Raw genomic sequence first — 57,036 nt, forward strand, 5'->3', positions numbered from 1 at the left:
TTATTATAATAGACTTCTCTCCATCATCTAATTTGAACACGTAATTTAAATTGCCATCTCCAATTTCATGACAAACTACATTTGCTTTCTTTTCAAAATAATCGTGTTCTTTCGCATATTGTATAGCTGTCGTTTCAGTTAATGAATAATATCCCATCGTCTTCTCCCCCTTTTTATTCAGAGGTTTTTCTAAAATAGAAAAACCTCTTTCCACAAAGAAAGAGGTTTGAAGTTTATCTTCTCCCCTCTTATCTGCCAGAAAGTTTTACTTTCTGCTGGAATTAGCACCGTGCCTTTTGGCGTAAATAAACGCCCCATTTCACAATGGTATTACGGTCGGTTGCTGGGCTTCATCGGGCCAAATCCCTCCACCTGCTCTTGATAAGAGTTGTATAATTTTTTGAATTTTTAACTTTATGTTGAAGACTATACCAAGAATAAAAATCACTTGTCAACATTTTATTTGTATAATTCTGGACGACGATCTGCAAAAACTGGAATTCCTTTGCGTACTTCTTTAATTTTCTCAAAATGAAGCTCTCCAAATAAAATTGATTCTTCTTCATTCGCTTCTACAACAACTTCACCCCAAGGATCGATAATTAAAGAATGACCCGCAAACTCATTATTCGGATCCTTTCCTGCCCTATTACATGCAACAACATAACACTGATTTTCAACTGCTCTTGCTAGCAATAGCAAACGCCAATGTGCTAAACGAACTAATGGCCATTCTGCTACAACAAATAGAACTTTTGCACCTTTAGCAGTATGAACACGCATCCACTCCGGAAAACGAATATCATAACAAATTGTACCAGCACACTCTATATTATCTAACTTAAATTCGCCTGTACTATTTCCAGCGATTAAATATTTATGTTCATCCATGAGCTGAAATAAGTGCACTTTGCTGTATTCATTGACTAGCTGACCTTTATTAGTTACTACATACATTGTATTTGTAACACCTTGATCTGTTTGCTTCGCTATAGAGCCACCGACAATATGTACACCATATTGTTTTGACCACTCTTTCAGCTTTTCTTTCGTTTCTAATCCATCCCTATCTGCAATTTCAGAAAGCCTAGTTAAATCATATCCTGTTGTCCACAGTTCTGGTAAGACAATCACATCTGGTCTTTCTTTCATCGCTTCACTTATTTTATTTTTAGCATTTTCAATATTTTTTTCTACATCTCCAAAGACAATATCCATTTGAATACATGCGACTTTCATTTTGTCAGCCCCATTCTTAATTTTTTCTTTACAAAATACTGGAAAGATTATATCATTTGTCACTAGAATTGTAACAACTTTCAAAAGAGGTGGAAAGTATGAAATTATTTCAACCTTCTGAGATAGTAACATCATTGCCAACACAATTTTTCGCTTCACTTGTTGCAAAAGTTAACAAAGTCGTTGCAGCAGGTCACGATGTTATTAATCTAGGACAAGGTAATCCAGATCAACCAACACCGCAGCATATAGTAAAAGCTTTGCAAGACGCTGCTGAAAAGGCCATTCATCATAAATATCCGCCATTTCGTGGACATGAAAGTTTAAAAGAAGCTGTGGCAACATTCTATAATCGTGAATACGGCGTAGAATTAAATCCAAAAACAGAAGTTGCTATTTTGTTTGGCGGAAAGGCCGGATTAGTAGAATTACCAATTTGTTTTACAAACCCTGGCGATACCATTCTCGTTCCAGATCCAGGATATCCAGATTATTTATCGGGGGTTGCTTTAGCAAAAGCACATTTTGAAACAATGCCGCTACTTGCAGAAAATAATTTTTTACCAGATTATACGAAAATTGATGACACTATCGCTGAACGTGCAAAGTTAATGTTTTTAAATTATCCAAACAATCCTACTGGTGCTACTGCATCAAAAGATTTCTTTGATGAAACGATTCATTTTGCTAATGAACATAATATATTAGTCGTTCATGATTTTGCTTACGGTGCGATTGGATTCGATGGTCAAAAGCCTGTTAGTTTCTTGCAAGCAGACGGTGCTAAAGATACAGGTATTGAAATTTACACTTTATCAAAAACTTTCAATATGGCTGGATGGCGTATTGCTTTTGCTGTGGGAAATGCAAGTGTCATTGAAACAATTAACTTATTACAAGATCATATGTATGTTAGTATTTTTGGTGCAGTTCAAGATGCTGCCCGTGAAGCACTATTAAGTTCACAATCTTGCGTCGTAGACCTTGTAAATAGTTACGAATCTCGCAGAAACGCTCTTATTTCAGCTTGTCACTCAATTGGTTGGGATGTAGACATTCCAACAGGATCATTCTTTGCATGGCTTCCTGTACCAGAAGATTATACCTCTGAGCAATTTTCTGATATTTTACTAGAAAAAGCACACGTTGCAGTTGCCCCTGGTGTTGGATTTGGTGAACATGGCGAAGGGTATGTCCGTGTTGGTCTCTTACATACCGAAGATAGATTACGAGAAGCCATTAATCGAATTGATAAATTAAATTTTTTCAAAAAGTAATTGACAACACGAAAAATATCTGACAAAATTCAGTTATCTTAAAAATTTGAACATTTCTAAATACTTCTTATCAAGAGCAGGTGGAGGGACGAGCCCGACGAAACCCGGCAACCGATCTACAATTGTAGACACGGTGCTAATTCTCGCAGCGTTATGCTGACAGATAAGGAGCTGGTTGTAAAAAAACCTCTCCTTAGCTGAGAGGTTTTTTTATTTAACTAGGAGGTTTTAACAATGAGCGGAATTATAGCAACGTATTTAATCCATGATGATTCACATAATTTAGAAAAAAAGGCCGAGCAAATTGCACTCGGTTTAACAATTGGCTCTTGGACTCATTTGCCACACTTATTGCAAGAACAATTAAAACAGCATAAAGGCAACGTCATTCATGTTGAAGAATTAACTGAACACGAACATACCAATTCGTATTTACGTAAAAAAGTTAAACGCGGGATTATTAAAATTAAATATCCGTTATTAAACTTCAGTCCAGACTTACCAGCAATTTTAACAACTACATTCGGAAAGCTATCACTTGATGGCGAAGTGAAGTTAATTGACTTAACCTTTTCAGACGAGTTAAAAAAGTATTTCCCTGGTCCAAAGTTCGGTATAGATGGTATTCGAAATCTTTTACAAGTGCATGAACGTCCCCTTTTAATGAGCATTTTTAAGGGAATGATTGGACGAAATATTGGGTATTTAAAAACGCAATTACGTGATCAAGCAATTGGTGGTGTAGATATCGTAAAGGATGATGAAATATTATTTGAGAATACATTAACACCACTTACGAAACGCATTGTATCTGGAAAAGAAGTTTTACAATCCGTATATGAAACATACGGTCATAAAACGTTATATGCCGTAAATTTAACAGGTCGAACTTTTGATTTAAAAGAAAATGCGAAACGCGCTGTGCACGCTGGAGCTGACATTCTATTATTTAACGTATTTGCTTACGGACTAGATGTCCTACAATCACTAGCAGAAGATGATGAAATCCCAGTTCCTATTATGGCACACCCTGCTGTAAGTGGCGCTTACTCAGCATCCAAGTTATATGGTGTTTCATCTCCATTATTACTCGGAAAGCTATTACGTTATGCTGGGGCTGACTTTTCATTATTCCCATCTCCATACGGAAGTGTTGCACTAGAAAAAGAGGAAGCTCTTGCTATCTCAAAATATTTAACTGCAGACGATCCATTTTTCAAGAAGAGTTTTTCTGTTCCGTCTGCTGGTATTCACCCTGGTTTCGTTCCCTTTATTTTACGAGATTTTGGTAAAGATGTTGTTATTAATGCTGGCGGCGGGATACATGGACATCCAAGCGGGGCGCAAGGCGGTGGTAAAGCTTTCCGTACTGCAATTGATGCTACTTTGCAAAATACACCACTCCATGAAGTGGATGATATAAATTTGCATAGTGCACTACAAATATGGGGAAACCCTTCTCATGGGGTGAAATTATGAGTATTCAAGTATTTTGTGATTTCGATGGCACGATTACAAATAATGATAACATTATGTCCATTATGGAAAAATTTGCGCCACCAGAAGCGGAAGAAGTAAAGAATAGAATTTTATCACAAGCGTTGTCTATTCAAGAAGGTGTTTCTCAATTATTTCAATTAATACCTACTAGTCTACACGATGATATGATTCAATTTTTAATAGAAACTGCTGAAATCCGTAGTGGCTTTCATGAATTTATACAATTTGTAAATGAAAATAACATTTCTTTTTACGTTATATCAGGTGGAATGGACTTCTTCGTCTATCCACTCTTACAAGAAATCATTCCAAAAGAGAAAATTTACTGTAATGAAACAGACTTTTCACGTGAATTCATTACCGTTAAGTGGCCTCATCCTTGTGATCACCATTGTCAAAATCATTGCGGATTATGCAAATCATCGTTAATTCGTAAATTAAGTGACTCGAATGACTTCCATATTGTGATTGGAGATTCAATTACTGATTTACAAGCTGCGAAACAAGCAGATAAAGTATTTGCTCGTGACTTCCTTATTACAAAGTGTGAAGAGAATGCTATTGCTTATACACCGTTTGAAACATTCCATGATGTTCAAACTGAATTAAAACATTTGTTGGAGGTGAAATCATGAAACAACTTTTTCGTCAGTGGTATGACTTAAGCGAGATAAAAAAAGAGTTAACAATACGAAATTGGTTTCCAGCAACGAGTGGTAATATTTCTATAAAGGTTAGTCATGAGCCACTTACTTTTCTTATTACAGCAAGTGGTAAAGATAAAACAAAAACTACTCCAGATGATTTTCTATTAGTAGATCATCTAGGGGTTCCCGTATTAGAGACTGAATTACGCCCTTCAGCAGAAACAATATTACATACACATATTTATAACAATACGAATGCCGGGTGCGTACTTCATGTTCATACAACTGATAATAATGTCATCACAAATTTATATAGTGATGCAGTCACCCTTCAAAATCAAGAAATTATTAAAGCTCTCGATATTTGGGAAGAAGGCGCAACAATTCGCATTCCTATTATCGAAAACCATGCCCATATCCCAACGCTTGGTGAAAACTTCCGCAAGCATATACAAGGAGATTCTGGAGCAGTATTAATCCGTAACCACGGTATTACCGTATGGGGCCGTGATAGCTTTGATACAAAGAAAAGATTAGAAGCTTATGAGTTTTTATTCCAATTTCATATAAAACTATTATCAATTCAAGGAGGCGTTTCTAATGGCGCAAATTCGTATTCATGAAGTAAATACTCGCATCGAAAATGAAGTGGAAGTATGTAAATTTCTACAAGAGGAAGGTGTTTTATATGAGAGATGGAATATCGCTCATCTTCCTACTCATTTACATGAAAATTATTCGTTAACAGATGAAAACAAAGCTGAAATATTAGCTGTGTTTTCAAATGAAATCGCTGATGTTTCAGCGCGCCGAGGTTATAAAGCACATGATGTAATTTCCCTTTCAAATAGCACACCTAACCTTGACGAATTATTAATTAATTTCCAAAAAGAACACCATCATACTGATGATGAAGTTCGCTTTATTGTTAGTGGGCATGGCATCTTTGCCATTGAAGGAAAAGATGGAAAATTCTTTGACGTTGAACTGGAGCCAGGCGATCTCATATCTGTTCCTGAAAATGCAAGACATTATTTTACCTTGCAAGATGATCGTCAAGTTGTAGCTATTCGTATTTTTGTTACAACTGAAGGCTGGGTTCCAATTTATTAAGGTAGTTAGTTGAATAAAAGGACTTGGATCCCCTTTTCCAACCTTTTATTCACTCTACATATATACATCCTCCTATAGAACAGGCTTATTTCAAAAAATGAAATAAGCCTGATTTTTTATTTTCTCAAACATATGAGTCCTTCTATTCAAAAACAATCTCTCCTTCTATTTTTTAAGTGATTTTTTTAACACTTTTTGAACATTTATTGAACTTTTTTTGAATTTTTTCTGAAAATTCTGTTTTGTATATGATATACTACAATTAACTAATAAGGAAAAGAATATCGCAAACAGAGGGGGATAATCATGAGTTTACTTATCGCACTTATACTAGGGGTTACGTGTGGAGCACTTCCTGTTATTCTAGGAGCTATTATGGAAGAGTTGGAAGTTGGTGTTTTAGGTTTTGTCGCATCTTGTGTAAGCGCTTTATTTTTTGGCTTATTCGGTGCTATTCCTGTTTCAATTCTGTGTGCATTTTATATAGTACGCCATGCTCGTGCAAAACAATTCGGTCCTAATCATATCGCACAAGTTATTCCATTCCCAATCGAACGATGCCGCCGAGCTTCTAGCTTATAATTATAAAATTAAAAATAAATAAAAGTCCTCAAATGAGGACTTTTATTTATTTTCTTCTAGAAATTGAAACAATTCTTGTAGGTGCAAGACGTCTTCACTATAGCTAACAGATACGTGACATATGCCCTCAATCTCAGCTTGCATATATAGATCAACTCCATCTCGATCATATTTCAATGCCAAATAAAATTCCATTTCTTCTAACATCTTTTTTGAAGATCGAATAACATAATGCCCCTTTTCATCTCTTCCATATTCGAATTTCGGCTCAAAATCATATTTTTGTTTAAAAGCTTCTTTTTGTTTTTCATTAATTTTTATACAAGTTGCTCGTTGTACAGTATCAATCATCTCATCAAATTTTTGAAGATCCATCTCATTTACCCCCTTATGTACTTTTTGTATAACACTTGTGTTCCGCTATTCTCTTCCCCATCTTTCATTAACTCTTCATACAATTCCTTCGCCAAACTTAAACCTGGTACTGGTAATTGCAATTTTTCCGCCTCATCTAAAGCAATCTTCATATCTTTCATAAAATGCTTTACATAAAACCCTGGTTCAAAATCTCCCTTTAACATTCGAGGAGCTAAATTACTCAATGACCAGCTACCTGCTGCTCCCGTTGAAATACTTTCTAATACTTTATCTGGATCTAGTCCAGCTTTTTTCGCATAAGCAACAGCTTCACATACTCCAATCATATTTGAAGCAATCGCTATTTGATTGCACATTTTTGTATGTTGTCCACTTCCAGCTGGCCCTTGCAACTGAATATTTGTTCCTAACTTTTCAAATAAAGGTAAACATTTTTCATATATTTCTTTCTCGCCACCGACCATAATTGCAAGTCTTGCTTCTTTCGCACCAACGTCTCCTCCTGATACAGGTGCATCTAACGTATATACATTCTTACTTTTACCAATTTCATTAATACGTTTTGCCAATGTTGGTGTAGATGTCGTGAAATCAATTGCTATCGTACCTTCATTTGCATTCTCCAAAATTCCATCTATCCCAAAGTATACTTCTTCTACATCATGTGGATATCCAACCATAGTCATTACAACATCAACTTGTTTTACTAACTCTTTCGGTGTATCACACCAATTTGCACCATCTTGCACTAAAGAGTCTGTCTTCGCTTTTGTTCTATTATATACATATACTTTATAACCGTCTTGCATTAAATGACGCACCATACTTTTTCCCATTACACCAATACCGATAAAACCTATTGATACATTTTTACGTTCCATTTTCTCATCCCCTTTGTTCTAATAAATCACTTACCATCTTTCGAAACTCATTATTAAAATCATCATCTATACTATTTTTCACATTTGAAAATAAAATAACAAAAGTGCCTTTTTCTTTATTAAAATTATTGAAAGTATTCCAACCAGATAGTACACCATGATTATAAAAATAATCCGGATATATGTAAAAACTAAATGCATATTTTCGTTCTGTTGAAGGTGAAAACATCGCTTGTATACTTTGTTCAGAAAGAAGTTTCCCATTTATAATCGCTTCGTCTAATTTCTTCATATCGCCAACTGTCGTATACATCTCACCGCATCCGTATAACCACTCCATTAACAATTTTTGTGCAGGTTCAAGGACATTCTCTTTCTTTACATATCCTTTAGTAAAATGCTGATCTCCCTGAGCCATATTTCCCATACCAGATTCATGCATTTCTGCTTTAGTAAATATATTTTCTTTTATGTAATCTCCTAAAGGTTTTTTTGATATGCTTTCTATAATATAGGCAAGCACCATATAATTATAATCTGTATATCTCCAACCTGCGCCTGGTGGAAATTCTAATTTTTGACTTCCAATCCAATTTACTAAGTTTATACGAGAAGCGGCATTCACTTTCCCTTTTCCGCTTTCTGGTAAACCTGATGTGTGTGTTAACAAATGATATAAGGTGATATTTTTATCTACCGGAAAAGAGGGAATATATTTATTTACATTGTCTTGAATATTTAACTTCCCTTGTTCCTGCAGCTGTAAAATAGATGTGGCCACGACTGTTTTCGTAATAGAACCGATACGATATTTGGTTTGAGGCGTATTTTCTATCTTATATTGAACATCAGCATACCCATATCCTTTATTCAATATAACATGCTCTTTATCTGTCACTAAAACTGTTCCATTAAATTGCTTTCCTATTAAATATTGATCTAACTTTTGAGATATACTAGCATAATCAATTTGTTGTTCTTCTTTTTCTCCTATATTCTCTTGTACTTCTGATTCAATAGTAGGATTCACCTTAGTTGTTAATACAGTACTTTCCTTTATATTGGGATTATAGAGAAAATAGTATACTCCACCACCAACTACAGCAGACAGCAAAGCCATCGTCATTATTTTTTTTATCATATTGTTCCTCCATAATTCCTTCGTTCAAAATCCCCCTCACATTCTATTATCGAACAATAAAAAAAAATCGCAACAATTTGTTGCGAAAAATTATTTTTTTTCTTTTCTATATACACATACTTGATTTTTTCCATTTTTTTTCGCTTCATATAATGCAATATCTGCTCGTTGCATTAATTCTTCTCTTGTTATCCCTTGTTCATATAATGCAACTCCAAAACTGGCTGTTAACTTCGAGATTCCTGAGAATTGCTTTGTTTCGATGAAAAATCGTAATGATTCCGCAACCTGAAATGCCTCTTTTTCTACTGTATTCGTTACTAATATAATAAATTCTTCTCCTCCCCACCTTGCAAATACATGTTGCTGCTCCACTTTAGATTTCATAAGCTCTGCAAGCTGAATTAACGCTAAATCACCAAAATCATGACCATACGTGTCATTTACTGTTTTAAAATTATCTATATCAAATAAAATGAGCGCTATTTTTTCATCGTTACGCATTGCATTATCCCATTCTGCCTCTAGTATTTGTTGGAACTTCAAACGATTATAAATCTCTGTTAACGAATCTATCATCGCAAGCCTTTCTTGTTCTTGATAGATTTCATCTAATTCTGTAATCTCTGTGCACTTCACAATAAATCTTGATAAATCTTCTGGCAGTGGTGTCGCACGCAATAAAAAAGTTGACACTTCTCCTTCATAATTGGACATCTTAATTCTTCTATCATATGATAATGTATCATCTAACCATGTTATATCATGGGTTGTTGAATAGTATCCATTTTCTCTAATAAAATGTTCAGCAAACACTAAATGTTGCTCACGATAGGCAAACAAATTTTCATATCCGAAAAACTCTAAAAAGTTTGTATTACAATCAACAATCTCATCGTCTTCTACTATAAATAATAGATCGTTTTGAAAATCAAACATCATTTGAAGTAGTTCTTGTTGCAAACTTACTTGCCGTACTAAAGACAACTGATACAAACTCTTATTCACTTCCTCTAACACCATTTGTGGAGTCACAGGGGCTATCACAATATTACGTATTCCTAACGTAAGCACCTCTGCAAACTCACTTGTTATCTGTTGATCCCAAATGACAATAAATGTACTCTGTGGATTATACATATTCTTTATATATTTTATTTGAGGAAAATCTGTTACATACATAATTACAATATGTGGTTTAGTCCTCTGAAACAATAATTCTCCTTCTTCAAAACTATTTGCTATAAACATACATTTTGGATGAATATTTTCTATCGTTTGTTGATGTGTACATCCATTTTCTATATAAAGGACATTTAACTGAAGATCTTGTAATACATTTTGGAAAACCGTATTCTCTAATAAAAAATGTAGTATGTTCATCACTAGTCTTCACTCACTTCATATATCTTGTTCTACTGAATTCCTCACAAACATTTTATAAAAGGCTGCTCTCAAAAAATTTTAATGAGTGAGGGATACATATTAACAAGCTAATTGAGAATGTTCTCTTTTCTTTTTCACTCTATAAATTCCTTTTTTAGTGTATGATTATCGGAATTGTATCGTTTGTATGAATGCCCTAGCTTCCGCTTTAAAACTTGACAATTAAAATAAAGATATTATATTCTTAAATTCGATAACTTACAAAATGTAAGTAGAATATATTACATGTATTTTTTCATAATTTGATATGTAATTTGGAGGATATATAATGACAAACGATAATTTTTTTAATGTTCTATATGAACGCACATCTACACGTGCATTCAACCCTGAGAAAGAAATTTCATCTACAGAGTTACACGAGATTTTAAAAGGAGCTGCTCAAGCACCTTCTGCTTGGAACTTGCAGCACTGGAAATTCCTCGTATTCCAAGGTGAAGATGTACAGAAACGATTACATCCAATTGCTTATAACCAGCAACAAATACTTGATGCTTCTGCTGTAGTCGCTATTTTAGGTGATTTAGAAGCTTATAAAAACGTTGAACCAGTTTATGGTCCAATTGTAGAACAAGGATTTATGAAAGAAGAAGCTAAAGAGCGCTTAGCTAAAAATATTGAGTCTGCATATGCTCGTGAGCAATTCCCAAGAGATGCAGCCTTTTCAAATGCATCTTTAGCAGCAATGCAACTTATGCTTGCGGCTAAAGCAACTGGCTGGGATACTTGTGCTATTGGTGGTTTCAACCCACAAGCACTTATAGAAGAATTCAATGTTTCATCTCGTTACGTACCAATTATGCTTATTACAATTGGTGAATCAACTTTAAAAGGCCACCCTGCACCACGAATGAGCGTAGAACAAGTGAGTGAATGGGCAAAATAAGAAAGTGAACCTTTAATCAATACGAGGGTCTTACTGCCTGTTAATACGGGATAAAAAAGAAACGAAGGTAATTTCATTACCTTCGTTTCTTTTTTGTCACACATCCGTAATATTACAATGTATAATTCGACATCTACACATAAAAAAAACAGTAAATTTTATGCTATTCCCATAAATACAAATGGCGTTTCGTGTCGAAATTTGTTAAAACGCCGGAATATAACCGTGTGTTTTTGTTACAATTATGATACAATGATAACAAATAGATAACAAGAGAGGGATTTTCATTGAGTTCATACGGAAGCTTTATCGCACTTTTAAGTTACATAGTAACTGTACTGCTGTTATATTTTATTGGCGATGCTGCAAACATATCAGTGTTACAATTCCCAAAAGAAGAAGCGTTTCAATTAGAAGCAGAAAAACATACGGCAAGATCCATTGCACCACTACTCTTAGCTCTTCCTGTATATATCATCGTTTTATATAAAAGCAAAAAAGTGTAAAGGCTACCTATTTCATTCATTTCGGTGGTCTTTACATTTTTTTGTGATATCTATCCTATTTTAAACATCATCCCGTAATAAACACCCAGCTAGTCTTTTAAAATGAGAAAATCCCCTAGAAAAAATTCCACTCTCTGTCCAGTCACTCACTACCGAACTTACATAGATTATAAGTGTGAAGGGGGTGATGAGGATTATGTTTGGATCATTTGGATGCTGTGATAACTTTAGAGACTGTCATCATCGTGAAAGAGAGTGTGACCATCGTGAGAAAGAGAGAGAGGTAGTTAGACCACAACAACCAGCTGTATGTAACGTGCTTGCTAGCATTTCAGTTGGAACAGAGCTTTCTCTTTTAAGCATTAGAGGTAACGGCACATTCAACAATGTAATTTTTGAAGGTTTCGCTAATGGTGTTGCTCTTTTCTCTGCTTTAGCTCGTAATAACGATAACAAAGATAACAATAATAAAGACGATAAGAACAATCAAAACCGAAATACTTTTACTGGTATTTTACGTGTATGCCCAACTGATATCGTTGCTATCGCTATCTAATTCTGTTCCTTATCCTCTATAGTAAGAAAATAAGATTTACTTTTCTCATAGAAAAAACCTGAGACCGATTTCAAATCGACTCAGGTTTTTTTATTGATTATATGCTTTTAACTAGTTCAACAACTTCTTCAGCAGTTGACATCATTAATGCTTTTTCTGCTAATGTTTCCATTTCTGCTTTTGACAACTTGCTTAGTTGTGTTCTTGCAGGAAGAATAGATGTTGCACTCATACTGAACTCATCTAAACCTAATCCTAATAATAATGGGATAGCAAGTGAATCTCCCGCCATCTCACCACACATACCAGCCCATTTTCCTTCTTTATGAGCCGCTTCGATAACCATTTTTACAAGACGTAAAATAGATGGGTTATACGGTTGGTATAAGTAAGCTACTTGTTCGTTCATACGGTCTGCAGCCATTGTGTATTGGATTAAATCATTTGTTCCGATAGAGAAGAAATCAACTTCTTTTGCGAATTGATCTGCTAATACTGCTGAAGCTGGGATTTCAACCATCATACCCACTTCAATAGAATCAGAAACAGTTGTACCCGCTTCTACAAGTTTCGCTTTCTCTTCTAATAAGATTGCTTTCGCTTGACGGAACTCATCAAGAGTTGCAATCATTGGGAACATAATTTTTAAGTTACCGTATACGCTAGCACGAAGTAATGCACGAAGTTGTGTACGGAACACATCTTGCTCATCAAGACATAAGCGAATTGCACGGTATCCTAAGAATGGGTTCATTTCTTTTGGTAAATGTAAGTATGGAAGCTCTTTATCTCCACCGATATCAAGTGTACGAACAACAACAGGTTGACCTTCTTTTACACCTTCAAGAACTGCTTTATACGCTTCGAACTGCTCTTCTTCTGTTGGAAGATTGTCACGGCCCATGTATAAGAATTCTGTACGGTATAAACCAACGCCTTCTCCGCCATTATCGATAATACCTTGTACATCATTTGGTGTTCCGATATTTGCAACAAGCTCAACGTGATGTCCATCACTTGTTACAGTAGCTTGGTCTTTTAATTTTGCCCATTCAGTTTTTTGCTCTTCAAATTTCGCTTTCTTTTCTTCAAAAGAACGAAGAGTTTCTTCTGATGGATTTACAATTACTTCTCCATCTAAACCGTCGATGATTACGATGTCGCCGTTTTGGATTTTCTCCATAACAACTTTCGTACCAACAACAGCTGGAATTTCCATAGAACGAGCCATAATTGCAGAGTGAGATGTACGTCCACCGATATCAGTTGTAAAACCTTTTGCATACTTACGGTTTAACTGAGCTGTATCAGATGGTGTTAAATCTTCAGCAATGATGATTACTTCTTCAGAAATTGTACCAGGGTTTGAGAAGTTAATTCCTAGTAAATGTGCAAGAACGCGTTTTGTTACGTCACGAATGTCCGCAGCACGTTCTTTCATATATTCGTTATCCATGTTTTCAAACATAGAAATAAACATTGATGCAACTTCATCCATTGCAAATTCAGCATTTACTTTTTCGCTATTTACTTTATCTTTTACTGGGTTTACTAGTTCTGGATCATTTAACACTAATAAATGTGCTTCAAAGATCGCAGCTTTATCAGCACCTAGCTCAGCAAAAGCGTGGTCCTTAATAGCTTCTAATTCAGTTTTTGCTTTCTCAAGCGCAGCGTCTAAGCGTGCAATTTCAGCAGCTTCGTTTGTAATTGATTTCTTTTCAATGTTAAATTCAGGATTCTCAAGTCTGAAAGCCTTTGCAATAGCAATCCCACTTGATGCAGCGATCCCTTGAATGTTAAGAGTCATTATTCTCCTAATCCTTCGTTTTTCATAGTTTCTTCGATAGCTGCTAGTGCTTGAGCTGCATCATCACCATTTGCAGTGATTTTAATTTCTGCGTTTTGTTGAATACCTAAAGACATAACGCCCATGATTGATTTTAAGTTAACGTTTTTTCCGTTATACTCTAAGTTAATGTCAGAACCAAATTTGCTTGCAGTGTTTACAAGTAGAGTTGCTGGACGAGCATGAATTCCTGAGTCGCTAGTTACTTTAAAGATTTTTTCCATGATAATTTATCTCCTTTAAATTACAGTATTTTTTTAGTTGTATAGACGTGAGTACTACATCATCTATTGTATATAATAGGCGATGTTCGGTCAACCACATCGCCTATTATAATTATAAACATTTTGCGTCAAATTCCTACTGAATGTCAATAATAGCGTTTTCGCCCTTCTTAACATTTCCATCTTTTTTCAATTCGACTTGTTGTCCTTGTTGTAAATTCGTAAAGACAATTGGTGTAATGATAGATGGTGCATTTTCTTTTACAAATGCAAGATCTACTTTTAATAATGGTTGTCCTTGTTTCACTTTGTCGCCTTGTGCTACAAGTGCTTCAAAACCTTCACCATTTAATTTTACAGTATCAATACCGAAATGGATTAAAATTTCTTTTCCGCCTTCAGATTGAATGCCAATCGCATGCTTTGTAGGGAATACGTTGACAATCTCACCATTAACTGGAGAAACTACTGTTCCTTCTGTTGGCTCGATTGCAAATCCGTCTCCCATCATTTTTCCTGAGAATACTTGATCAGGTACTTCTGTAATCGGTAAGATTTTCCCTTCAATTGGTGAAACGATTGTTTCGTTTTCATCAACTTGCTGAGGAGCTTCTTCTACTTTTACAGGCTCTTCTTTTTCAACATGAGGTGTACGACCTGACATAATATCATGAATTTGTGATTTTAATGTGTCAGATTTCGGTCCGAAAATAGCTTGAATGTTATTTCCTACTTCAAGTACACCAGCTGCTCCAAGCTCTTTTAAGCGATCTTTGTTTACGTTCTTTTGTTCGTTAACTTGAACACGTAAACGAGTAATACAAGCGTCTAAAGAAGCAATGTTTTCTTGACCACCAAGTGCTACTAATACTTCACGAGGAAGTTCACCCGCTTCAGTTTTTCCTGCACCGTCATTCGCATTTGCTACTTCACGACCAGGTGTTTTTAAATCCCATTTACGGATTGCAAAGCGGAATCCGAAGTAGTAAATAACTGCTAGCACAAGACCAACAATAATTACCCACCACCATGCTGTACGGCCTGGTAGTACTCCGAATAACATAAAGTCGATTAAACCACCAGAGAATGTCATACCAATTTTAACACCTAAAATTTGCATTGTCATAAATGATAGACCAGCGAATACGGCATGAATTCCGAATAGTACTGGTGCTACGAATAAGAATGAAAATTCAAGTGGTTCTGTAATACCTGTTAAGAAAGATGTTAATGCAGCAGAGCCTAAAATACCAGCTGCTAATTTTTTATTTTCTGGACGTGCTTCATGGTACATTGCTAATGCTGCTGCTGGAAGACCGAACATCATGAACGGATACTTACCAGTTGTAAATGTACCTGCTGTTAATTCTACACCGTCTTTTAACTGTGCCATAAAGATTTTTTGATCACCACGGATTAATTCGCCAGCTGCATTTGTATACTGACCGAATTCGAACCAGAACGGTGAATAGAAAATGTGATGTAATCCAAATGGAATTAATGAACGTTCAATTAAACCGAATATGAATGCTGCTAATGTTCTATTTGCATCAATCATTTGATGTGAGAACGTATTTAAGCCACCTTGAATGTATGGCCAAATGAAACACATGATAATACCTACTACTAAAGAGAATGTTGCAGTTGCGATCGGTACGAAACGCTTACCTGCGAAGAAACCTAAGTATGACGGTAATTCAATGTTGAAGTATTTATTGTAGCAATATGCCGCTACTATACCGACGATAATACCACCAAACACTCCCGTTTGTAGCGTTGGAATTCCTAATACGTTTGCATATGCTGGATCAGCAAATCCAATTTTTACTGGATCTGCTCCAGAACTTGTTACTTTCACTAGCTTATCTACTTCTAAGAACACACTCATCGTTTTGTTCATAATTAAGTAGCCAACGAATGCTGCTAATCCAGCTACTCCGTCTCCACCAGCTAAACCAATTGCTACCCCAACTGCGAATAATAATGCAAGGTTAGCGAAAATAATATCACCAGATTGTTCCATAATTTTTGCTACCATTACGAACCAATCTGCTTTTAAAGCAGGAATAACATTTGTTAACTGTGGATTTTGAAATGCATTACCAAATCCAAGTAAAATACCTGCTGCCGGTAAAATCGCTACTGGAAGCATTAACGCTTTTCCGACTTTTTGAAGAACACCAAAGATCTTCTTAAACATGGAAACCCTTCCTCTCTTATCTATATTGATACCTTCCGACAAACGCCAAAAAGACATGAGGAAAAAAAGATAGAACGATAGCTATACAAAGGGTAGTATATCCCTTTCTCAAGCTTACATTCCTTACTTTTCTCCACTCATGCCTGATCGAATCAGTAACACGTGTCAAAAATAGGTTTACGTATAAGTTCACTATAATTAAGGCAAACGTTTTCGTTACTTACCTTAATGTGTTTGTCGAAATTTGTATAACTTTGCAATAGTTATTATACATAACTATTGTAAGCGATTCAATGATTTTTTTTAACGTTTTCATTTTAGACAAAAATATATGTCTTTTTACACATGCTCTGCTTTCACTAAGCGCTGCAGGTGCATCGTTAAATATATGCTCTCTGCTTCATACACAGGAAGTTGCAATTCTTTTTGCATGACCTTAACGAGCTTCCAAGCTAAATTATAACAGACGGGATATTCCGCCTTTAATAAATCAGCAAAGCTTTGTGATTCCTCTACTTTCTCCCCTTTTTTCACCCGTTCAATAGCATATTGCAAATGACGGATAAGGCGTAAGTAGTGGATACTTTCTTGGTCTAATGTAATTTGTAAGTTTGTCTCAATTAAAGATACAAGCTGTGCAATAAGACGGGAGTTTTGATTAACTGAAGATAAATCTGAATTTGTAAGTGAACTGTATATATGGAGTGCAATAAAACCAATTTCTCCTTCTGGCAATATAATTTGCAAACGAGAATTTAAAAGATCTACAACACCTTCAGCAATTTCATATTCCTCTGGATAGAGCATTTTCGTTTCAACTAAAAAAGGATTATCAATTGTAAGTCCTTGTTTTAATCTCTTAATTGCAAAAGAAATATGATCTGTTAAAGCGATATGAATATGTTCATTCAATGGTGATTTTGCTTTTTCTTGAATGTAGAACATAATATCATTCATTAATTCAATTAATTTTTCACTCACATGTGGCACTAACAGTTTGTATTGTTCACGATCACGTTCATTTTTTAAAACAAACATTTTCTCAATTTGTTCTTGCTCCAATACGTCTTTCGCTTTTTTCCCAAATCCAATTCCTTTACCAATCACTACTACTTCCTCGTGTTCAGGATGGCTAGCAATGATGACATTATTATTTAAAACTTTTTTAATTTCTAGATAATTATTCATATAACACCACCCTCGTACTTAAATAGCCTGCTTTTATGTTACAGAACATTCTTCTTTGTCGTCAATGTAAAACATCTACCATTTCATAAAAATTCATTTTTTAGACATGTTTATATATGATGCGTATAATGTAAGAGCAACTGTACATAGAAAGGGGATAACAACATGATTAAAATGTTTGTAAGTGATATCGATGGTACAATGATGCAACACGGAGGATTAATTGACGAACAGGATTTTGTAGCACTTCGTAGTCTTGCTGAGCAAAATGTTATTCTTTGTTTCGCTTCTGGCCGACTTGATAATGAGATTGCAGAATTAATGAAAGCTGTAAATTCAAATTTCCATCGCATTAGTGTAAATGGTGTTTTCGTGTACACACATGAAAACGAGCAACTATTATCCGCAACATTCGATTCGAGTATTCTACCTGATCTGTTAGCAATGACAAATGAAGATCCTTATTTTCGTTATGTAAGTGATGAGCATAATTATTACATTGAAGAAAAAACACCGTTTATTCATGAGCTCGAACAACAAGTCACGATGACTTCTGTTGAAGAACCGCATCTATTACAGAAAATTGATGATACAATTTTTCCAAATAAAATCTCTGTCGGTGGAACAAAGGAAAGCTTACAAATCCTTCAGAAAAAAATTGATGAAAAATTCCACGGAAAAGTTAGTACATTCATTTCAGCAGAACAATGTTTAGATGTAATGCCACCTAATATTAGTAAAGGGGCTGCTATTTCTGTTTTATTAAAAGAGTTTCAAATACAGCCAGATGAAGTTGCTTGCATAGGGGATTCTTATAATGATATCCCAATGTTTTCTTTAACTCCTCACAGTTTTGCTATGTCTCAAGCAGATGACGCAGTAAAAGAACACGCTCACTATGTAGTAAATACAGTTAAAGATGCTGTTAACCACGTAATTGCTCATAATAAAAATACGACTCACTCCTTGTAAGGATGAGTCGTATTTTTTCTTTACATGTTAAACAATTTGACATTAACTGTACTTCACGAACTGAAATATATTATTTGTTACGTGCGATGTTTGTAATAAACTTATAACGATCCCCACGATAAATACATTTCACATACTCTAACGGTACTTCACCTTCTGAATATGACCATTGACGCATTACAAGCACTGGCGCCTTTTTAGGAATATGCAGATGTTCCGCTTCATTATCCGTTGCAATTGAAGCTTCAATTGATTGAGTAGCGCTAACAAGTTTAAAGCCCAGTTTTTTCTCTAAATGTTCATATAAAGATTGTTGCAATATTTCTTCGTTAATATCTTTTACAAGAGCTGGCGACAAATATGTCGTCTCAAAAGCAATCGGTTCATCATCAGCTAAGCGAATACGCCTCACTTCATAAACCGACTCTCCCTCCTGTATTCTCAACCGGTCTGCAATTTTCGCAGTAGCTGGAACTAGGCGGAAACTAAGTAATTGACTACTTGGGTTCATCCCACGAGAAATCATATCTTCTGTGAATCCCGTCATTCCTTGCAATTTTTGTTCCACTTTCGGAAGTTGGACAAACGTACCGATTCCACGTTTCCGATATAAATAACCTTGTTCCACTAAATTATTAATCGCCTGTCTGATTGTCATACGACTCACTTCGAACTTATCGCAAAGTTCATTCTCAGATGGGATTTTATCTCCCGGCTTCCATTCGCCGTCCTCAATTAGCTGTTTCACCCACTCTTGAATCTGATAATAGATCGGAAATGGTGAATACTTGTCGATGTTCATCAGCAATCGCCTCACTGCATAAAGATAGAGCTTCTTGATCAGCGATTACGGTTACATTCGGATGACGTTGTAAAACTGTAGCAGGACACGCTTCACTATATTCACCTTGCAATAATTCTTTAACAGCTTCTGCCTTTTTAGAACCCATAGCAACAAGTAGAATTTGTTTCGCTTTCATAATGCTTCCAATTCCCATTGTAATCGCATGAGTTGGCACATCTTCTTCTTTTTCGAAGAAGCGAAGGTTTGCTTGGCGTGTAGATTCTGTTAATTCAACAATGTTTGTTGGAGAATTAAACAGTGTTCCTGGTTCGTTAAATCCGATGTGACCGTTTTCACCGATTCCAAGAATCTGTAGGTCAACTGGGTTAGCAGCTAGAATGCCCTCATAACGCTTGCACTCTTCCTCTAAATCACTTGCCATCCCGTTTGGTACATAAGTTTGTTTAAATGGAAGATGATCAAACAACTGTTCTTGCATAAAATAGTGATAGCTGTTTTTATCTTCATGTGGTAAATTTACGTACTCATCTAAGTTTACAGTGGTTACACGGCTTGTATCAAGTTTATTTTTTCGCATTTCTGCATAAATACCTAATGGAGAGCTTCCTGTAGCCATTCCTAATGTTGGATTTTCTTTTGTTTTTACAACTTCTTCAATTAATTTATAACCTGCTTCTGCTAGTTCTTCTGGAGTTTTTACAACAAGAATATTCATTTAATTACTTCCCTTCCTTCATATGAATTCCTAAACGAACCGTATCATATACATGTAAATCTTCATTCATCACAACAAAGTCTGCATCTTTTCCTACCGCTAATGCACCTTTATGATTTAATCCAAACTCTTCTGCTTGGTTAACTGATGTCATTAGTACTGCATCTTCGATTGAACAACCTGTAAATTCAATTACATTTCGGAAAGCTTGATCCATTTTTAGAATACTACCAGCTAACGTTCCATCTTCTAATCGAGCACTACCATCTTTTACATGTACTGGCTGTCCGCCAAGCTCATATAATCCATCTTCAAGACCTTTTGCACGCATTGCGTCAGTAATAACACTTACTTTTTTCGGTCCTTTTAATTTATATGCTAATTTCACCATATCAGGGTGAATGTGAATACCATCTGTAATTACTTCAACCATTACATCTGGATTTAATAACACATGACCAACAACCCCTGGTTCACGGTGATGTAATCCACGCATTTGATTGTATAAATGCGTTGCATGTGTAATGTTTCTATTTTTTAGTTGCGCATCAATTGCATCTGTATGCCCCATTGTGCCCACAACACCAGTTTCAGCAAGATACTGCTCAAACTCTAACGCACCTTCTTCTTCAGGTGCATATGTTACTAATTTAATGAGATTCCCGCTTGCTTCCTGCCATTGTTTAAATTGCTCAATATTCGCAGGAACAATATGTTCAAGTGGTTGTGCACCTGCACGTTTTTTTGAAACATACGGTCCTTCTAAGTGAATATATTCGAAATGTGCTCCTTTTTCTTTCGCTTCCTTCGCAGCATGTAGTGCTGCTTCGATTGCTTCTGGAGCTTGTGTCATTGTTGTTGGGAAGTAAGTTGTAACTCCTTCTTTTAACATTTCTTTACCTAGAGTTACTAATCCATCGCTATTTGCATCCATCGCATCAATATCGTATCCACCATGAATATGAACATCGATCATACCTGGAATCACAATTTTACCTGCCGCATCTAAAACCGCTTCATTTTCTTGTGATACATATTGAGCCATCAAACCAATTTCTTTAATTGTTTCTGCGTAACGAATAAATCCGTTTTCCACTACTTCTTGACCTGTATAAATTTTGGCATTGATGACAACTTGCGTTTTCATTTTCATCGATCCTTTCCCATGAAATACCTACTTGTTATTATTACCTTATTCGCCTAATTCCATCTTAATATATGCACGAGTAGTTGTCTAGACATTCGAATGAAATTTCCTTTTTGTTTAACAAAAAGGACACTTGCTGCGTCTCTCTCAATTATAATATATGTTATTCAGTTTTCCAAAAAGGGAGAATATCCTCGTATCCTATTACTCATTTAAGTAATGGCATTAATCCACTAGTGCCTATTGTAATATGCTCGCCGTCTGTTTCCATTTCTACTGTACGTTTATTTGTTCCATATATCATTATACCATGTCTGTTTAAGCGTCTCACTACACTTTGGTGCGGATGCCCATACGGATTTCTGCTTCCATATGAAAGAATTGCAAACTGTGGCTCTACTTTCTTAAGAAACATTTCACTTGTTGAAGTATATGAGCCATGATGCCCCACCTTTAACACATCTGCATGTACATCAAATTGCTTTAATATTTCCGTTTCCGTCCGCACATCAGCGTCACCCATTAGTAAAAAATCCGCTTTTCCGTATCGTACCTTTAACACAATTGAAGATTCATTATTTTCATCTTTTGATTTCCCATTGTTTAATACTTGTATGGAAATATGCGGATCTAGTGGTATGTATTGTCCCTCTTTTACTGAAACGAAAGGAATTCCTCTTTTTTTAATATGATTCCGGTATGTGTGATACGTAAAAGAACTATACGTTTTTCCACTATCTAATATAAGTGATACCGGCATTTGCTCTACAATCGGAATCAATCCTCCAATGTGATCCATATCAGGATGCGTACTGACGATAACATCTAAATGATTAATCCCTTTTTCGATTAGTTTTTGAATGATAACCTCACCGGCTTCATAAGGTCCCCCGTCAATTAACATCGTTTGTCCATTTGGCAATGTAATAAGTGTTGCATCACCTTGGCCAACTTTTAAAAAGCTCACTTTCATTTTACCAAAATGTTGCCGCTGCGTATGTAAAGGAGACGTGGTATGAATAGACATCATATATCTTTTGGCCGATGTACTATTTAAAGAAAAGCATAACAAAACAGAAACTAACAATAAGATACTTCGCATACTTCTCATAACTCGTCTCCTTTTTTCATTTAGTATGGCACGGTATAAAATTGATATACAAAAAAAGCTTAGCAAAATGCTAAGCTTTTATTTCGATATCTCCTGTAAAGAACCAAAGAATAAATCTGCTTCATTCATTTGTTCATTCTCTTCAGAAAGTGCTGGTAAATCATCTAAGGTTTTCAGTCCAAATGTATCTAAAAACTCTTTCGTTGTTCCATATAAAATAGGACGCCCGGGCCCTTCTGCTCTTCCCATTTCTTTTATAAGTAAGTGTGAAACTAACGTTTGTAACGCCTTATCGGTTTTTACACCTCTAATCTCTTCCATTTCAGTCCTTGTAATGGGTTGACGATATGCCACAATCGCTAACGTTTCTAGAGCAGCCTGAGAGAGTGAAGCAGCTGTTGGGGTATCTATTAATTTTTGATAGTACGAAGCATGTTCTTTCTTTGTAGCAAAACGATATACTTTTGCATACTGTACAATTTGCAAGCCTCGGTGTGTACCTTCACATTCTTGTTGCATTTCTTCTAAAATATCGATTACTTCATTTCCTTCAATTTCAAGGACTTTCGCTATTTGTTCTGGATAAATCCCTTCATCACCAGACACAAATAAAAGCCCTTCAATGATTGATTTCTGTTCTGCTCTATCCATTTTACGAGCTCCTTCCTCCTATTTTTCCCATAAAAATACACATCAAAAAACCGAATCACAATTCATGCGTTCGGTTCAATATTTTTTCTCTTGTTCCAAACGATACATTCAAACCTAGCATGAGATATAACTATTTCTATCTCATTTACCATACTAACTCTATGCAAATTTAGTAGAGCTTGATACGAAAATTTCATCAAAATTATGTTCTTGTTCAATTATAATTTGTTGATTTTTCATAAGCTCAAGAACCGCTAAAAATGTTACAACCATTATTTCCCGTTCATCATCAACAAACAAATCATAAAAACTTTGACGACCACCTTGTATTTCTAACTGCTTTAAAATATCAGTCATGCGCTGTGAAATTGGTATTTCTTGACGAGTAATACGTGTTGTTACAGGTTTCTTTGCTTTTTTACGGCGCATTAATTTTTGAAATGCCGCTAGCATATCATATAACGTAACATCAAGAGGCAAGTTTGTCTCCTCTTCTTGTTGCAATGATGTAAAATCAATTGGCGGACGTGTATATAGCTGTGCTCTTTCTAGTTCTCTTTCTTTTAGTTCAGTAGCAACTTGCTTATATTTCTTATATTCAATTAGCCTCTCCATCAATTCTTGACGAGGATCATCTATAAAGTCATCACCGTTATCAAGTACATCTTCTTCATGTTTCGGCAACAACATTTTACTTTTAATTTGTAATAAAGTCGCAGCCATTACTAAATACTCACTTGCAACATCTAATTGTAGTTCTTTCATCGTATGTACATAAGATAAATATTGCTCTGTAATTTCCGCTACAGGAATATTATATATGTCAATTTCATAACGATGTATTAAATGTAACAATAAATCTAAAGGCCCTTCAAAAGCCTCTACTTTAAAATTATACTGCACAAAGCATCCCACCACATTTTTTCTATAACATCATAAGTATAGAGCATACTCATGTTCTATCCAACCTTTTTAAGAAATTTAATTAAAAATAGACCGATGCCTATGTCATCATGCCCATCGCTTCATATGATAACAGTGTAGTAAGAACAATGTAGGAGGTCAAAAAACTATGGGTCACGTTGATTGCGGTTTTAGCGGTGGGTTCGCATTACTTGTTGTATTGTTTATTTTACTAATTATTGTAGGGGCAGCTTGCTTCTGCTAATATGAACAATAACGGCTAGGGACATTTCCCTAGTCGTTTATTGTTCATATTTCTATGATACACTTGTATTTATAACCGTTAAACAGGGGTGAAGAACATGTATCCTACCGAATACATACAATTTTTAATTCATTTTCACGGAGATTATGATTATTTTGAATGCCATGAAATACTGGAGGAATATTGGAAAGAAAAGCCAAGAGGAGATCGTGATCATTATTTAGTTGGTCTCATTCAAATTGCAGTTTCTTTATATCATCAAAGACGCTCTAACTGGAATGGCGCAGAAAAGATGATGAAAAGCGCTATAACGATTTTAGAAAAAAATAGTGCACCTTTACTACGTTTAGGAATAAATGCCACACAACTTCTATTTTTACTCAAGGATAGATTGCAATCTATACAGAAAGAAGAAAATTTCATCCCGTTATTTTTACCATTATCAGATACAGCATTAGAAAAGCATTGCATGGAATTATGTCAGAAACAAAGCCTCTCTTGGAAAGACGTGAATGCTTCTTCTAATGAATATATAGTACATAAGCACACATTACGTGATCGAACAGAAGTCATCACTGAACGAAACGAGCAATTACAAAAAAGAAAGCAGAGATAATAAACTACTTATCTCTGCTTTCACGAATGTATATTTTGTTCAAGCTCTTTACACTTTTTGCAAAAACTTGCTGTTTGCTCATTTCCGCAAATTGTAAACTCAAGAAATTTGCTCTTTAACTCTTGTACCATCTTCGTCCCAATACCCATATGACGATGAGATGGGTTCACACTCAAATGCTGAATTTCCAAAACTTGATTCTCTTTTTTTACAATCCCCATTATCCCAACAAAATCTTCGTTTTGTTTCCACAAATACAATTGCCAATCATCTTTTGCTTCATAATCTTTCATAGTCAATTGTAATGTTTTCACATCTTTTTCCGTTGGCATAAATGAAAGAAGCCCCATTGCAATCTTTTCATAACTTTTTTTAAAACGAATTAACATAACCCTTATCCCTTCTTACAAAAGTTACAAACTATTAATCCCCTCAACCACTCTTTTCATATCACATTCATTTTACAATATTTTCAACAGAGTGAGAAGGGCTTAAAACAACTTGATAATCATACAAAGCGAAAAGAAGAAAGTCAAATATATGTTTCAATACTATTTTTTCTAAGTAGATAGGAGGCGAAACGTTGTTATATGAAAGCGAAAAGATACAGCCACCGCTCATTATCACTTCAATATTCATCACCTGAGAGCAAGTGAATTCTAGCGAAATGAATGTAATAAAAAATATTTATTGAAACATGTAATCTAATGTATTCTATGTAATATGTTAAAATTTTGTTCTCATAAGCGCCATATTTTCACTACAATAACAGTACTACTTGTATCATGACCGCAAACGAAATCCCCATTCCTATTAAAAATAAACAAAAAAGAGAGCCATAGCTCTCTTTTCCCATTAACTTATTCTTCCCAAACTTTAACTTCTTTCATTACATCGCCTTGACGCATGTTTAATACTGTTTCAATACCACTTGTTGCTTTACCGAATACAGTATGTACACCATCTAAATGTGGTTGTGGCTCATGAACAACAAAGAATTGGCTACCGCCAGTGTTACGGCCAGCGTGAGCCATAGAAAGTGATCCTACAAGGTGTCTATGAGGATTTCCATCAGTTTCACATGGGATAGAGTAACCTGGGCCACCTGCACCTGTTCCTGTTGGATCTCCACCTTGGCTTACGAAGCCAGGAATAACGCGGTGGAATGTCACACCATCATAAAATCCTTGCTCTGCTAGTTTTTTAAAGTTTTCTACTGTTTTTGGTGCCTCTTCTGGGAAAAATTCTAAATCGATTTTTTCACCATTTTCCATTAATATGTATCCTAAAGTTTTCATATGTATATGTCTCCTTTCAACTATCTCAGCACTATATTACCACATTCATGACTAGAAACAAAAAGAATCCGACAATCTACATACTTCTTTTTTGAAATGTGGTAAAAGCTAGGTGACAAATAAGAAATATATACTATAATAACTGTGTTGCTCGAAAATTTTAGAAAGAGAAAGGGAGCGATTTTTCGTGAAAACGAAATTACTAGCTCTGCTATTAGCTGTAACGGTATTTATGATGCCAACAGCTTCGTTTGCAGACATCATCGAAGGAGAATCAATTGTTACACTAGGAGAAAACTTGTCTGAACAACAAAAACAAGATCTGTTAAAAGAAATGAAAGCACCAAAAGATGCTACAATTATTACTGTGTCTAATGCGGAAGAACATAAATTTCTAGAAGGGATTGTTCCAAAAGCGCAAATTGGTACGAGAGCAATTTCCTCTTCTATGATTACATACACAAAGCCAGGATCTGGTCTCATTGTACGTTCAAAAAACATTAATTCGATAACAGATGCAATGTACACAAATGCACTTATTACAGCAGGTGTAAAAGATGCAGAAATTCAAATTACTGCACCATTTAAAGTTTCAGGAACTGCTGCTTTAACCGGTTTAATGAAAGCCTACGAAACAACATCGAACAAAGCAATTCCTGAGGAAGTAAAAAAAGTAGCTAATGAAGAAATGGTGCAAACAGCCCAGCTCGGCGATAAAATTGGTGAAGAAAAAGCAGTTCAACTTGTTGCAAAAATTAAAGAAGAAATTGCCAAAGAACAGCCAAAAACGACTGAAGATTTACGTTCATTAATTAAAAAAATTGCGGATCAACTTGGTATTACATTAACGGATGAACAGTTAGATAACTTAGTTGCGCTATTTGATAAAATGAAAAATCTTAATATCGATTGGAATCAAGTTGGCAGTCAGTTAAATAAAGCAAAAGAACACGTTTCTGCCTTTTTAGGATCTGAAGAAGGGCAAGGTTTCCTAGATAAAGTTAAAGATTTCTTCTCAAGTATCATTGATTTTGTTAAATCGTTATTCAAGTAAAAAGAAGCTCGCTAGTAGCGAGCTTCTTTTTTTATACAAGTAACGGCAATTTCATAACAGCTTCTTCAACCGAACGAACAACATGATTTGCCTTCTCCTTCACATATGGATGAGCATGATGAAGAGTAAATGAATGGGGGGTTACTTCAAACATAGAAATATCATTGAAAGAATCTCCAATGCATGCAACTTCATTTGCTTCAATTTGCAAATGTTCCATCAGTCGCCTTAAAGCACTCCCTTTACTTACTCCTCTTGGCATAATATCAACATAGCGTTTACCAGACATAAAAACTTCTGCTTCGCTCTGAAATGTATCTCGTAATTCTTGATCTAATGCTACAATTGTCTCCTCTTCCCCAAAAACAAACAATTTCGCAGGATGTACAGTCTTACCAAATTCCTCTTCTAACGCTTCTATCTCAGCAATATGCACGCCCATATACGTTTCAAAATTATGATGATGTTCATTCTTTCTTTTTGTATACCGTTGCTCATTTGCACAAACAATATCTACTAGTCCCTTTTTATGGATATATCGATATATTTCCTGGGCAATCCCATCTTCAAAACTTGATTCATGAAATATTTGTCCATCCGGCAGTAACATCGTCGCTCCATTTAAACTCGTTGTGTAATACGGGAATGCAAACCTATTTACAACTTCATCAATTCGATGAGTAAAGCGGCCAGAGGCAAAACAAATATTTGTCCCTTTTTCAGCTAACCAACTAATTGCACGTTCATCTTCTTTTTGCATATGATTCACATTGTAAACGAGCGTGTCATCTAAATCACTTACAAATAATTTAATCATGTCCTCTTCCCCTTCCATACACAATATCTACTCTAAGTGTACACAAAAAATGTTTGATTTTTGTTAAAAAACAATAAATTTTTGCTAAAAAAATAAACGGGTGTATAATCCCGTTTATTTTTGTCTTTTTACATTTTGAGGTCTTACAATACTTGGACGTACTTTTAAACTAGACATTGTTGGACGAATTAGAATCTTCGTTAAAGCTCCCCAATCAAATGGCAGAAATGGCCATAAGTATGGTGTTTGTAAACTCTTTATCGATGTTAAAAATAAAAGTAATATTGTCATACCTATTACAAATCCCATCTCATGGAAGAGACCGGTTAAAATAATAACAAATAATTTTCCAATCTTATTTCCGAGTCCTAATTCATAACTCGGTGTTGCATATGCACCAATCATAGAAACTGCTACATACAAAATAACTTCTGGTACAAACAAACCTACATCAATTGCTATTTGACCAATTAATATGGCGGAAATTAATCCTGCTGCAGACGATAACGGCGTTGGAGTATGAATGGCTGCCATCCTTAAAAACTCAAGTCCGATCTCGGCCATCAACACTTGTAATAAAATCGGTAAATGCGTCATCTTATTCGGTCCAATGAAAGCAAGATTTGCTGGTAAAAGAGTTGGATCAAATACAAATACTAACCAAAATGGTAGTAAAAACAAGGAAAATAAGACACCTAAAAAGCGTACCCAGCGTAAAAATGTACCGACAGCCGGATTTTGTCTAAACTCTTCTGCATGCTGTAAATGGTGGAAATATGTTGTTGGAGTAATCATAGCACTTGGTGATGTATCAACTAGTACTAGCACATGTCCTTCTAATATATGATTCGCCGCCACATCCGGTCTTTCTGTATAACGAATAAGTGGGAATGGATTATAGCTTTGCTTTACAACAAATTCTTCCACTGTTTTATCCGCCATCGTAATTCCATCGACATCGATGTTATTTAATTCTTGTTTTATAATCTTAACTAAATCCGGATTTGCAACATCTTGTACATATGTAATACAAATATCCGTTTGCGATCTATCTCCTACTCGAATCATTTCATTTCGAAGACGCGGGTCACGTATCCTTCTACGGATTAACGCTGTATTTACAACAATATTTTCAACAAATCCATCCCTTGCACCACGTACTACCTTTTCTGTATCTGGTTCTGTCGGCGTTCGGCCCGGATAACTACGAACATCTATTGCAAACGCTTCTGTTTCACCTTCCACAAATATAATGATGAGTCCTGATAATACTTGGAGCATTACTTCATCCATCGTTTTCACTTTACTTACTTGTTGATGAATTAAACGATTCTCTAAAAGCTTCACTGTATCTTCTTCTACATTCCTTATTTCATTTGTATCCACCGCTTCTTCTAAAATAGGGATAATATAATTCGTATCACAAAGTCCATTTACAAATAACACACCAATTTCTTTATTTAAAATTTGAAATTTACGTATGCCAACATCATATGTAACCCCTAGTCCAACTGTTTGCTTTAAATAATTTTCATTATCGCTCAAAAAAGATGAGATAGGGATATCCACTTTTTTAGGCTTCGTCATAAAATCCACTCCTTTCCAAAATTAATTGAATTGCTTTTCTAGTAATAGGTGATCCTCTCTCCCATTCGTCATTTCCACACATCTTACCAATATCACCAACTCCAACAATGACAGGGACATTCAAATCATCTAAACAATAAATTGTATCTCCGCTAATCCTGCCAATTTCACCATCTGGAAGTCCAAATTTATCAACACCGTATTCGGTTAAATCCCCGTTTCGATCTACACTTACATCTACACGTGCCCATTCCCAATGATGTGTATTAGACGCTACCGCCAAAATCCCCAGTACATCAATTTGTTTATGTGTAGCTACATATTTTAAAGCTTTTTCACCAGATCCTTCTCCAATAAATCCACTGTCATCAAACATAACAAATACAGGGTCATATGGCGTTTGCATAATAAGCTCAACAACTTTCTTCCCTGTCAATTTGGTTGGATTACTTTGTGATGCTGAAATACACCTTCCCCCAAATTCCTTCGTTAAAAGCTCAATTGTTCGCTTTGCATATTCATCTCCATCTGTGACCAAAACAACCCTTCGTCTCATTTGATTTATCCTTTCGGTTTACATATAAGTGCTACAAAAAATGAAAATAATATCGCTGCTGAAATGCCTGCAGACGTTAAACTAAACATACCCATACCAATCCCTATATATCCGTGTTTTTCTGCCGCATGCATTGCCCCGTGTAATAGGGAATGTCCAAAACTTGTAATAGGAACTGTCGCCCCAGCACCTGCAAACTTTATAAGCTTATCGTACAATCCGAATCCATCTAAAGCTGCTCCTAGTACTACAAAGGTAGCCATTAAATGGGCTGGTGTTAACTTTGCAAAATCTAACAATACCTGTCCAATTACACAAATAGCGCCTCCTACAAGAAATGCATATATAAAATCCACAATTCACTCTCCCTTCACTCTCTCAAATACAACACCATGTGCAATTGTTGGAATGGTTTCTTTCTGTTGCATCATCATCGGGCTTAATAACGCACCAGTTGCAACAACAAAAATCCGTTGTAAATTCCCTTTTTGCATCTCGCTTAATAAATGACCATATGTGACAACAGCTGAACAAGCACAGCCACTACCACCAGCAAATACTTCTTCTTGATCGGAATTATAGATCATTAATCCGCAATCATTATATATATGCCCAAGATCATATCCTTCTTCCAGTAACAGTTGTTTCGCAATCGGTGTCCCAATAGCTGATAAATCACCGGTAACAATCAAATCATAATCTGCTGCACTTCTCTTCAAATCTTCAAAATGTTGTTGAATTGTGTGAGCAGCAGCAGGTGCCATCGCTGATCCCATATCTAAAGGATTTGCAATCCCTAAATCTTGCACTTTTCCAATCGTAGCTGCCGTAATTTTAATGGCACTTTTTTCTTTACTAATTAATATAGATCCCGCACCTGTAACAGTGGAATTTGCTGTTCCTGGTTTTTGTCCCCCATACTCTGTTGGATAACGGAACTGTCTTTCAGCCGTCGCATTATGACTACTTACTGTCGCTAAAACACGATTTGCGAATCCACCATCTATAAAGGCTGATCCAACCGCTAAAGTCTCCATCGAGGTTGCACAAGCACTAAACATCCCTAAAAAGGGAATCCCCCACTTACGCGCAACATAATTTGCTGTCACTGTTTGATTTAATAAATCACCCGCTAGAAAGAAATCAATTTGTGATGTTTTTACATTTCCTTTTTGCAAGACTTGTTGAATTGAATCTGACATTAATCTTCGTTCAGCAAGTTCCCAATTTTCCTCTCCGCAATGTAAATCATCGTATGAAATATCAAAATCCTTTCCAAGAGGGCCTTCAGCTTCTTTTGGACCGACAGCAGTACCGGTTGCATTCACATAAATATCATTTTGAAATACCCACGTTTGTTTTCCGGTCAACCTCATACTAGCCCCTCCTTTAAGACATAAAAATGTTAAAAGTATATCTTATTAACCCAATAACGTATGCACCAACGACTCCAAAAACGATAACACTTCCCGCTAGCTTAAACATATTTGTAGCAACCCCAAGCACAATTCCTTCACTCTTATGTTCTAGCGCAGCGCTCGCCATAGAATTCGCAAATCCCGTAACAGGTACTGCTGATCCCGCTCCAGCAAATTGACCGATTTTATCATATACACCACAACCTGTTAAAATCGCCGATAACAATACAAGCGTTGCAACTGTCGGATTTCCTGCCTCTTGTTCACTGAAATGAAAATAATGTATATAAAATTTCATCAATACTTCTCCGACAGTACAAATGAGTCCACCTACAAGAAATGCCTTAAGACAATTTATGAAATAATTTGGTTTCGGATGGTACTCCTTCACTTTATTTATGTAATCATCCTTTAGTTTTCGCCCTGTCATTTATATATTGCCTCCTACTTTACGAAATAAATCCAGTGAAACAACGAGCCTATTACTTTCCCGAGTACAAGAGCAACGAGTAAAACAACAATTTTCCCTTCTACCCCTACTCGTTTCGCTAAAATAGGTAAAACATTTAACACTTCTGTTAATGCGGCTGCAAGCATTCCAACGAATGTGCCACAAAATATTCCTAATATAACAAGCCAATATTGTGACGTTTGAAATGTAATGTTTTTCAAACTACACCAAGCCCCTGTTAACGTACCTGCAATAACTGCCCACTCAAAATATTGAATGTGCTTTCCACTTCTCGTTAATTGAGCTAGACGAGGGATTATACCAAGTACAGCTAAAAATGCGACATATCCGCTACCTACTGCAATCCCTCCCGCTAAACCAATTAAAATAACAAGCCCAGACTCAATCATCGGCAAGTTGTTTCATATTATCCTTGTTTTCATGAACAATTACATATTGGTCAAGCGACTGCTGATACTGGAACATCTCCACTTCTAACGGACTCGGCTCTTCATTAATTCGCTTTTGAAATACATGATTAAAAAATAAGACCATACCTAACCCAAGACCTAATGAATAAGGAATTTGAAATAAAAGTGGTTGTGCCTTAAATTCTCCCGTAATCATGTAATATAGGCGCTGGTGCACTTGTTGCATGCTTACATCTTCATGAAAATAAATGATCGCAAGGGCCGCTCCAATGAAAAGTAACAACCATACAAGTCCGAAGAAAATTGGATGTACTTTCTTTTTTTCATATATAATTTCAACAAGAGTTTGTCCAGAACCGAGTAAATTAATTTGTATATGAGCTGCTTTTTTCCTAATAATCTCAATTATTTTCATCACATCAATTACGACATGCGTCTTATCATGAGCTGTTATTTTGTACACTACCTCATCCTGTAACGACTGAACTACGAGAGCATCTCCCGCAAGTTGAGCAACATCACCCAGCTTCACTTCATACGTAGGAGAAACTTGTAATCGATTACGCATTTTAATATAAATTGTTTGTTCCAATTTCCATTCACCTCTTCACTCTTCCTCGTAGTTGTAGTATGGTTATTGAATTTTTTTCTAATACAATTTTTTCATAAAAAAACATCTGTACCATTTCGGTACAGATGTTTTTTAGTTTATGCCTTTTTCTTAAATAAATTTGCAATACTTAATGCGAGTCCTCCCCAAATGACTACCATACCAATAACCATCATCATAATCGCTGATCCACTCATTATGAAACACCCCGATCTTTCCATTCTTTTTCAAGCTTAGCAGAATCTGAATGTATTTGTGCATTCCATTTCTTTAGACTAATGATTAGCGCAATGATAAGGAACGCTGCTGCAATTGACCAACCATATGTTACGACAAACTCCGTTGGATAATCTCCGTAGTTCTTTTTAATATTTTGGATTGTACCATCAATTAACATGTACCCTAACATAAGCGGGGTAATAACGAGTAAACTCACTCTCCAAAATGTCCCTAACTTAATATCAGATACGAAGTTTGCGTGATTTTGATAAACTGGTAAACGGCGTAGAATGAGCCCTATCGTAACTACTTCCGCTAATGCAATTGAAATTAATCCGAAGTTATTAGCGAAATAATCAACAACATCTAGGAACATAAGCCCGCCACGTGTTGCAAAAACAAGAGAAACTAGTACGAGAAGCGTCCCCATAATTCCAATTGTTTTTTGGCGGCTTAAGCTGAACTTTTCAGATACGGCAGCAAAACATACTTCCGCAAGCGAGATGAGAGATGTAATTCCGGCAACCGTTAATGATAAGAAAAATAATACGCCAAATAACGGTGACATCGGTAATTCATTAATAATTTGCGGGAATACTACAAATGCAAGTCCTACACCAGCACTCGCTACTTTATCAACTGGTACTCCCATATTGTTTGCCATAAATCCAAGAGCTGCAAAGACCCCAATCCCTGCTAATAATTCAAATCCTGAGTTTGCAAAACCAGTAATAAAGGCATTATTTGTTGTATCTGAGTTTTTCGGTAAATAACTAGAATACGTAATCATAATTCCAAATGCTAAAGATAAACTAAAGAAAATTTGACCATAAGCAGCAAGCCATACCTTTCCATCAAAAATACGACTCCAATCTGGTTTGAAAAATGCATCTAATCCTTGCATCGCACCTTCCATCGTCACTGCACGAACTACGATAATAAGGAACATAACTACTAGTAAAGGGATGAAAATACGGTTAACTACTTCAATTCCTTTTTTAACTCCTTTGAATGCAACACCAAGCACAATAATCCAAACGAGAGCTAATGGAATTAATACTTCCGGCACAAGCCCCCCAAACTGCCCTGGCTTATCTGCAACATGTAAGTACTCTTTAAATAAAAATGATTGCGTGTCTTTCCCCCATGCTCCAGTAATTGCAAAGTACGTATATGAAATAGACCAAGCAATAATTACTGCATAATATGTTGAAACGATAAACGTTACACACATTTGCCACCATCCAATGAATTCAGCACGCCGATGAATACGGAAGAACGTAAGTGGCGCTGAACCACGGTGACGATGCCCAAGAGCAAATTCAAACGCCAATAATGAAATACCAGTCGTTAATAATGCGAATAAGTACGGTAAAAAGAATGCGCCTCCTCCATTTTCATACGCTGTATAAGGAAAACGCCATATGTTTCCTAATCCAACGGCAGAGCCGACCGCTGCGAAAATAAATCCAGCCCTCGTTCCCCATTGTTGCCTCGTTTCCATATTTCCTTCCCCCTTTGTGACAAGTTCATAGTTGGATTATATTTTAAATTTACTAAATTATCAATAAATTCTGTAAACTTTTACGAAAGTTTACAATCTACTCCTATTTAAAGCCATAAAAAAAATCGAATAGATAGCTATTCATCTATTCGATCTTTCATCTGTTTTAATATTTTCTTTTCAAGTCTTGAAACTTGTACTTGCGAAATGCCTATGCGCTCTGCTACTTCTGATTGGGTTTGATCTTTATAGTAGCGTAAATACACAATTAAACGTTCTCGCTCATCTAGTTCTCTAATTGCTTCTTTTAAAGCAATTTTATCAAACCATTTCGTTTCAGATTGATCAGCAATTTGATCTAAAATAGTAATCGGATCCCCGTCGTTTTCATACACCGTTTCATGTATAGATGAAGGAGCTCGACTCGCTTCTTGCGCAAGAACCACTTCCTCTGGCGTTAGTTCTAACGCTTCGGCTACTTCATTAATCGTTGGGGCCCTTCCGAATTCTTTCGAAAGCTCGTCTCTCATCTTTCGAATTTTATTTCCTGTTTCTTTTAAAGATCTACTTACTTTCACTGATCCATCATCACGTAAAAATCGTTGTATTTCTCCAATAATCATTGGAACTGCATATGTTGAAAATTTCACGTCGAAAGATAAATCAAATTTATCTACCGATTTTAAGAGCCCAATACATCCAATTTGAAATAAATCGTCTGGTTCGTATCCTCGATTAAGAAAACGCTGCACAACCGACCATACGAGACGCATATTACTTTGAACGATTGTATCTCTCGCTTGTTGATCTCCATCTTGACTTTGTTGAATTAACGCTTTTAGCTCGTGGTCCTTTAACTGAGGTTTCTTCTTCTCATTTTTGACCTCTATGTCCATAGGCTATTCTCCTTAATTGCATAGAGCGTTACTATTTGATAAGTATTTTGTCAAATGGATTGTTGTCCCGAAAGATTCGTTTGAAATAACTTCTACTTCATCCATAAAATTTTCCATGATAGTAAATCCCATTCCGGAACGCTCTAATTCAGGTTTAGTTGTAAAAAGGGGTTGTCTTGCTTCATCTAAATCAAAGATGCCAATCCCTTCATCTCGAATCGTGAGTTTCACCATTGCTTCTTCCAAAATTACAGAAATATAAACAACACCTTCTGCATTTCCTTCGTACCCATGAATAATTGCATTTGTAACTGCTTCTGACACAACAGTTTTAATCTCCGTAAGTTCTTCCATCGTTGGGTCTAGTTGCGCAATGAAAGCAGCTACTGTAACGCGAGCGAACGATTCATTTTGACTTAATGCTGAAAATTGAAGGTTCATTTCATTTCTCATTTATGCCACCCCCAACGTCGCGAGCGCATGCGCTTCACTTTCTTCTAAACGAACAATTTTAAATAAGCCCGACATTTCAAATAAACGTTTAACAGGTGGTGAAATTGCACAAACAACCATTTCTCCACCTAATCCCTTTACATGCTTATATCGGCCTAATATAACACCTAAACCAGAACTATCCATAAACGATAAGTTCTCTAGGCTCAAAACAATATGATGAACACCATGTGTCTCAATCATATCTGTTACTTTCGTTCGCAACTCTTCAGCAGTATGATGATCTAATTCACCCGCTAGTCTCACACATAGGACGTCACGTTTTACTTCTAATTGCATGGAAAGACTCACACGATTTCCTCCTTATGCTCAAACTTTACTCATTTACATACATAAAGATTTTCGTGATTCAACATAAGAATCCTTCCTACCGACAAAAGAAGAACTATTTCGCCATAAAGTGAAACCATTCAGCAATTATTTACTTTCATACGAATAGAAAAGCGGCAAAATGTTTGCCGCTATTTTGATGTTGAAAACATCCCAAAACTTCTTTTAAATAACTCCCACCAGCTCGCTGCAGCAACATCTTCTTTTGCTACAATTGTTTGTTTTAATAAAACATCTTTGTCTTTTTTAATAACAAGTGTACCAAGTGCATCGCCCTTTTTAATCGGCGCTTTCACTTTCTTTTCAGCAATTACTTCTTTCTTTACTTTGTCCATATTTTCGCCCTTCTTCATAAGAAGAGACACATTGTCTGACGCAACTAAATCTACTTTTTCTTTTTTCCCTTTTCCTACTTGGACAGTCTTAATTTTTTCGCCTCGTGTATACAATTTCTTTGTCATATATTGACCAAATGCATAGTCAAGAAGCTTCGTTACTTGATTGTTCCGTTCTTTCGATGTAGGTGCACCCATAACAACTGAAATAACACGCATCCCATTCTTTTCAGCCGATGCTGTTAAACAATATTTTGCTTCTGTCGTAAAGCCCGTTTTCACGCCATCTACTCCAGGATAAAAACGTACTAACTTATTCGTATTCACGAGCCAAAACTTCTTATCCGTATCTTCACGTAAATAGTCTTCATATTTACCTGTATATTTGCGAATAAGTGGGTACTTCATTAATTCTCTCGCCATTATAGCCATATCATTTGCTGTAGAATAATGGTCTTTAGCCGGAAGACCTGTTGGGTTTTGGAAATGAGTGTTTTTCAGTCCTAAATCTTTCGCTTTTTTGTTCATCATATTTACAAAACCTTCTTCTGAACCAGCGATATGCTCCGCTACTGCAACAGACGCATCATTTCCAGATGCAATGGCAATACCCTTTAGCATTTCATTTACAGTCATCTCTTCACCAGGCTCTAGAAAGATTTGTGACCCACCCATTGAAGCTGCATGCTCACTTGCTCTAACTTTATCGGTTAGTTTTAGTTTTCCTTTTTCAACTTGTTCCATAATTAATAGCATTGTCATAATCTTCGTCATACTAGCAGGTGGTAATTTTTCATTTGGATTTTTATCAAACAAAACTTTACCTGTATCTTGTTCAATTACAATTGCTGACGACGCTTGTTCCGCTAACTTCGGCGTTGTTTCTTCTGTTTTCTCCTGCTTCGTTTTCTCAGATTGTGCGAAACTAACTGAAGTACCAGAAAGCAATAACATGAAACAAACAAGTATTCCAAAAACTCGCTTCATGACTAACCCTCCATTCTATATCAGGCCTATTTTTTCCAATTTCTCATTTTTTAATACCATATTTTTCTAATATTTTCAGTTGACAAATACATTCATCACCTATATTGTATTAAGTGTATTACACGCAGTAGTACACTTAATACAAGCCAGAAAGGAGACATTGCTCTTGCATATTCAACTTGATCCAAGAAGCAACACTCCGATATGGGAACAAATTGTTCAAAATATAAAAGAACTCGTATTAAAGAACATGTTAGCCCCAAGTGACAAACTACCTTCTGTACGCGAACTCGCTTCTTTACTCGTTATAAATCCAAATACAGTGAGTAAAGCGTACCAAGAGTTAGAGCGACAAGGGATTATTGAAACATTACGAGGAAAAGGAACATTTGTATCTCAATCGATTACCCCAACATTAGACGAAAGGAAAATCGCTATGGTTGAAAAGCAATTTCATCAATTACTATTAGAAGCCTCTTATCTTGGTGTTACGAAAGATAAAATTCATGATTGGATAGATTCATACTACAAAGAGATTGGAGGAAATGCGGATGCTGAAAGTGACAAGCTTGAAGAAAACAATTGATAATCAAACAATTTTAGATGATGTTTCTTTCACATTACAAAGAGGAAGTATCATCGGATTACTCGGAAGAAACGGTGCGGGGAAAACAACTTTATTACGAACGATGGTCGGCATTTTAGATCCTGATGAAGGGACTGTTACATATGAAGATACAAACATTCATCAGTGTCCAGAAATAAAGCAAAAAATCGTATATGTTCCGGATTCTACTAACATATTGAACGGATATACGGTAAAAGAAATTGTAAAGTTTTATAAAGAAGTTTATACCGCATTTGATGAAGCATATTTCTATGAACTGTTAGAACGTTTTAACTTACCAAACAAACGAATTCGTAGTTATTCAAAAGGAATGAAAGCACTGCTTGCCATCATTTTAGCCGTTTCTACAAAGGCAGAATATATCATTTTAGATGAACCGACAAACGGACTTGATCCTATTGTGAAAAGGCAAATTTTACAGTTTCTCGTTGGAGAAGTTGCAGAAAAAGAGATTACCATTTTTATCTCAACCCACCATTTAGATGAAGTGGAACAAATTGCAGATACAATTATTATATTAAAAGGCCATACTATCTCGTCTATTACATCACTAGACGATGCCAAATCACGATTTGCAAAAATACAAGTTGCTTATGAGCGGTCATTACCTCAAAAACTAGAAAACTTAAGCAATATTAAAATATTAAATCAAACAGGAAAAGTATTTACAATCTTAATTGAGGGAAATGTAGCTACAACACTGGAGAAGTTTTATAAAGAACAACCTATACTCATTGAAGAATTAACAATGTCACTTGAAGATGTCTTCGTTACGACACTGGAGGAGGATGGGTATGTTTCATAAGGCGTTGTGGATGTGGAATTGGAAACGCGGGAAATATGCTGTGTTACTATTCTTCTTTAGTTCGCTTTACATTTTATCTTTTGGATACTATAGAAGCGCTCAGGTACAACTTACTAATTACTATAGATTGCAAGAAAAGGGAACGTTCTATTACTATTATGAATTTTGGTCAAAGACAGGTAATAATTTTTGGCTAACTTTTCTTATTATTTGCTTAGCTTGTCTATTTATAGGATGGGAACGTAATAACCAGTCTAATACCCTAATGGCAATGCCATTTACAAGAAAAGATATTTTCTTTTCTAAATGGGCTTTCGGTTCATTCTGGATTATAGGGTCTCTCCTTGTAAACTGGATCCTTATGTACGCTATTTATAGAACAACCATTCATTTTGATTACCAATCATTCAGTCCGTTTCATCGATACTTTCTTTATGCAATTGTTTCTTATGTTGCAGTTTATACAACTGCACTATGCATCGGTACATTTACTGGAAGCATCGTTTCACAATTCGTTTTTTGTATCCCTTGGCTTCTAATGGGGCTTACATTTATTTCATTAGTATACAATTTTACAACAATCCATTTACAAGCTACAAATACTAAAAAATACAGCTTATACCAACCGCTTGATGAAATCAATCAAAAAACAAATATAGTTGCACCAATATATCGGTTTTCTATCACTTACGATTATGATCCAGTAGCACGCAAGAAAGAAAAAGATCCAACCACTTTAAGAGATCCAGCATCTTATCACTATTATTCGGCTAAATCGATGTTAGTCCCTATTTTTTACACAATAGTTAACCTATTACTTGGCACATATTTATACACACGATCACCAAATGAAAACGTTCAAAAGATATTTATTTTCCAAAAGCATTTAAAAATCTGGATATGGGGGACAACCATTTACTTTGCATTACTAGGTAGCTATAAAATGAATCAATTTCATTTCTTACCTAGCTACTATATCAGTTTGTTCCTCACTGGAATCATTACTTATGTTGTATTATCACGACTAACAAATTATAAAGTTTTTTAAAGGAGAGATCCTATGTTTCAAAAAGCATTATGGCTAAGAACGTATCAACAAAGTAAATATGTTGTATGGCTATTGTGGCTCAGCAGTTTCTATGCTTTATCATATACGTACTATATGGCTTCTATTGAACAACAACAATATCTACAGATGAACAAAGCGTGGAACTATATATATCATTACCACTTTAATTTAACACTTTTAACCCCTGTCATGTTGTTAGGTAGTATGCTTATCGTTCTAGCCTGTACTTTAATTGGGTGGGAAAGGCAAAATAACTCTAGCGACTTGTTATGGTCTATGCCCTTTAAACGTTCACACCTCTATATAACAAAGTGGTTGTTTGGAATCTGTAATATTGTTGCAATTGTCGTTTTAAACTGGGGATTATTTGCCTTTATGAAAAAAACAACTTTTCATAATAAATATCAAATCTTTTCCCCATTCCATACGTACTTTCTATACATGTTAATTGTGCTAATTGCTATTTATACACTTGCATTATGTATAGGAACGATTGCTGGAAATATCGTATCCCAAGGGATTATTACTGCTATTATAATCGTTTTTCCATTCTTACTACCATCTCTTATGGTAGGGGTAATTAGTGTTCATTCTAGCGCAGATGGGGAAAAGATTCATACTAAAATAAACAATATAACGGAAAATTTACGTATTTCTAGCCCAGCAGAAGAATTTAATATTGTATTTGATTACAATCCACAAAATGCTTACACCGATCCTAAAGGCGTTCGTCATGATGAACCAAATTTTTCATACATTCCTTCAGCCAAAACATTGATTGGACCTATTGCACATATTATTCTTTTATTACCACTTGGTATATATTTATATGTTCGTTCTGTCAATGAGCGAAATGGTAACTTCATATTATATCCGAGACTACAAAAAGCAGTTATCCTATGTGCTATTTTACTTATTGGAATCGTTGGAGGTTTAACATTAAATAGTACTCACTCATTGTCCAGCTTTTACATCGGATTTTTAGTGACTAGTTTCATTACGTATTTCTTCCTACCTAAAATATTAAAATGGAAGTTTACTTGGAACAGTAACTAAATTCAACAAAATCATATTTTTGCAATTGGTATTGGAGGGATAACATGTTTTATAAGGCTTTATGGTTACATCATTACAAGCAAAGTAAGTACATTCTTTTACTCTTTGCTTGTAGTAGTTTTTGGTTTTTACCTATTAGCTATTTTAATGATTTGCAGATTCAACTAACAAATCTTTCAGCAAACCATTTAAACTATTTCAGTTATAGTTTAAATGGGGATACTCTTATCATCCCCTTCATCCCAACTTTCATATTACTCGCTTGTTCATTAATAAGTTGGGAAAGACAAAATCAAACAGATTATCTGTTATTCGCAATGCCATTCACGAGAAAAGAACTTTTTCTTTCTAAATGGCTGTTCGGGGCAATTGCAATTGTATTCATAATGAGCCTTAATATCATCTTAATGTATTTTATCCTAAAGATTAATCTATTTAACCAATATCAATCTTTTGGGCCAATACTTACATTATTATGTTATGTTACCATTACATGGATTGCGATTTTTACAATAGCCATTTTTATTGGAACAATTGCTGGTAATGTCATTTCACATAGTATATTAAGCTTAGCTTTTATTATATTACCATCTGGATTAAGCGTGTTACTGTTTCATTTCACTTGGATTCACACAAATATATCTACAACTGAATTTTTCCTTAAAAAGGCGAATTACACATCATATGTAGAGAACATTGAAGTTTTTGCACCTACTAATAATACTTATATATCCTATACATTTAATCCAGAAGTAAAAGAAGTAAAAATTAATAATCTAAAAGAATCCGTTAAGGTGCACCACCAATTCCAGCCCATCTGGAAACTTATCACTCCGATTCTGTATATTCTCATTCTTTTACCATTAGGAGTATTTTTCTATAATCGGACAAAAAATGAAAATAACGGTAAAATATTATTATTCACTAAACTACACCGTCTATTTATACCGTGTGTCACAATATGTTTTGCGCTATTAGGAGGCTGGTTAACAGGTGAAAAAAATGATCCGATATTAAGTTATTACGCTGGATTCATAATAATAGGAGTATTTAGCTATGTAATACTTAACTATTTCATAAATAAAAAATTTTTACTTCGTACGAAATAACCTCCTCATAACGAGGAGGTTATTTCACATTCTCTCTTCTTTTCCCATACTCTTTTTCTTGCTTCGTTCCAAACCCATCACCATTCGCCACGATTTGATCTGTTGGAGCAACTATGCTTTCAGCAATTCTCCATTCTCCCCCTTGCTGAATAAACACTTGCATAAAATAATTCATTCCATTTAATTGATACGAATTTTCTTTTTTCACTTCGTAACGTGCTGCAACATAATATACTTGCACATTCTCAGCCTCAAACTTAGAAATATATTGTGATAATCTCGGGATGTACTGCGATGCTTTTTGAAGTGGCAGTTGTTTTACTTTTACAAGAGAAGACTTTGTTACATTACTGATCGTATCTTCATGCCGAATGTTATCACTATGGTGAAATAAAATAGCATTCTGCATTGAACGAATCCATAGTTTTGAATATAAAACAGGTTGCTTATTTGAAATATGTTGTAATTCTTTTTGAACGACTTGAAGAGGCGTTGCGGCATCCGCGAATTGATGAAAGCAGAAAAAACTTCCAATCATAATAAGAAGCATAGAAATACGTTTCATAATTTTTCACTCCGATTCTTTTTAATTAAAGTATTGGAGTTTCAAAATGTTTTTATTCAAAAGAAAAAGGATAGGAAAGCTTTCGCTTCCTATCCTCATTTATTATAATACGCGGCCAAATAGCTCTAACACCATTTCTATTTCTTGGTCGCTCCAACCTTTAAATCTATCTTTATAATATTCTTTACGCACAGCTTCAAGTTTTTCAGTTACTTCTCTTCCGTGTTCTGTAATTTCTAAGTACACGATACGACGGTCTGAATTTGAACGCTTTCTTTCTACAAACCCTTTTCGTACGAGACGATCAGTAACAGCTGTAATATGACTGGAGGTTACGTTTACTTCACTCGCAATTTGCGAAGCCATCTGTGGACTGTTTAAAAATAACGCGCGTAATACAGAAAATTCATTGTATGGCATATGTTCTGCAAAACGTGTATTAATATCATTTTGTAATAAACGTATCATCTTTCGAAATGATCCGGATAATTCTAAAATCAGTGTTTCTCTTTTTTCGTTCACTAGCCTCGTCCCTTTTTTATCATATTTACACATATTATAATCTATAAATACCCTCGTTGTATATGCTTTCTTTCTGTAACATTCCCATTTATGTAACTTTTTCATACAAATTTCTTTTTTGTTCACACATATACATATAAATAAGGATGGTGATGGAAGATGCAAGGTGGAATGAACCCTTATTTACACAATGTACGTACAGCTAATACTGGAAAAGAAGCTACCATTACAGTGCAAGGTGAAGGTGTTGTAAAAGCAAAACCAAATGTTGTTATATTAACGATTGGTATTCGTACAGATCATAAAAATGTAAAGCAGGCACAAGAAGAAAATGCAGTGCAATCACAACAATTATTAGATGCACTAAAACAACTAGGTATTGCCGACAAAAATATAGAAACCATTTCATATACGATTACGCCCCAGTACGAATATGTAAATGATAAAGCATTACTACAGGGATACCGTGTGGAACATTTGTATGAAATTACCGTTTTAAATGTACAAAAAGCAGGGGAAGTATATGATATAGCCGTTTCAAATGGAGCAAACTTAGCAAAAGGTTTACGTTTTCGAATATCTCACCCAAATAACTATTATGAGCAAGCTCTCATTCAAGCTCTGCAACAAGCGGTAGAAAAAGCTCGTGCTATTGCGAGTACATACAATTTAAACATTAATCCTGTTCCCCTCTCATTCGTTGAAGAATCTGCCCAATTACCACGGGAAGTGACGTCCTTTGCTACTTTACATGCGCAAGCAGCTCCGCCCATTCAATCGGGAGAATTAGAAATCATTTCAACAATACGGGCGATTTTTACGTATTTATAAATAATTTCATTTATAAGTAAACGTTATCATTTTCCTTGTTGTAAAAACATGATGTTCTGATATAATAAAGGACGGTGAGCTCTTACAAAAGAGATATCACGGGTGGGAGAGGGATATGAAAAAGAAGGTTTAACATGAAAGGAATACTTGAAAGAACATTTAAATTAGGTTTACACGAAACATCACCAAAACAAGAAGTTTTAGCTGGAGTTACGTCATTTTTCACGATCGTATATATTATGATTGTAAATGCATCAATTTTATCCGATGCTGGCATTCCTCTTGAAGCTGGAATTTTAGCAACTGTTTTCAGTTCATTTGTCGGATGTCTGCTCATGGCATTTTGGGCAAATGCACCTGCTATTCTTGTCCCTGGTATGGGTGTAAATGCATTCTTCACGTACACTGCTGTGCATACGCTCGGATTAACTTGGCAGGAAGCATTAGCGGCTGTCTTCATCTCTGGTATTATTTTTGCAATTGCTGCGTTTACACCAATCGCTCGCGTGCTTTCAGTATCGATTCCAAAGTCATTAAAGGAAGCTATTACTGTCGGCATCGGATTATTTTTAGCATTTATCGGATTGCAAAAAGGTGGTTTAGTCGTTTCGAATCCAAATACTGCTGTTGCAATGGGTAAATTAAGTAGCCCTGTCGTTCTTGCGACAATACTTACTCTTATCATTGCACTTGTACTATTTATTCGTAACGTACGTGGAAGCTTTTTATGGACGATTGCAATAGGAACTGGTATTGCATGGCTATTTGGTCTTGTTGATACAAGTCAAATCGGAAATAGTTCATTCTCATTCGCGAGTTACGGCGATGTGTTTGGAGCTATGTCATTTGGCAAACTTTCTTCCTTACCGTTTTGGATTGCAACATTCTCCTTAAGCATGGTGCTTATTTTTGAGAACATGGGACTTCTGCACGGTTTATTAGAAGATGACCGTAAATTCCCACGTGCTTACCAAGCCAATGCAATTTCAGCAATGACATGTGGTCTATTTGGCACAAGCCCTACCGTATCGACAGTAGAGAGTGCCGCAGGTATTACTGCAGGCGGAAAGACAGGTCTGACGTCTATCGTTACAGGGTTGTTATTCTTTGCATCACTGTTTGCACTTCCGTTTGTCAAACTAATTCCTGATAGTGCCATTGCACCAATCTTAATTATTATTGGCGGCCTGATGATTACAAGCATTCAGCAAATTCCTCTGAACGATTTTTCAGAAGGATTTCCAGCGTTCTTAATTATCGTCATGATCCCGCTCACATATAGTATCGCTGATGGCATTGCGTTCGGATTTATTGCTTATCCTATCTTAAAAGTTGCTCTTGGAAAGCGTAAAGAAGTCGCACCGTCTATGTATATCGTTACATGCTTATTCTTAGCCATGTTTGTATTACATGCTATTGGTTAAAAAAACACCGAGGAATTTTCCTCGGTGTTTTTTTACTTAAACCATCCTTTTTTATAAAACCAAGCCATCATGCCACCGCCAATTAGTGCCATTAGAAGTAGACAAACAAAATAACTATATTGTCCACCAAGCTCTGGCATATGCGTAAAGTTCATTCCGTATACTCCCGCAATAAATGTTAATGGCATGAAAATAGTCGAGAATACAGTTAATGTTTTCATAATGTTATTCATATGATGTGAGTTTAATGAAAAATAGCTATCTCGAATATCTGCCGTCAACTCCCGGCTTGCCTCAATCATTTCTGTCAGTTTCAGTAAATGATCATGTATATCTTTAAAGTAAATTTCATGATCACTGATACCGTAAAAACGAGTCGAATTTAAAATACGATACAATAAATCACGCATCGGAATGATTGTACGCCTTAGTTTCGATAAATCTGCACGTATATCAAATACTTCTTCTAACACACTTCCTGCTGTCTCGCCCGTTAAATTATCATCAATGGCATTTAAATGATCCTCAATGTAATATACAGGCGCAAAATAGTCGTCCACAATTTGGTCGATAATAGTATGCGCTACGTGTAAAGGACTATTTTTAATACGCTTCTTTTCTCCAAGTGTTTTCCATACTCTTTCGATTGCATTATTATGAGAAAAGTGGAAAGAAACAATATAACGATCACTTATAAATAAATCGATCTCGTGCGGTTCTAATCCATCCTCACCAAATGCATGAAGAACTAAAAAGTTATATCCATCATAAAAATCAACTTTTGGCCTCTGTACATATTCTATACAGTCTTCAATCGCAAGAGGATGGAATTTAAAATGATCTTGTAAAATGTATGTATACTCTTCTTTCGTTGGCTTATATAAATCTAGCCAATACCATACAATATGGTCTTTCTTTGTTTCCTCTAGCGAAACATCATATAATACTTCATTTGTTTTTGTTATTGCACAAATTCTAATCATAATTTCACCCATTATTATTATAAACAAAAAATAGCAAAAAAAGCCAAGGAGAAATACTCCTTGGCCTTTTTTTATTACTTCGTTACAATACCATGCACTAAAGTTGGTGCATCTACGTGGTCTGTAGAGATCTTCATGTTCTCATAAATTTTTGCTTTTACATCTTCCACATTTTCACGGTTTGCGTAAATGGTAACAAGGGATTCACCTTTTTTCACGCTGTCCCCTACTTTTTTACGAAGCATTAAGCCAACCGCTAAATCAATTTCAGATTCCTTCGTCGCACGTCCTGCTCCTAAAAGCATTGCTGCTGTTCCGATTTCATCTGCAACGATTTCTGATACATAACCGTCTTCTTTCGCTTCTACTTCAATTTTAAACTGTGCTTGTGGTAATTTAGAAGGGTCATCAACAACAGATGCATCGCCGCCTTGCGCTGATAAGAACGTTTTAAATGATTCTAGCGCTTTACCGTTGTTCATGACTTCAATTAATTTCTCACGTGCGTCTTCTAAAGATGAAGCTTGTCCAGCAAGGTATACCATTTGACTTCCAAGTGTTAAACATAACTCTTCTAAATCTTTCGGTCCTTTACCTTGTAACGTATCAATTGCTTCTTGTACTTCAAGTGCGTTACCAATCGCCTCACCAAGTGGTTGACTCATATCAGAAATAACAGCCATCGTATTACGACCAACATTATTACCAATGCGTACCATTGCTTCTGCTAAACGTTTTGCATCTTCATCTGTTTTCATAAATGCACCTGCTCCAGTTTTTACATCAAGAACAATTGCATCTGCACCAGCAGCAATTTTTTTACTCATAATCGAGCTTGCAATAAGCGGAATTGAGTTTACTGTTGCCGTTACATCACGAAGTGCATACAATTTTTTATCCGCAGGTGTTAAGTTTCCACTTTGACCAATAACTGCGATTTTATTTTCATTTACAAGACGCATGAATTCATCATTTTCGATTTCAACATGGAATCCTGGAACTGCTTCTAATTTATCAATTGTACCACCAGTATGTCCTAGACCACGTCCAGACATTTTTGCAACCGGTACACCTAAAGCGGCTACTAATGGACCTAATACAAGTGTTGTTGTATCACCAACGCCACCTGTTGAGTGCTTATCTACTTTTACTCCTTCAATAGCTGATAAGTCGATTGTATCACCGCTATTTACCATTGCCATCGTTAAATCAGCACGTTCTTGATCGTTCATATCTTGGAAGAAAATTGCCATTGCAAGTGAACTTACTTGATAATCAGGAATATCACCATTCGTATATCCTTCAACAATAAAGTTAATTTCTTCTGTTGTTAATGCATGTCCGTCACGTTTTTTTGCAATTAGGTCCACCATTCTCATTGTGAGGTCACCCCTTCATTTGTTTTACGATTGCTTTTACTAATGCTAAGAAGTTAGCTTTAACACGTTCTGTCGTTTCGATTACTTCATCGTGGTGAAGTGGCTGATCTAAAATACCAGCTGCCATATTTGAAATACAAGAAATACCAAGTACTTTCATACCAGCATGACGCGCTACAATTACTTCAGGTACTGTTGACATACCAACTGCATCTCCGCCAAGTGTACGAAGCATACGAATTTCAGCAGGTGTTTCATATACAGGACCTGTCATTCCAACGTATACACCTTCTTGTACTTTAATATTTAAGTCTGCTGCGACTTGTTTCGCCATTTCACGAAGCTCTGTCGTATATGATGTAGACATATCAGGGAAACGTACACCCATCTCAGAATCATTTGGTCCGATTAATGGATTTGTACCCATGAAGTTAATATGATCTGAAATTAACATAAGATCGCCTGGCTCGAATGATGTATTTACACCACCAGCTGCATTTGTTACAACAACAGTTTCTACACCTAGTTCTTTCATAACACGAACTGGGAATGTTACTTTTTGCATGTCGTATCCTTCATAGAAGTGGAAACGTCCTTGCATTGCTACTACTGTTACACCTTGAAGTGTACCGAATACTAATTGACCTGCATGTCCTTCTACAGTTGATACTGGGAATTCAGGGATTTCACTGTAAGGTACTGTTACTGCGTTCTCGATTTCATCTGCTAATACACCTAGTCCTGATCCAAGGATTAGGCCTACTTGTGGCGTTTCTTGAAATTTCTCTTTTAAGTATGAAGCTGATTTTGTAATAAGTTCACGATTCATTTGTTTATCCCCCTATTTCTTTAGCTCGTTTAAGAAGCTTGTTCCGTGTTCTGGCATTTTCACGCCGAAGTTTTCTGCTACCGTTGCACCAATATCAGCAAATGTTTGGCGAAGTGATAATTCTTGTCCGCCTTCTTTCATGCTTGGGCTATATGCTAATAACGGTACATATTCACGTGTATGATCAGTACCAGGATGTACTGGATCATTACCATGGTCTGCTGTAATTAATAATAAATCATCTTCTTTTAGTTTTTCAAATACTTCCGGAAGACGTGCATCATAGTCTTGCAGCGCTTCTCCATATCCTTGTGGATCACGGCGGTGACCGAATAATGCATCAAAGTCAACTAAGTTTAAGAAGCTAAGACCTGTAAAGTCCATGTTTAATGTATCTACAAGCTTATCCATTCCATCCATGTTAGACTTCGTACGAAGTGATTCAGTTACACCTTCACCATCATAGATGTCAGAGATTTTACCGATAGCAATCACATCGTAGTCACTATCTTTTAATTCATTCATTACCGTACGGCCGAATGGTTTTAACGCATAATCATGACGGTTTGGTGTACGTGTGAATTTCCCTGGTTCTCCAACGAATGGACGAGCGATAACGCGACCTACCATGTACTTTTCATCTAACGTTAATTCACGTGCAATTTTACAAATTTTATATAACTCTTCAAGTGGCACTACTTCTTCGTGTGCTGCGATTTGTAATACGCTATCAGCAGAAGTGTAAACGATTAAAGAGCCTGTTTCCATTTGTTCTTGACCAAGTTCATCAAGAATCTCAGTTCCAGAAGCTGGTTTATTACCGATGATTTTACGACCTGTTTTTTCTTCTAATTCATCAAGTAATTCTTTCGGGAATCCTTCAGGGAACACTTGGAATGGTGTATCAATGTAAAGACCCATGATTTCCCAGTGTCCTGTCATTGTATCTTTACCAGTAGATTTTTCTTGCATTTTTGTATAATATCCAAGTGGTTTTTCTACTTTAGAGATACCTTTCATTTCACGAATGTTACCAAGACCTAATTTCACCATATTAGGCATTTGTAATCCATTCATATGTTCAGCAATGTGACCGATTGTGTCAGATCCTAAATCACCAAATTGTTCAGCATCTGGTGCTTCACCGATTCCAACAGAATCCATTACGACTAGGAATATACGTTTATATTTATTCATAACTGCGACCTCCTATAAGTTCAGTTCTACTTCTTGTAGTATGTTCAAAACGCTATAAAGTGAAACTGTTCTCCATAAGAATTATCTTTCGTTCTCATTGTCAAACAGTACTTCTTTAAATGATTCTCTAACCTATTTCGTTTACTTTGAAACGACTCAAAAACATTTCTAGTTTTTTCTAAGTCAGATGTCAGACATCTGATACGGATATCATACCATGTTTACGCTTTCTTTTTAATACATTTTCGTAGATTTTCTCATTTTCTTCACACTTCTATTGTAATCCATTATGCAAAGAAGTGCTAATTATTTCATGATTTATTTCTTCATATAAAATGAAAAATTAATTAGCTCACAAATAACGAGATAAAGTGAAACTTTAATCAGTGGGGGGGTTCTTCATCCCCCACTGATTATTAGTTGAACCAATCGGACTTTTATGGGCAGTTGATCCCCCACCTAACTTCTTTGCTTTCGTTGAATTTTGAGGTGGGGTCTTACTGCCCATTAAAGCGGGATAAAAATAAAAAAAGCAGCTCTAAAGAGCTACTTTTTATTTTACTTCTACTGTTTCTTCTTTATGTTCATGCAATTCACCTTTTTTAACATGAACTTTCACTTTGTAAGAACCGTTTTCTTTGAAAGTATGTTTCGTTTCATACTCTCCTTTATTTCCTTCTTTCGCTGGAATAAATTCGTGCTTTTCAACACCATCTTTCCAAATCTCAAGTTGTACTTCAGCACCAGTTAACGCTTCTTCTTTTTGTTTTAAATGAACTTTCATAGTCGATTCAGCGTTTGCTTTTATGTCACCAGCCATAAGGTGGATCATTGTATCGCTTTTATGATCGCCATGCCCTGCACCGTGATCACTATTTTCTTTTTTCGCATCTTCTACTTTTGCATTTCCTACAGCCACTTTATGTTCTGGCATAACATGCATATCGCGTGCATTTGTATGAGGAATAATATGATATACTCCATCAGTTTCAAATGTTTTCTCTACTGCATAAACACCTTTTCCTTTATGCTTACCATCTAACATCTCGTGTTTCTCGTCGCCATCTTTCCAAATTTCAAACTTTACGTCATCAGCATCCGTTACTCTTTCTTTTCCTTGCGTAACAAGTGCTTGTACTTCTGTTTTTTCACCAGGTTTAATTTCTTTCGGATTCGTTTGAACCGCTACGTTTATACTTTCAAGTTTCTTTTCTTTTTTCGGTTCTTCTTTGTTTGTATTACAGCCAGCCAATGCTAACATCGCGATAAATAATGTCATAATAAGTTTTTTCATCATCATTTCCTCCTTTATACCTTATTTAGTATAGAGGAAATGCATTGTAATATTCCAGTCTTCTGCTGAAAACAATGTACGAAATGTTTGTGAAGTTTCTGTGAAACGCTCTATCCTTCTGAATCTATGAAAAAAGAGCATAGTAACTATGCTCTCGGATGAAACTGTTTATATACATCTTTTAATCTAGCTTTTGAAACATGCGTATAAATTTGCGTCGTTGAAATATCTGCATGTCCTAGCATTTCTTGCACCGCTCGCAAGTCTGCTCCATTTTCTAATAAATGCGTAGCAAAAGAATGGCGCAACGTATGTGGTGTAAGCTCTTTTTCAATATTTGCTTCTTTCGCTAATCGTTTTAAAATTTTCCAAAATCCTTGTCTTGATAATCGATTCCCATGATGGTTTAAAAAGAGTGCATCTACTACTTTTTTACCCATCAATTCTCTTCTTCCCTTTTCAATATACTTTTGAATTGCTTCCGTCGCTAAACTTCCTAGTGGAATAATTCTTTCTTTATTCCCTTTCCCTATGCAACGAACAAATCCCATCGTTAAATGTACATCTTCTAAATTTAAAGCAATTAATTCTGAAACACGAAGCCCTGTCGCATACAATAACTCTAGCATCGCTTTATCACGAACCCCAAAAGCACTCGTCATTTTTGGTGTCTGAAGTAACGCTTCTACTTCATCGATTGATAGTACTTTCGGTAATTTCCGTTCTCCTTGCGGCGTTTCAATATGTACGGATGGATCGTGCTCTACCGCTCGTTCACGAAGTAAAAACTGGTGAAACGAACGAATCGATGCAATATGACGTGCTAATGTTTTCGAAGATTTTCCATTTTCTTTTAAGTGCTGCAGAAAATTAACAATGTGCAAGCGTGTCACTTCATGAAAGCTTTTCGCCTGTTCTACATTTTGCAAATACTTTACATAACTTTTTAAATCACGTTCATAAGATACTACTGTATTTTTCGCAAGCCCTTTTTCGACAACCATATAATGAATAAAATCTTTTAATTGATCTTCCAATCTACACTACTCCCCATTTTCATAGAAAAACATCATTCTATTTACGAAAGCATCCTTTGCTGGCTCTTCATTCCCTGATACTTTTTCTACAGTCTCTTCTTGTGGCTTTTCATAACGATGATAGCTTTCATATTCTTCATTTATCCATAGTATAGCGAAATAAAACAAAATCGTACAACTTGTAAATAATAAAAATACTTTTATTCCATCAAAAGTTAATTTTAAAGCTCGGCGCATTGTAAACTCCTCCAAAATATAAGTTATTACAACATATGCCAAGCTTTCACCAATTTATACCTTATTCAAATAAAAAACCTCTTCCTAGATAAATAGGAAAAGGTTATTTTTCATCCGTTTCATTTTCTTGACAATTTTTACAAATCCCATGGAATGTTAAACGATGATCTTTCACCTTAAAGCTCCAGTCACGTTCTACTTTCCTTTCCACTTCACCAAGTAAATCTTCTTGTATTTCTTGTACAGCACCACATTGTGTACAAATCAAATGATGGTGGAAACGCTGCGCACCTTCTTGGCGTAAGTCATAGCGTGAAACACCGTCTCCGAAGTTAATCTTATCGACAACTTTTAACTCAGATAATAGTTCTAAAGTTCGATAGACGGTTGCTAGTCCGATCTCTGGCGACTTTTCTTTTACAAGGAGGTAAACATCTTCTGCGCTTAAATGATCTTCTTCATTTTCTAGCAGCACACGAACTGTTGCTTCACGTTGCGGTGTTAACTTGTAGCTCGCTGCATGTAATTGCTTCTTAATTCGTTCAATTCTTTCTTCCATTCGGTACTACTCCCTCCTCGCCACTCTTACACCATTATATCAGAAGAAGGGCTTCTGTCAAAAGAAAAACAATAAAAACAAATTGATAATTATTCTCATAAAGTATTTATTGTTTATTAATAGCCTCAACGACTTCTTTCATTAAAACTGGTGATGCATAAGCTTCTACACTAGAAGCAAGAGCTAACACCGCTCCAATTATAAGAAAGAAGCATGTATAACGAATTAATAACGGTAATAGCGGCTCGGTTATTTTCCGAATAAATTGATGCCTAATCATGCGCAAGGAAAAGCTTGCGGCAATTGTTGTCATAACGAGAAATACTGGAATAATAATGAGGTTTTGTGGCAATACAGAAACGAATGCTAATAATAATCCATTCCATCCATGCTGACTGACTAAAAAACCTACTGTAAATCCGACAACTACTCCTTTTACAAACAATAAAATAAAAATAAGTGGCAATCCAATAATTGAAATCCCCAAAATCCAAATAAATCCAATGTATTTTAATTGCGAAAAGTAACTTTCTCGGAACATTTCGCTTGCAATAGCAAATTCCCCTTTAGAAACTTGTCCAAAAAAACGTTGTAAATAAAATGATAAATCTTGTTTTTGATTTAATTGTAGACTATTTACGAGAATGGCCCCAAATATTACTCCCATCAATAATAAAACAGCGTTAAATATATATAATGAAGAGTTTTCCTGTATGTGAGACATTACACGGTCTTGCCAAGTTTTTCTCCACATTTTTCTTCCCTCCGTTCACACTCTTACTAAAAATGTATGAAAGAAAGAAAAAAGTATGACGAATTAACATTGAAATTCCGCTCTACTTTGCTAAACTAAAAAGTAGAGAATAGGAGGGATTTCACTTGAAACCATTATTATTAGATTTTCCAACATTATTTCAAACTGAACGCTTACAAGTTCGTAAGCCATTTCCAGGTGATGGTACAGAAGTGTATGAAGCAATCCAAGCTTCTCTAGAAGACTTAGTACCGTGGATGCCAATTAACGCTGAAACAGAAGAAAGTGCTGAAGAAATCGTTCGTAACGCTCACGGACAGTTTTTACTTCGTGAAACACTTGATTTTCACTTATACGATAAAGTATCTGGTACATTCATCGGGGCTATAACGCTTAAACCTGAAAACTGGGATATTCCAAAGTTTTCACTTCACTTCTGGCTGCATAGTGCTTATACAAAACAAGGCTATATGACTGAAGCTATTAAAGGTGCCATTCAATTTGCCTTTGATAAGCTAAGTGCTAGAAGAATTGAAATTCGTATTGATGCAACAAATACAAATGCATGTAACCTAGCAGAACGTTTAGAATTTATTCTAGAAGGTACAATGGAAAATGATTTCATAGCACCAGATGGTAGCTTACGTGATGCACGCGTATACGCAAAAATCAATTAAAAAACACTCGCCTTTGGCGAGTGTTTATTTTTGTAGTTGTAAATATTGTACTGCAAACATCGTTTTTGCATCATGAATACGAAGATCTTTCATAAGAGTAGTCGCTTCCTCTAACGATACTTCCATCAATTCCACAAACTCATCTTCATCTAACTCGGCTTTATTTTCTTTTTTCGTCAAACCTGTCGCTTTATATACATATAAAATTTCATCTGCAAATCCTGGAGATGTATAGAAAGAAGTAATAAGCTCCATATTTTCACATACATATCCTGTTTCCTCTTCTAATTCACGAACTGCTGTCACCTCAGGTTTTTCACCAGGTTCTAACTTGCCGGCCGGAATTTCTATAATCGCCTTTTCAAGCGCTTTACGATACTGCTCAACAAGCACGATTTTCCCCTCATCAGTAATAGCAATAATAGCAACTGCACCAGGGTGATTTACAATTTCACGTTTACTCATTGCTCCATTTGGTAATACTACATCATCAACACGAACTTTTATAACTCTACCATCAAAAATTGGTTCAGTTTTTACTGTTCTCTCTGCAAGATTACTCATACTACTTCATCTCCCTGTTCTATTTCCTATTCTTTCCTCATACATTTTACCACATTGAAAGGAGCGTGATAGAAATGAAAGTTTATATTTTACCAAATCGCGTCACTTTAGTCGGAAAAGCATGGCAAATTCGCCATAAACTAAAACAATATGGCAAAGAGTATACAACTGTACAAGAGTGGATTACAGCAAATAAAAAGTAAACGTTTGTCAACCTCTTTTCCCTTTCGTACAATAAAGGTAAGGAGGTTGACCTATGAAAAAACGTCAATTAGGAAACTCAGATTTGTTTGTTACAGAAATGGGCCTTGGCTGTATGTCTCTCGGTACATCTGAAACAGAAGCTATGCGTATTATCGATGAAGCAATCGATTTAGGAATCAATTTTTTTGATACAGCGGATTTATACGATTATGGATTAAACGAAGAATTTGTTGGAAAAGCATTAAAAGGGAAACGAGACCAAATTGTTCTTACAACGAAAGTTGGAAATCGATGGACAGAAGAAAAAAACGGCTGGTCTTGGGATCCTTCTAAGAATTACATAAAGGCTGAAGTGAAAGAAAGTTTACGTAGACTTCAAACTGATTATATTGATCTTTATCAACTTCACGGCGGGACGATTGAAGATCCAATAGATGAAACAATTGAAGCCTTTGAAGAATTAAAAAAAGAAGGTATCATTCGCCATTACGGTATTTCTTCTATACGTCCAAATGTCATCCGTGAGTATGCAAAACGTTCAAATATCATTAGTGTGCTAATGGAATATAGCCTTTTAAATCGTCGCCCTGAAGAATGGTTCCCACTTTTCAGTGAACATCAAATTAGCATTATTGCTCGCGGACCACTTGCAAAAGGAATTCTAACTGACAATAATGCAAGAAAGATAGAAAGAGTAAAAGAAAAAGATTACCTTTCTTATTCTTACGATGAATTATATGCAACACTCGCAAGTGTAAAAGAAATAACCCAGGAAAGCTCTTTAACAAGAACAGCTATTCAATATTGCTTACATAACGAAACTGTTGCAGCTGTTATACCTGGTGCAAGCTCTATCCAACAACTGCAAGAAAATGTACAGGCTAGTAAACAAACACAGTTAACAACAGCAGAATATATACAACTTCAGCAAATTGCTAAATGTGATACTTACGCTTTACATCGTTAAAAAGACGCTACCATACTGGTAGCGTCTTTTTATAGCGTATCATATTTATCAGGATTCGTTCCTACATGTAAATTACGATTTAACGTATTAATTTGATTCATCTCTTCTTCTGTTAGTGCAAAATCAAAGATAGTAAAATTCTCCTTAATACGAGATGGTGTAACAGATTTAGGAATTGTCACGACACCGCTTTGAATATCCCATCTTAATATAACTTGCGCAGGTGTTTTTTCATATTTAGTAGCAATGGCCTGAATAATCGGGTGCTCGAATACTTCCCCGCCTCTCATTAATGGGCTCCATGCTTCCATTTGAATTTGCTCATCTTGACAGAAATTACGCAATTCAAATTGCGCTAACATCGGATGAAGTTCTACTTGGTTTACCATCGGCTTTACTTTACAATTTGGTAATAATAGCTCTAAATGATGTTTATGAAAATTAGAAACACCAATCGCGCGCACTTTACCTTCTTCATACAGTTTTTCTAACGCTCTGTACGTATCGACATACTTTCCTCTTATTGGCCAATGTATTAAATA

General features: G+C 35.6%; 69 protein-coding genes and 2 riboswitches (2 of these 71 only partly in view). Of the genes, 23 read left to right on the forward strand and 46 right to left on the reverse strand.

Features of this window, described 5'->3' with window-relative positions; translation table 11 throughout:
- Nucleotides 1-157: the 5' end (the start) of an S-methyl-5-thioribose kinase gene (gene mtnK / locus MR115_RS04715; RefSeq protein ID WP_242240190.1), read on the reverse strand. Its footprint begins 1,025 nt before the window's first position; the window shows 157 of its 1,182 coding nt (coding positions 1-157); its start codon is at nt 155-157; its stop codon lies beyond the left edge, outside the window.
- 88 nt (nt 158-245) lie between these two features.
- Nucleotides 246-388, reverse strand: a riboswitch (SAM riboswitch).
- A gap of 71 nt (nt 389-459) precedes the next feature.
- Nucleotides 460-1,323, reverse strand: a complete 864-nt coding sequence (locus MR115_RS04720) for a carbon-nitrogen family hydrolase (protein ID WP_242240612.1) — start codon at nt 1,321-1,323, stop codon at nt 460-462.
- Nucleotides 1,324-1,337: 14 nt separating this feature from the next.
- Between MR115_RS04720 and MR115_RS04725 the strand changes: the two genes are divergently transcribed.
- The 6 genes from MR115_RS04725 to MR115_RS04750 all read left to right on the forward strand — a co-directional run bounded on the left by MR115_RS04725 (nt 1,338) and on the right by MR115_RS04750 (nt 6,358).
- Nucleotides 1,338-2,516: a pyridoxal phosphate-dependent aminotransferase gene (locus MR115_RS04725; protein WP_242240192.1), complete on the forward strand. Its 1,179-nt coding sequence runs from the start codon at nt 1,338-1,340 to the stop codon at nt 2,514-2,516.
- Nucleotides 2,517-2,580: 64 nt separating this feature from the next.
- Nucleotides 2,581-2,686: riboswitch (SAM riboswitch) on the forward strand.
- Between the two features lie 64 nt (nt 2,687-2,750).
- On the forward strand, nt 2,751-3,995 hold the full coding sequence (gene mtnW, locus MR115_RS04730; RefSeq protein WP_242240193.1) for a 2,3-diketo-5-methylthiopentyl-1-phosphate enolase: 1,245 nt from the start codon (nt 2,751-2,753) through the stop codon (nt 3,993-3,995).
- Entirely contained in the window at nt 3,992-4,651 is a 660-nt protein-coding gene (locus MR115_RS04735; RefSeq protein ID WP_242240195.1) for a 2-hydroxy-3-keto-5-methylthiopentenyl-1-phosphate phosphatase, read from the forward strand. The genes mtnW and MR115_RS04735 overlap by 4 nt, the downstream gene beginning before the upstream one ends.
- Complete coding sequence (locus tag MR115_RS04740) at nt 4,648-5,286, forward strand: methylthioribulose 1-phosphate dehydratase (RefSeq protein ID WP_242240198.1); 639 nt, start codon at nt 4,648-4,650, stop codon at nt 5,284-5,286. The genes MR115_RS04735 and MR115_RS04740 overlap by 4 nt, the downstream gene beginning before the upstream one ends.
- On the forward strand, nt 5,264-5,776 hold the full coding sequence (locus MR115_RS04745; protein ID WP_242240200.1) for a 1,2-dihydroxy-3-keto-5-methylthiopentene dioxygenase: 513 nt from the start codon (nt 5,264-5,266) through the stop codon (nt 5,774-5,776). Before MR115_RS04740 ends, MR115_RS04745 begins: the two co-directional genes overlap by 23 nt.
- 306 nt (nt 5,777-6,082) lie before the next feature.
- Nucleotides 6,083-6,358, forward strand: a complete 276-nt coding sequence (locus tag MR115_RS04750; RefSeq protein ID WP_000054671.1) for a hypothetical protein — start codon at nt 6,083-6,085, stop codon at nt 6,356-6,358.
- A gap of 42 nt (nt 6,359-6,400) precedes the next feature.
- Here the strand turns inward: MR115_RS04750 and MR115_RS04755 are convergent, their stop codons facing one another.
- From MR115_RS04755 to MR115_RS04770, 4 genes are all read right to left on the reverse strand, one after another.
- Nucleotides 6,401-6,733 carry a DUF3909 family protein gene (locus MR115_RS04755; protein ID WP_242240203.1) on the reverse strand — a complete coding sequence of 111 codons (333 nt, stop codon included), beginning with the start codon at nt 6,731-6,733 and terminating at the stop codon, nt 6,401-6,403.
- A 5-nt stretch (nt 6,734-6,738) separates the two neighbouring features.
- Nucleotides 6,739-7,617, reverse strand: coding sequence for an NAD(P)-dependent oxidoreductase (locus tag MR115_RS04760; protein ID WP_242240207.1), 879 nt, complete (start codon nt 7,615-7,617; stop codon nt 6,739-6,741).
- 4 nt (nt 7,618-7,621) lie between these two features.
- Nucleotides 7,622-8,758, reverse strand: coding sequence for a serine hydrolase (locus MR115_RS04765; RefSeq protein WP_242240210.1), 1,137 nt, complete (start codon nt 8,756-8,758; stop codon nt 7,622-7,624).
- A gap of 90 nt (nt 8,759-8,848) precedes the next feature.
- On the reverse strand, nt 8,849-10,141 hold the full coding sequence (locus MR115_RS04770; protein ID WP_242240212.1) for a GGDEF domain-containing protein: 1,293 nt from the start codon (nt 10,139-10,141) through the stop codon (nt 8,849-8,851).
- 331 nt (nt 10,142-10,472) lie between these two features.
- On the opposite strand from MR115_RS04770, the gene MR115_RS04775 reads away from it, so the two are divergent.
- From MR115_RS04775 to MR115_RS04785, 3 genes are all read left to right on the forward strand, one after another.
- Nucleotides 10,473-11,090 (forward strand): nitroreductase family protein, encoded by a 618-nt coding sequence (locus MR115_RS04775; RefSeq protein ID WP_061679120.1) that lies wholly within the window; start codon nt 10,473-10,475, stop codon nt 11,088-11,090.
- 287 nt (nt 11,091-11,377) lie between these two features.
- Nucleotides 11,378-11,596, forward strand: a complete 219-nt coding sequence (locus MR115_RS04780) for a hypothetical protein (RefSeq protein ID WP_000100490.1) — start codon at nt 11,378-11,380, stop codon at nt 11,594-11,596.
- Between the two features lie 196 nt (nt 11,597-11,792).
- Entirely contained in the window at nt 11,793-12,152 is a 360-nt protein-coding gene (locus MR115_RS04785) for a DUF3915 domain-containing protein (RefSeq protein ID WP_242240214.1), read from the forward strand.
- A 97-nt stretch (nt 12,153-12,249) separates the two neighbouring features.
- On the opposite strand, the gene ptsP is transcribed toward MR115_RS04785, so the two are convergent.
- From ptsP to glcT, 4 genes are all read right to left on the reverse strand, one after another.
- Nucleotides 12,250-13,962 carry a phosphoenolpyruvate--protein phosphotransferase gene (gene ptsP / locus MR115_RS04790; RefSeq protein ID WP_061679119.1) on the reverse strand — a complete coding sequence of 571 codons (1,713 nt, stop codon included), beginning with the start codon at nt 13,960-13,962 and terminating at the stop codon, nt 12,250-12,252.
- Nucleotides 13,962-14,225 carry a phosphocarrier protein HPr gene (gene ptsH / locus MR115_RS04795; protein ID WP_000411080.1) on the reverse strand — a complete coding sequence of 88 codons (264 nt, stop codon included), beginning with the start codon at nt 14,223-14,225 and terminating at the stop codon, nt 13,962-13,964. Before ptsH ends, ptsP begins: the two co-directional genes overlap by 1 nt.
- A 136-nt stretch (nt 14,226-14,361) precedes the next feature.
- A complete protein-coding gene (gene ptsG / locus MR115_RS04800; protein ID WP_098585014.1) occupies nt 14,362-16,425 on the reverse strand; it encodes a PTS glucose transporter subunit IIABC in 2,064 nt (687 codons plus the stop codon).
- Between the two features lie 339 nt (nt 16,426-16,764).
- Nucleotides 16,765-17,613 (reverse strand): glucose PTS transporter transcription antiterminator GlcT, encoded by an 849-nt coding sequence (glcT, locus tag MR115_RS04805; protein ID WP_001067319.1) that lies wholly within the window; start codon nt 17,611-17,613, stop codon nt 16,765-16,767.
- Nucleotides 17,614-17,778: 165 nt separating this feature from the next.
- Here glcT and MR115_RS04810 point away from each other — a divergent pair, with 165 nt between their 5' ends.
- Nucleotides 17,779-18,585: an HAD family hydrolase gene (locus MR115_RS04810; RefSeq protein ID WP_242240217.1), complete on the forward strand. Its 807-nt coding sequence runs from the start codon at nt 17,779-17,781 to the stop codon at nt 18,583-18,585.
- 70 nt (nt 18,586-18,655) lie between these two features.
- Here MR115_RS04810 and phnF read toward each other — a convergent pair whose 3' ends face one another.
- From phnF to scpA, 6 genes are all read right to left on the reverse strand, one after another.
- The gene (phnF, locus tag MR115_RS04815) at nt 18,656-19,387 is read right to left on the reverse strand and encodes a phosphonate metabolism transcriptional regulator PhnF (RefSeq protein WP_002194085.1); all 732 of its coding nucleotides are present in this window, start codon (nt 19,385-19,387) and stop codon (nt 18,656-18,658) included.
- On the reverse strand, nt 19,317-20,105 hold the full coding sequence (gene nagB / locus MR115_RS04820; protein WP_001024205.1) for a glucosamine-6-phosphate deaminase: 789 nt from the start codon (nt 20,103-20,105) through the stop codon (nt 19,317-19,319). Before nagB ends, phnF begins: the two co-directional genes overlap by 71 nt.
- Before the next feature lie 4 nt (nt 20,106-20,109).
- Nucleotides 20,110-21,252 (reverse strand): N-acetylglucosamine-6-phosphate deacetylase, encoded by a 1,143-nt coding sequence (gene nagA / locus MR115_RS04825; RefSeq protein ID WP_002107769.1) that lies wholly within the window; start codon nt 21,250-21,252, stop codon nt 20,110-20,112.
- A gap of 208 nt (nt 21,253-21,460) precedes the next feature.
- On the reverse strand, nt 21,461-22,363 hold the full coding sequence (locus tag MR115_RS04830) for a ComEC/Rec2 family competence protein (protein WP_242240219.1): 903 nt from the start codon (nt 22,361-22,363) through the stop codon (nt 21,461-21,463).
- Nucleotides 22,364-22,441: 78 nt separating this feature from the next.
- Nucleotides 22,442-23,014, reverse strand: coding sequence for a segregation/condensation protein ScpB (gene scpB, locus MR115_RS04835; RefSeq protein WP_242240222.1), 573 nt, complete (start codon nt 23,012-23,014; stop codon nt 22,442-22,444).
- 159 nt (nt 23,015-23,173) lie between these two features.
- A complete protein-coding gene (gene scpA / locus MR115_RS04840; RefSeq protein ID WP_242240225.1) occupies nt 23,174-23,917 on the reverse strand; it encodes a segregation/condensation protein A in 744 nt (247 codons plus the stop codon).
- A gap of 169 nt (nt 23,918-24,086) precedes the next feature.
- Here scpA and MR115_RS04845 point away from each other — a divergent pair, with 169 nt between their 5' ends.
- Together MR115_RS04845 and MR115_RS04850 are read left to right on the forward strand one after the other, a co-directional pair.
- Complete coding sequence (locus MR115_RS04845; RefSeq protein WP_000510194.1) at nt 24,087-24,182, forward strand: YjcZ family sporulation protein; 96 nt, start codon at nt 24,087-24,089, stop codon at nt 24,180-24,182.
- A gap of 97 nt (nt 24,183-24,279) precedes the next feature.
- Complete coding sequence (locus tag MR115_RS04850; RefSeq protein ID WP_242240230.1) at nt 24,280-24,798, forward strand: DUF309 domain-containing protein; 519 nt, start codon at nt 24,280-24,282, stop codon at nt 24,796-24,798.
- A 20-nt stretch (nt 24,799-24,818) separates the two neighbouring features.
- Here MR115_RS04850 and ribT read toward each other — a convergent pair whose 3' ends face one another.
- The 3 genes from ribT to MR115_RS04865 all read right to left on the reverse strand — a co-directional run bounded on the left by ribT (nt 24,819) and on the right by MR115_RS04865 (nt 26,096).
- Entirely contained in the window at nt 24,819-25,187 is a 369-nt protein-coding gene (gene ribT / locus MR115_RS04855) for a GNAT family N-acetyltransferase RibT (RefSeq protein WP_000908396.1), read from the reverse strand.
- Nucleotides 25,188-25,254: 67 nt separating this feature from the next.
- Complete coding sequence (locus MR115_RS04860; RefSeq protein WP_097816951.1) at nt 25,255-25,437, reverse strand: hypothetical protein; 183 nt, start codon at nt 25,435-25,437, stop codon at nt 25,255-25,257.
- 221 nt (nt 25,438-25,658) lie between these two features.
- Nucleotides 25,659-26,096: a peptidylprolyl isomerase gene (locus MR115_RS04865; RefSeq protein WP_000853785.1), complete on the reverse strand. Its 438-nt coding sequence runs from the start codon at nt 26,094-26,096 to the stop codon at nt 25,659-25,661.
- Nucleotides 26,097-26,283: 187 nt separating this feature from the next.
- Here MR115_RS04865 and MR115_RS04870 point away from each other — a divergent pair, with 187 nt between their 5' ends.
- Nucleotides 26,284-27,150, forward strand: a complete 867-nt coding sequence (locus MR115_RS04870) for a DUF1002 domain-containing protein (RefSeq protein WP_000850509.1) — start codon at nt 26,284-26,286, stop codon at nt 27,148-27,150.
- 31 nt (nt 27,151-27,181) lie between these two features.
- Here the strand turns inward: MR115_RS04870 and MR115_RS04875 are convergent, their stop codons facing one another.
- From MR115_RS04875 to dacF, 14 genes are all read right to left on the reverse strand, one after another.
- Nucleotides 27,182-27,985 (reverse strand): Cof-type HAD-IIB family hydrolase, encoded by an 804-nt coding sequence (locus MR115_RS04875; protein ID WP_242240233.1) that lies wholly within the window; start codon nt 27,983-27,985, stop codon nt 27,182-27,184.
- A gap of 96 nt (nt 27,986-28,081) precedes the next feature.
- Nucleotides 28,082-29,554, reverse strand: coding sequence for a spore germination protein SpoVAF (gene spoVAF, locus MR115_RS04880; protein ID WP_242240236.1), 1,473 nt, complete (start codon nt 29,552-29,554; stop codon nt 28,082-28,084).
- Entirely contained in the window at nt 29,541-30,110 is a 570-nt protein-coding gene (spoVAEA, locus tag MR115_RS04885; protein WP_061679109.1) for a stage V sporulation protein SpoVABEA, read from the reverse strand. The genes spoVAF and spoVAEA overlap by 14 nt, the downstream gene beginning before the upstream one ends.
- 5 nt (nt 30,111-30,115) lie before the next feature.
- Nucleotides 30,116-30,466, reverse strand: coding sequence for a stage V sporulation protein AE (gene spoVAE, locus MR115_RS04890; protein WP_061679108.1), 351 nt, complete (start codon nt 30,464-30,466; stop codon nt 30,116-30,118).
- Nucleotides 30,467-30,469: 3 nt separating this feature from the next.
- Complete coding sequence (gene spoVAD / locus MR115_RS04895) at nt 30,470-31,486, reverse strand: stage V sporulation protein AD (protein WP_098585013.1); 1,017 nt, start codon at nt 31,484-31,486, stop codon at nt 30,470-30,472.
- Nucleotides 31,487-31,499: 13 nt separating this feature from the next.
- On the reverse strand, nt 31,500-31,958 hold the full coding sequence (gene spoVAC, locus MR115_RS04900) for a stage V sporulation protein AC (protein WP_242240239.1): 459 nt from the start codon (nt 31,956-31,958) through the stop codon (nt 31,500-31,502).
- 14 nt (nt 31,959-31,972) lie between these two features.
- Nucleotides 31,973-32,389, reverse strand: coding sequence for a stage V sporulation protein SpoVAB (gene spoVAB, locus MR115_RS04905; protein ID WP_000572949.1), 417 nt, complete (start codon nt 32,387-32,389; stop codon nt 31,973-31,975).
- Complete coding sequence (gene spoVAA / locus MR115_RS04910; protein ID WP_255863914.1) at nt 32,382-33,002, reverse strand: stage V sporulation protein SpoVAA; 621 nt, start codon at nt 33,000-33,002, stop codon at nt 32,382-32,384. Before spoVAA ends, spoVAB begins: the two co-directional genes overlap by 8 nt.
- A 116-nt stretch (nt 33,003-33,118) precedes the next feature.
- Complete coding sequence (locus tag MR115_RS04915; protein ID WP_000016829.1) at nt 33,119-33,217, reverse strand: methionine/alanine import family NSS transporter small subunit; 99 nt, start codon at nt 33,215-33,217, stop codon at nt 33,119-33,121.
- Entirely contained in the window at nt 33,217-34,743 is a 1,527-nt protein-coding gene (locus MR115_RS04920; RefSeq protein WP_061679103.1) for a sodium-dependent transporter, read from the reverse strand. Before MR115_RS04920 ends, MR115_RS04915 begins: the two co-directional genes overlap by 1 nt.
- A 137-nt stretch (nt 34,744-34,880) precedes the next feature.
- A complete protein-coding gene (gene sigF / locus MR115_RS04925; RefSeq protein WP_000350734.1) occupies nt 34,881-35,639 on the reverse strand; it encodes an RNA polymerase sporulation sigma factor SigF in 759 nt (252 codons plus the stop codon).
- A gap of 12 nt (nt 35,640-35,651) precedes the next feature.
- Complete coding sequence (gene spoIIAB / locus MR115_RS04930) at nt 35,652-36,092, reverse strand: anti-sigma F factor (protein ID WP_001243399.1); 441 nt, start codon at nt 36,090-36,092, stop codon at nt 35,652-35,654.
- Nucleotides 36,093-36,443: an anti-sigma F factor antagonist gene (spoIIAA, locus tag MR115_RS04935; RefSeq protein ID WP_000059133.1), complete on the reverse strand. Its 351-nt coding sequence runs from the start codon at nt 36,441-36,443 to the stop codon at nt 36,093-36,095. It abuts the gene before it with no gap.
- 170 nt (nt 36,444-36,613) lie between these two features.
- Nucleotides 36,614-37,804 (reverse strand): serine-type D-Ala-D-Ala carboxypeptidase DacF, encoded by a 1,191-nt coding sequence (gene dacF / locus MR115_RS04940; protein WP_097816955.1) that lies wholly within the window; start codon nt 37,802-37,804, stop codon nt 36,614-36,616.
- A 166-nt stretch (nt 37,805-37,970) separates the two neighbouring features.
- Between dacF and MR115_RS04945 the strand changes: the two genes are divergently transcribed.
- From MR115_RS04945 to MR115_RS04965, 5 genes are read left to right on the forward strand one after another with little or no spacing between them, the layout of a single operon-like run.
- A complete protein-coding gene (locus MR115_RS04945; RefSeq protein WP_000548033.1) occupies nt 37,971-38,390 on the forward strand; it encodes a GntR family transcriptional regulator in 420 nt (139 codons plus the stop codon).
- Nucleotides 38,356-39,237 carry an ABC transporter ATP-binding protein gene (locus MR115_RS04950; RefSeq protein WP_242240241.1) on the forward strand — a complete coding sequence of 294 codons (882 nt, stop codon included), beginning with the start codon at nt 38,356-38,358 and terminating at the stop codon, nt 39,235-39,237. Before MR115_RS04945 ends, MR115_RS04950 begins: the two co-directional genes overlap by 35 nt.
- A complete protein-coding gene (locus tag MR115_RS04955) occupies nt 39,227-40,285 on the forward strand; it encodes an ABC-2 transporter permease (protein WP_242240244.1) in 1,059 nt (352 codons plus the stop codon). The genes MR115_RS04950 and MR115_RS04955 overlap by 11 nt, the downstream gene beginning before the upstream one ends.
- 12 nt (nt 40,286-40,297) lie before the next feature.
- A complete protein-coding gene (locus tag MR115_RS04960; protein ID WP_242240247.1) occupies nt 40,298-41,362 on the forward strand; it encodes an ABC transporter permease subunit in 1,065 nt (354 codons plus the stop codon).
- 44 nt (nt 41,363-41,406) lie between these two features.
- Nucleotides 41,407-42,471 (forward strand): ABC-2 transporter permease, encoded by a 1,065-nt coding sequence (locus MR115_RS04965; protein WP_242240248.1) that lies wholly within the window; start codon nt 41,407-41,409, stop codon nt 42,469-42,471.
- 19 nt (nt 42,472-42,490) lie between these two features.
- On the opposite strand, the gene MR115_RS04970 is transcribed toward MR115_RS04965, so the two are convergent.
- Together MR115_RS04970 and MR115_RS04975 are read right to left on the reverse strand one after the other, a co-directional pair.
- Nucleotides 42,491-43,036: a hypothetical protein gene (locus MR115_RS04970; RefSeq protein ID WP_097816960.1), complete on the reverse strand. Its 546-nt coding sequence runs from the start codon at nt 43,034-43,036 to the stop codon at nt 42,491-42,493.
- A 102-nt stretch (nt 43,037-43,138) separates the two neighbouring features.
- Nucleotides 43,139-43,558, reverse strand: a complete 420-nt coding sequence (locus tag MR115_RS04975) for a MarR family winged helix-turn-helix transcriptional regulator (protein ID WP_061679124.1) — start codon at nt 43,556-43,558, stop codon at nt 43,139-43,141.
- Between the two features lie 159 nt (nt 43,559-43,717).
- Between MR115_RS04975 and MR115_RS04980 the strand changes: the two genes are divergently transcribed.
- Both MR115_RS04980 and MR115_RS04985 read left to right on the forward strand, forming a co-directional pair.
- Entirely contained in the window at nt 43,718-44,389 is a 672-nt protein-coding gene (locus MR115_RS04980) for an SIMPL domain-containing protein (protein WP_242240251.1), read from the forward strand.
- Between the two features lie 134 nt (nt 44,390-44,523).
- On the forward strand, nt 44,524-45,813 hold the full coding sequence (locus MR115_RS04985) for an NCS2 family permease (RefSeq protein ID WP_242240253.1): 1,290 nt from the start codon (nt 44,524-44,526) through the stop codon (nt 45,811-45,813).
- A 32-nt stretch (nt 45,814-45,845) separates the two neighbouring features.
- Here MR115_RS04985 and corA read toward each other — a convergent pair whose 3' ends face one another.
- The 9 genes from corA to spoIIM all read right to left on the reverse strand — a co-directional run bounded on the left by corA (nt 45,846) and on the right by spoIIM (nt 54,052).
- Complete coding sequence (gene corA / locus MR115_RS04990; protein ID WP_061679123.1) at nt 45,846-46,808, reverse strand: magnesium/cobalt transporter CorA; 963 nt, start codon at nt 46,806-46,808, stop codon at nt 45,846-45,848.
- A gap of 62 nt (nt 46,809-46,870) precedes the next feature.
- Nucleotides 46,871-48,175 carry a pyrimidine-nucleoside phosphorylase gene (locus MR115_RS04995; RefSeq protein ID WP_061679095.1) on the reverse strand — a complete coding sequence of 435 codons (1,305 nt, stop codon included), beginning with the start codon at nt 48,173-48,175 and terminating at the stop codon, nt 46,871-46,873.
- A 7-nt stretch (nt 48,176-48,182) separates the two neighbouring features.
- Nucleotides 48,183-49,004 (reverse strand): purine-nucleoside phosphorylase, encoded by an 822-nt coding sequence (locus MR115_RS05000; RefSeq protein WP_001078444.1) that lies wholly within the window; start codon nt 49,002-49,004, stop codon nt 48,183-48,185.
- Between the two features lie 12 nt (nt 49,005-49,016).
- Complete coding sequence (deoB, locus tag MR115_RS05005) at nt 49,017-50,201, reverse strand: phosphopentomutase (RefSeq protein ID WP_097816965.1); 1,185 nt, start codon at nt 50,199-50,201, stop codon at nt 49,017-49,019.
- Between the two features lie 553 nt (nt 50,202-50,754).
- Nucleotides 50,755-51,498, reverse strand: a complete 744-nt coding sequence (locus MR115_RS05010; protein ID WP_141434974.1) for a FixH family protein — start codon at nt 51,496-51,498, stop codon at nt 50,755-50,757.
- A gap of 143 nt (nt 51,499-51,641) precedes the next feature.
- Nucleotides 51,642-52,532 (reverse strand): site-specific tyrosine recombinase XerD, encoded by an 891-nt coding sequence (xerD, locus tag MR115_RS05015; protein ID WP_000390083.1) that lies wholly within the window; start codon nt 52,530-52,532, stop codon nt 51,642-51,644.
- Between the two features lie 6 nt (nt 52,533-52,538).
- Nucleotides 52,539-52,769 (reverse strand): YqzK family protein, encoded by a 231-nt coding sequence (locus MR115_RS05020; RefSeq protein WP_001250433.1) that lies wholly within the window; start codon nt 52,767-52,769, stop codon nt 52,539-52,541.
- Between the two features lie 103 nt (nt 52,770-52,872).
- Nucleotides 52,873-53,328 carry a ferric iron uptake transcriptional regulator gene (gene fur, locus MR115_RS05025; protein WP_000392657.1) on the reverse strand — a complete coding sequence of 152 codons (456 nt, stop codon included), beginning with the start codon at nt 53,326-53,328 and terminating at the stop codon, nt 52,873-52,875.
- Between the two features lie 106 nt (nt 53,329-53,434).
- Nucleotides 53,435-54,052, reverse strand: a complete 618-nt coding sequence (spoIIM, locus tag MR115_RS05030; RefSeq protein WP_229200852.1) for a stage II sporulation protein M — start codon at nt 54,050-54,052, stop codon at nt 53,435-53,437.
- 155 nt (nt 54,053-54,207) lie between these two features.
- Here spoIIM and MR115_RS05035 point away from each other — a divergent pair, with 155 nt between their 5' ends.
- Nucleotides 54,208-54,759 (forward strand): GNAT family N-acetyltransferase, encoded by a 552-nt coding sequence (locus MR115_RS05035; protein ID WP_097818800.1) that lies wholly within the window; start codon nt 54,208-54,210, stop codon nt 54,757-54,759.
- A 24-nt stretch (nt 54,760-54,783) separates the two neighbouring features.
- Here the strand turns inward: MR115_RS05035 and MR115_RS05040 are convergent, their stop codons facing one another.
- On the reverse strand, nt 54,784-55,323 hold the full coding sequence (locus MR115_RS05040) for an NUDIX hydrolase (protein WP_061678130.1): 540 nt from the start codon (nt 55,321-55,323) through the stop codon (nt 54,784-54,786).
- 74 nt (nt 55,324-55,397) lie between these two features.
- Between MR115_RS05040 and mciZ the strand changes: the two genes are divergently transcribed.
- Both mciZ and lolS read left to right on the forward strand, forming a co-directional pair.
- Nucleotides 55,398-55,526, forward strand: coding sequence for a Z-ring formation inhibitor MciZ (mciZ, locus tag MR115_RS05045; RefSeq protein ID WP_000870295.1), 129 nt, complete (start codon nt 55,398-55,400; stop codon nt 55,524-55,526).
- A 53-nt stretch (nt 55,527-55,579) separates the two neighbouring features.
- Nucleotides 55,580-56,494, forward strand: a complete 915-nt coding sequence (gene lolS, locus MR115_RS05050; protein ID WP_242240255.1) for an aldo/keto reductase — start codon at nt 55,580-55,582, stop codon at nt 56,492-56,494.
- 29 nt (nt 56,495-56,523) lie between these two features.
- On the opposite strand, the gene MR115_RS05055 is transcribed toward lolS, so the two are convergent.
- Nucleotides 56,524-57,036, reverse strand: the 3' portion of a protein-coding gene (locus tag MR115_RS05055) for an aldo/keto reductase (protein ID WP_242240257.1). Its footprint extends 315 nt past the window's final position; only the last 513 of its 828 coding nucleotides appear in the window; its start codon lies beyond the right edge, outside the window — the gene reads right to left on this strand; it ends in the stop codon at nt 56,524-56,526.

It is taken from the genome of Bacillus cereus group sp. BfR-BA-01309 (assembly GCF_022664315.1).
Lineage (GTDB): Bacteria > Bacillota > Bacilli > Bacillales > Bacillaceae_G > Bacillus_A > Bacillus_A mobilis.

Excerpts from the sequence above, each read along its gene's own strand:
- spoIIAB (WP_001243399.1), bottom strand. The coding sequence starts at position 36,092 with ATGAGAAATGAAATGAACCTTCAATTTTCAGCATTAAGTCAAAATGAA.
- ribT (WP_000908396.1), bottom strand. The coding sequence starts at position 25,187 with ATGTTAATTCGTTTTAAAAAAAGTTATGAAAAGATTGCAATGGGGCTT.
- dacF (WP_097816955.1), bottom strand. The coding sequence starts at position 37,804 with ATGAAGCGAGTTTTTGGAATACTTGTTTGTTTCATGTTATTGCTTTCT.
- fur (WP_000392657.1), bottom strand. The coding sequence starts at position 53,328 with ATGGAAGAAAGAATTGAACGAATTAAGAAGCAATTACATGCAGCGAGC.
- glcT (WP_001067319.1), bottom strand. The coding sequence starts at position 17,613 with ATGAATAATTATCTAGAAATTAAAAAAGTTTTAAATAATAATGTCATC.
- MR115_RS04875 (WP_242240233.1), bottom strand. The coding sequence starts at position 27,985 with ATGGAAGGGGAAGAGGACATGATTAAATTATTTGTAAGTGATTTAGAT.
- spoVAD (WP_098585013.1), bottom strand. The coding sequence starts at position 31,486 with ATGAGGTTGACCGGAAAACAAACGTGGGTATTTCAAAATGATATTTAT.
- ptsH (WP_000411080.1), bottom strand. The coding sequence starts at position 14,225 with ATGGAAAAAATCTTTAAAGTAACTAGCGACTCAGGAATTCATGCTCGT.
- nagB (WP_001024205.1), bottom strand. The coding sequence starts at position 20,105 with ATGAATATTCTTGTTGTAAAAACTCCAGAAGAACTAGCAGAAGCAGGT.
- MR115_RS05000 (WP_001078444.1), bottom strand. The coding sequence starts at position 49,004 with ATGAATCGTGAACTTATTACAAAATCAGCTTCATACTTAAAAGAGAAA.
- MR115_RS04845 (WP_000510194.1), top strand. The coding sequence starts at position 24,087 with ATGGGTCACGTTGATTGCGGTTTTAGCGGTGGGTTCGCATTACTTGTT.
- MR115_RS04960 (WP_242240247.1), top strand. The coding sequence starts at position 40,298 with ATGTTTCAAAAAGCATTATGGCTAAGAACGTATCAACAAAGTAAATAT.
- MR115_RS04865 (WP_000853785.1), bottom strand. The coding sequence starts at position 26,096 with ATGAAAACTTTAGGATACATATTAATGGAAAATGGTGAAAAAATCGAT.
- ptsP (WP_061679119.1), bottom strand. The coding sequence starts at position 13,962 with ATGACTCTTAACATTCAAGGGATCGCTGCATCAAGTGGGATTGCTATT.
- spoVAF (WP_242240236.1), bottom strand. The coding sequence starts at position 29,554 with ATGACGAAGCCTAAAAAAGTGGATATCCCTATCTCATCTTTTTTGAGC.
- spoVAEA (WP_061679109.1), bottom strand. The coding sequence starts at position 30,110 with ATGAGACGAAGGGTTGTTTTGGTCACAGATGGAGATGAATATGCAAAG.
- phnF (WP_002194085.1), bottom strand. The coding sequence starts at position 19,387 with ATGAACATCGACAAGTATTCACCATTTCCGATCTATTATCAGATTCAA.
- spoIIM (WP_229200852.1), bottom strand. The coding sequence starts at position 54,052 with ATGTCTCACATACAGGAAAACTCTTCATTATATATATTTAACGCTGTT.
- MR115_RS04915 (WP_000016829.1), bottom strand. The coding sequence starts at position 33,217 with ATGAGTGGATCAGCGATTATGATGATGGTTATTGGTATGGTAGTCATT.
- MR115_RS05020 (WP_001250433.1), bottom strand. The coding sequence starts at position 52,769 with ATGCGCCGAGCTTTAAAATTAACTTTTGATGGAATAAAAGTATTTTTA.
- MR115_RS04980 (WP_242240251.1), top strand. The coding sequence starts at position 43,718 with ATGCAAGGTGGAATGAACCCTTATTTACACAATGTACGTACAGCTAAT.
- MR115_RS04955 (WP_242240244.1), top strand. The coding sequence starts at position 39,227 with ATGTTTCATAAGGCGTTGTGGATGTGGAATTGGAAACGCGGGAAATAT.
- MR115_RS04750 (WP_000054671.1), top strand. The coding sequence starts at position 6,083 with ATGAGTTTACTTATCGCACTTATACTAGGGGTTACGTGTGGAGCACTT.
- MR115_RS04745 (WP_242240200.1), top strand. The coding sequence starts at position 5,264 with ATGGCGCAAATTCGTATTCATGAAGTAAATACTCGCATCGAAAATGAA.
- nagA (WP_002107769.1), bottom strand. The coding sequence starts at position 21,252 with ATGAAAACGCAAGTTGTCATCAATGCCAAAATTTATACAGGTCAAGAA.
- spoVAC (WP_242240239.1), bottom strand. The coding sequence starts at position 31,958 with ATGACAGGGCGAAAACTAAAGGATGATTACATAAATAAAGTGAAGGAG.
- MR115_RS04830 (WP_242240219.1), bottom strand. The coding sequence starts at position 22,363 with ATGAGAAGTATGCGAAGTATCTTATTGTTAGTTTCTGTTTTGTTATGC.
- MR115_RS04970 (WP_097816960.1), bottom strand. The coding sequence starts at position 43,036 with ATGAAACGTATTTCTATGCTTCTTATTATGATTGGAAGTTTTTTCTGC.
- MR115_RS04785 (WP_242240214.1), top strand. The coding sequence starts at position 11,793 with ATGTTTGGATCATTTGGATGCTGTGATAACTTTAGAGACTGTCATCAT.
- lolS (WP_242240255.1), top strand. The coding sequence starts at position 55,580 with ATGAAAAAACGTCAATTAGGAAACTCAGATTTGTTTGTTACAGAAATG.
- scpB (WP_242240222.1), bottom strand. The coding sequence starts at position 23,014 with ATGGATAGAGCAGAACAGAAATCAATCATTGAAGGGCTTTTATTTGTG.
- MR115_RS04950 (WP_242240241.1), top strand. The coding sequence starts at position 38,356 with ATGCTGAAAGTGACAAGCTTGAAGAAAACAATTGATAATCAAACAATT.
- MR115_RS04985 (WP_242240253.1), top strand. The coding sequence starts at position 44,524 with ATGAAAGGAATACTTGAAAGAACATTTAAATTAGGTTTACACGAAACA.
- MR115_RS04995 (WP_061679095.1), bottom strand. The coding sequence starts at position 48,175 with ATGAGAATGGTGGACCTAATTGCAAAAAAACGTGACGGACATGCATTA.
- MR115_RS04765 (WP_242240210.1), bottom strand. The coding sequence starts at position 8,758 with ATGATAAAAAAAATAATGACGATGGCTTTGCTGTCTGCTGTAGTTGGT.
- mtnW (WP_242240193.1), top strand. The coding sequence starts at position 2,751 with ATGAGCGGAATTATAGCAACGTATTTAATCCATGATGATTCACATAAT.
- ptsG (WP_098585014.1), bottom strand. The coding sequence starts at position 16,425 with ATGTTTAAGAAGATCTTTGGTGTTCTTCAAAAAGTCGGAAAAGCGTTA.
- MR115_RS05010 (WP_141434974.1), bottom strand. The coding sequence starts at position 51,498 with ATGATGAAAAAACTTATTATGACATTATTTATCGCGATGTTAGCATTG.
- MR115_RS04725 (WP_242240192.1), top strand. The coding sequence starts at position 1,338 with ATGAAATTATTTCAACCTTCTGAGATAGTAACATCATTGCCAACACAA.
- MR115_RS04760 (WP_242240207.1), bottom strand. The coding sequence starts at position 7,617 with ATGGAACGTAAAAATGTATCAATAGGTTTTATCGGTATTGGTGTAATG.
- MR115_RS04860 (WP_097816951.1), bottom strand. The coding sequence starts at position 25,437 with ATGAATATTGAAGTGATAATGAGCGGTGGCTGTATCTTTTCGCTTTCA.
- MR115_RS04850 (WP_242240230.1), top strand. The coding sequence starts at position 24,280 with ATGTATCCTACCGAATACATACAATTTTTAATTCATTTTCACGGAGAT.
- MR115_RS04740 (WP_242240198.1), top strand. The coding sequence starts at position 4,648 with ATGAAACAACTTTTTCGTCAGTGGTATGACTTAAGCGAGATAAAAAAA.
- MR115_RS04920 (WP_061679103.1), bottom strand. The coding sequence starts at position 34,743 with ATGGAAACGAGGCAACAATGGGGAACGAGGGCTGGATTTATTTTCGCA.
- MR115_RS04810 (WP_242240217.1), top strand. The coding sequence starts at position 17,779 with ATGATTAAAATGTTTGTAAGTGATATCGATGGTACAATGATGCAACAC.
- deoB (WP_097816965.1), bottom strand. The coding sequence starts at position 50,201 with ATGAATAAATATAAACGTATATTCCTAGTCGTAATGGATTCTGTTGGA.
- spoVAB (WP_000572949.1), bottom strand. The coding sequence starts at position 32,389 with ATGATTGAGTCTGGGCTTGTTATTTTAATTGGTTTAGCGGGAGGGATT.
- corA (WP_061679123.1), bottom strand. The coding sequence starts at position 46,808 with ATGGGTGAAATTATGATTAGAATTTGTGCAATAACAAAAACAAATGAA.
- MR115_RS04965 (WP_242240248.1), top strand. The coding sequence starts at position 41,407 with ATGTTTTATAAGGCTTTATGGTTACATCATTACAAGCAAAGTAAGTAC.
- MR115_RS04770 (WP_242240212.1), bottom strand. The coding sequence starts at position 10,141 with ATGAACATACTACATTTTTTATTAGAGAATACGGTTTTCCAAAATGTA.
- MR115_RS05040 (WP_061678130.1), bottom strand. The coding sequence starts at position 55,323 with ATGAGTAATCTTGCAGAGAGAACAGTAAAAACTGAACCAATTTTTGAT.
- MR115_RS04755 (WP_242240203.1), bottom strand. The coding sequence starts at position 6,733 with ATGGATCTTCAAAAATTTGATGAGATGATTGATACTGTACAACGAGCA.
- sigF (WP_000350734.1), bottom strand. The coding sequence starts at position 35,639 with ATGGACATAGAGGTCAAAAATGAGAAGAAGAAACCTCAGTTAAAGGAC.
- MR115_RS04775 (WP_061679120.1), top strand. The coding sequence starts at position 10,473 with ATGACAAACGATAATTTTTTTAATGTTCTATATGAACGCACATCTACA.
- MR115_RS04735 (WP_242240195.1), top strand. The coding sequence starts at position 3,992 with ATGAGTATTCAAGTATTTTGTGATTTCGATGGCACGATTACAAATAAT.
- mciZ (WP_000870295.1), top strand. The coding sequence starts at position 55,398 with ATGAAAGTTTATATTTTACCAAATCGCGTCACTTTAGTCGGAAAAGCA.